Source organism: Actinomadura fulvescens (genome assembly GCF_039533225.1).
GTDB lineage: Bacteria > Actinomycetota > Actinomycetes > Streptosporangiales > Streptosporangiaceae > Spirillospora > Spirillospora fulvescens.
On the sequence record NZ_BAAATD010000003.1, the window covers coordinates 673282 to 730655 of the forward strand.

A 57374-nucleotide genomic window follows, 5' to 3' on the forward strand; every position below is an offset into this window, starting at 1 on the left:
GCCGTGCGCGCCGCGAGCTCGTCCACGTGCTCCAGAACGGCGTCCAGCGGTTCCATGAGCCGGGGTTCGAAGCCCCATCTGCGGGTCTCGTCGGGACGGTCGGCCACTCCCCTGCACACCACCGCCCGGATGCCGGTGTCCTCCAGCGCGCGCAGGACCGCGTCGTGCACCTCGCGGGAGGGATGCGGCCACATGTGCTCCACGAGCGCGGTGGTCCCGCTGCGCAGCGCCTCGACGGAGGCGCAGGCCGCGGCCACGTACGCCTGCTCCGGGGTGAGGGTCACGGTGCCCTCCGCCACGTACCGCAGCCAGCGGATCAGCGGCTCGCCCTCCGCGATGCCCCGCATGATCGACTGGTGGAGGTGGGTGTGGGTGTTGACCAGGCCGGGGATGAGGTGTCCCCCGGCCCCGTCCACCACCTCACCGGCGGCCGGGCGCGTACCGTGCGGCTCGACCGCCGTGACCCGGCCGTCGCGGACGCGCACGTCCTGCCCGGCGAGCCAGCGGCCCTGCGACCACACGGTCACATCGCGGATGAACGCCTCACTCATGGATCTCCTTGGGGGCCGGCGAGACCCGGCCGGTCTCGTTGAGCAGCAGGTTGAGCAGGAACGCCGCGATGCCGCCGGCGGCGATCCCGCTGCCGAGGACGGTCTGCGCGACGTCGGGGAACCGGTCGTACAGGTGCGGGGCGCCGACCGGCATGAAGCCGAGGCCGAACGAGACGGCCACGACCAGCATGTTGCGCGAGTCGGTCAGGTCGGCCTGCGCCAGGATGCGCAGGCCCACGGCGCCGACGACGCCGAACATCACGACGCCGACTCCGCCGAGGACGGGGCCCGGCAGGGACGCGACCACCGCGCCGAGCTTGGGCACCAGGCCGAGGACGACCAGGATCACGCCGGACCCGGCGACGACCCAGCGGCTCACTACCTTGGTCATGCTGACCAGGCCGACGTTCTCCCCGAACGTGACCATGGTGAAGGAGTTGAAGACGCCGGCGAACGCGGTGGCGGCGCCGTCGGCGCGCAGCGCCCGCGCCACCTCGGGCCGGCCGACCTCGCGGCCGGTGATCTGCCCCATGGCGAGCGTGTCGCCCGCCGACTCGACCATGTTGACGAGCTGGACGATCACCATCGGTAGGATCGCCGACAGCAGGAACGTCGGCGCGCCGAACTCGAACGGCGCCACGAAGCCCACCAGATCCGCGTCCCGCACGGAGCCGAAGTCGGCGATGCCCATCGGGATCGCCACGAGCGTCCCGGCGACCAGCGCGAGCAGGACTCCGACCCGCGACAGCATCGGCGGCGCGAACCGTTCGAGCAGCAGGATGAACACGATCGTCCCGCCGGCGAGCCCGAGGTCGCGCAGCAGGCCGTAGTCGGCGGCGCCCGGATCGGGACCCGCGATGAGCGCGGCGGTCGAGGGCACCAGGCTGAAGCCGATGATCGCGATGACCGACCCGGTGACCAGCGGCGGGAAGTACCGCAGCAGCCGGCTGAAGTGGGCGGCGGCGACGAAGGTCAGCACGCCCGCGACGAGCGTGGCGCCGAACACGGCGGGCAGCCCGCCGTCCTTGCCGACGATGATGGCCGGGCCGATGCCGGTGAACGTGGAGCCCATGACGATCGGCAGCCGCACGCCGATGCGCCAGACGCCGACGGTCTGCAGCAGCGTGGCGACGCCGCTGACGAACAGGTTGGCCGTGATGAGGGCGGCGATCGTGTCGCCGGGCAGGCCCAGTCCGGAGCCGATGAGCAGCGGGACCGTGACCATGCCGGAGTAGGCGATGAGGACGTGCTGCACGCTGAGCGGCACGAGCGTGCGCAGCCGGGGCACGGTGTCGACCGCGTCCCGGCCGGGTTCGCCGCCCGCGGGAGGATCTTCAGGGGGCCGTTCGGAGACTGAGGACATGGCGCTCCCTCCCCTCCCGCGGCACACGGGAGATGGCTTTCCGAGCCATCAACACATTGCATGTAATGTGGTGACCGCCGCAAGTACACCAAACGGACGGCGCCCGTCCTACTGGGCGTTACTACGAACCCGGCCGCCTGGCGACCGGGTTCGTTGTAGGCCTCCGTCAACCGATGCGACGGCGCACGCGCCGTGTCACGCCGGGGGCAGGTCCAGCAGCGCCGCCAGCGCCGCGCGGTGCCGGTCGGGTGTGCCGAACGCCAGGGAGATGCTCTTGGCTCGCTTCAGGTACAGGTGCGCCGGGTGCTCCCAGGTGAACCCGATGCCCCCGTGCATCTGGACGCACTCCTCCGCCGCCTTCACGGCGACGGCCGAGCAGTGCGCCTGGGCGACGGCCACCGCGATCTCGGTGTCGGGGTCGCCGGCCGCGACGCAGTCCGCGGCGTAGCGGGCGACGGCGCGTGCCTGCGTGATCGATGTCCACAGGTCGGCGAGCCGGTGCTTCAGCCCCTGGTAGGAGCCGACCGGGCGGCCGAACTGGTAGCGCGTCTTCAGGTATTCCACCGTGGTGTCCAGGCACCGTTCGGCCAGGCCCAGCTGTTCGGACGCCAGCAGCGCGGCGCCCGTCAGCAGAGCCGTGCGGACAGCGCCGGCGGCGACCTCGCCGGTGGCGATCCGGCGGGCGGGCACGTCGGCGAACGCGATGTCGCAGAGCCTGCGGGTCATGTCGAGCGAGGTCACGGCCGTCCGGCGCGCGTCCGCGGCGTCCACCGCGTACAGGCCGTCCTGTGCGGGGACCAGCAGGACGTCGGCGGCGAGGCCGTCGGCGACGCTCGTGACGGCACCGGTGAGCGCGCCGTCCGCGGCCTGCGCGCCGTCGCGCAGCACCACGCCCGGGGCGGTGGTGAACGGCACGGCGAGCACGGCGATCCTGTCTCCGGCCGCCAGCTCGGTGAGCAGGTCCCGCTCCCCCGCGGCCAGGAGCGCGGCGGTCGCCAGCACGGCGCTGCCCAGGAACGGCACGGGCGCGACCGCCCGGCCGAGCTCCTCCATCGTCACCGCGGTCTCGCGCCACGTGGCGCCCGCGCCGCCCAGCTCCTCGGGGACCGGCAGGCCGGCGCAGCCGAGCTCGGCGGCCACCGCGCGCCACAGCTTGGCGTCGTACGGCTCGTCCCGTTCGGTCCCGGCGAGCACGCCCGCCCAGGCGCACCGGTCGTCGAGCAGGCCGCGCAGGCCCGCGCGCAGGTCGTTCTCGATCTCGCTGTACAGCAGGTCGCTCACTTGGGGAGGTCCTTCCACGCCACGTCCTTGTCGACCCGGATCTCGCCCGGCAGGCCGAGCACGCGCTCGGCGATGATGTTGCGCAGGATCTCCGAGGTGCCGCCCTCGATGGAGTTGCCCTTGGCACGCAGGTAGCGGTAGCCGGGCGAGCGCCGGGTGAAGTCCACCGCGCTCGGGCGGCGCATCGTCCAGTCGTCGTAGCGCAGGCCGTCCTCGCCGAGCAGTTCGAGCTCCAGGCCGGAGACCTCCTGGTTGAGCTTGGCGAAGGCTAGCTTGGCCGCCGAGCCCTCTGGGCCGGGCTGGCCGGCGGTGAGCTGCTGGCGCAGCCGCTCACCGGTGAGGCGCGCGGCCTCGGTCTCGACCCACGCGCGCAGCAGCGCGTCGTGCAGTCCGGCGGTGCGCAGTTCCGGCCGCTCCCGCCACGTCCTGGCGACCACGCCGATCATGCCGCTCTCGCGCGGCGTCGCGGCGCCGCCGATGGCGACCCGCTCGTTCATCAGCGTGGTGGTGGAGACCTGCCAGCCCTGGCCGACCTCGCCGAGCCGGTGCCCGTCGGGGATCACGACGTCGGTCAGGAAGACCTCGTTGAACTCGGCCTCGCCGGTGATCTGGCGCAGCGGCCGCACCTCGACGCCGGGGGCGGTCATGTCGCAGACGAAGTAGGTCATGCCGCGGTGCTTGGGCACGTCCGGGTCGGTGCGGGTGACCAGGATGGCCCAGCGGGCCTCGTGGGCCATGGAGGTCCACACCTTCTGCCCGTTGACGATCCACCGGTCGCCGTCGCGGACCGCGCGGGTGCCGAGCGCCGCGAGGTCGGAGCCCGCGCCCGGCTCGCTGAAGAGCTGGCACCAGACCTCCTCGCCGGTCCACAGCGGCCGCAGGAACGTGCGCTTCTGCTCCTCGGTGCCGAACGCGAGGATCGTCGGCGCCGCCATGCCCAGCCCGATCCCGTTGCGCTCGGGCTGGTTGCGCGGCGCGCCCGCCGCCGCGAACCGCGCGTCGACGGCGGCCTGCAGGGCGCGCGGCGCGCCGAGGCCGCCGTGCTCCTCCGGATAGTGCACCCAGGCGAGGCCCGCGTCGTACCGCGCCCGCAGGAACTCCAGCGGCTCCGTGGTCGCGGGATCGTGCGCGGCGAGGAACTCCTCGACCCGCGCCAGCAGGTCGTCGGCATCGGGTGGTGCTGTGCTCACTGAACGGACCTCCACATACCAACCGGTCGGTATGGCCACCTTAGGAAGCCCCGGCCGGGCCCGTCAACAGCCGGGATCAGGAGAGTTCGGTGGGCAGGGCGGCCCGGTGGAGCACGGTGAGCGTGCTGACGGCGCGGGTGAGGACGACGTAGAGTCGGGCCAGCCCGCGCTCCTCGGCGGCCACGATCGCGGCGGGCTCGGCGACGATCACGTGGTCATACTCCAGTCCCTTGGCGAGGGACGCCGGAACGATCAGGACCCGCTCGTCCCCGCCGGGGTCCGGGCCGAGCACACCGTGCGCCAGGCCCGCCTCGCCCAGCGCGTCGGCGTACGCGGGAACGGCGTCGTCGGGCACGATCACGCCGATCGAGCCCTCGCGCTCCAGCGTCGCCGTGAGCGTCTCGACCGTGCCGGCGGCGAGTTCCGGAACGCGCCGCACGGTCAGCGCGCCCGCTCCGGGCCGCAGCGACCGCGGCACCGCGAGGCCGGGCGCCACGTACGGCAGGAGCCGCGCGGCGAAGTCCAGCACCGAGCCCGGGACGCGGAAGCCGAGGGTCAGCTCGGTGACCTCGCCCTCCTGGCCGAGGTGCCGCAGCACGTCCTTCCAGGAACGCGCGGACCAGGCGGTGGTGCCCTGCGCGAGGTCGCCCAGCACCGTTGCCGACCCGGTGGCGCAGCGGCGGCCCAGCGCGCGCAGCTGCATCTCCGACAGGTCCTGTGCCTCGTCGACCACGAGATGTCCCAGCGAGGGCGTCCGCTCGATCAGGTCGTCGAGCTCGTCGAGCAGCGCCCGGTCGGCCGCGGTCCACTTGGCCGAACGAGGGGAGCGCGCAGGCTTCGCCCACCCGATCGCCGACTGCTCCTCGCCCGTGAGCACTCCCCTGGCGGCGGCCCGCAGCTCCGCCGGGTCCGACAGCAGCCGGAAGAGCACCTGCTCGGCGGTGACCTTGGGCCAGACCTGGTCCAGGAGCTGCTTGACCGGCGTGGACCGGGCGACCTGGTCCTGCACCCGGTCGTCGGGCGCCTCGCCGCGCTCCTCCATCCGGACCAGGATCTGGTGCGCGAGCCGCTTCGCGAACGAGGTGCGGCCGTTGCCGTACCGCATGGTCCCGCGGAGCGACGCGGCGGTCTCGCGGACCTCGTGCTCGGCGAGCCGGAACCGGCTCGCACCGCGCGTGACGACCAGGCCCTCCTCCGGCTTGCGCAGGTGGCGCCAGAGTGCCCTGCGCAGCACGTCCGCCATCCTGGCGTCGCCCTTGACGGCCGCTACCGCGGCGGGCTCGCGGGCCGTGGGCTCGCCGAGCAGGTCGTCGATGGTCGCCTGGTCGACCTGGACCTCGCCGAGCGCGGGCAGCACGGCCGAGATGTAGGCCAGGAACGCGCGGTTGGGGCCGACGATCAGCACGCCGGACCTGGCCAGCCGCTCCCGGTGCGTGAACAGCAGATACGCGGCCCGGTGCAGCCCGACGGCGGTCTTGCCGGTACCGGGCGCGCCCTGCACGCACACGGTCCTCGGCAGGTCGGCGCGGACGATCACGTCCTGGTCCGGCTGGATGGTGGCGACGATGTCGCGCATCGGCCCGGTGCGCGGCCGTTCGATCTCCTCGGTGAGAATCCGGGAGGCCGGCTGGGGAAGTCCGGGGGCGCCGCCGTCGAGGGGCTCGTCCTCGAAGGCCGTCAGCTCGCCGCCGCTGAAGCCGAAGCGCCGGCGGCGCCGCCAGCCCATCGGGTCGGCCGGACCCGCCTGGTAGAACGCCCGCGACACCGGCGCCCGCCAGTCCAGGACCAGCGGCCGGCCCTCGTCGCCGTCGTGGATGTGCCGCCGGCCCACGTACATCGTGACGGGCAGGTCGCTGCCCGCGTCGTCGTGGTCCATCCGGCCGAAGAACAACGGGGTGCCGGGATGGTCGGCGAGCGCGGCGACGCGCAGCTCCAGCTGCGACTCCAGGATCTGCTTGGACACCCAGTCGGCCGCGACGTCGGCCGAAAGCGACGCGGTGTGCTCGCGCATCGTGCGCAGCGCCGCGCGGGACTCGGCCAGGTGCGCCCGCTCGGCGGCGAGGATGTCCGCCTCGGTGATCTCGTGTTCGGCTGCGGGTTCGGCTGCGGGCATGCGAGCAGACCTCCGGGCGAGGGGTGGTCGAGGGCGAACCGAACAGCTTACCGGCCGCCGCGGAATCTAAAGATTCAACTCCAGGACGCCTTCCGGCCCGGCACCCGTCGAACGACCGGCCCGGCGCCGGCGATATCGAGCCCCCTCACCAGGCACGACGCCGCCCTGACCGGATCCGGCCGGACCGAATTTTCAGCGTTTAGAGCCGGACATCCAGAGTTTGGCGGGCCGCCCCGGCCGCCGTCTTGAACCGCCCGCGTTCCGGGCGCACGCTACGGCGCGGCGGTTCCGGGGGTACCGCCCGTCCACCCCGACGAAAGGAAGGAGCGGAAGCGTGATCCACCAGAGACGGGCAGCCCTCGGCATCATGGCCGTACTCATCGGCCTGCTCGTGACGGCCCTCCCCGCCGGCCCCGCCGCCGCGCGGCCGGACCGCCCGCAGGCCGATCTCACGCAGGCCGTGACCACGGCCATGCACCAACAGCTCGCCGCGCAGGCCAGAGGCTCCTACGGCCTGAGCGCCGGCGCCCCCCTGCGCACGCTCGTCGAACCTCAGCGCTGGTCATCCGGCCGCGACTGGACGTTCGGCAGCTCGGTCTTCCTGATCCCGAAGGGGATCGAGACCGCTCCGGTGACCTCGCTCTTCGTGGCCCGGCTGACCGGCGGCGCCTGGAAGGTCGGGCTCCAGGGCACAACGGACTTCGCGGCCCTGTCCCACCAGGCCCCGTCCTCGGTGGTCAAGGAGACCGAACGCCTCCCGTTCGCGCGGACGGCCGAACCGAAGTCCCTCTCCGCCGACACCGGCCTCTCCCTGCCGTGGAAACAGGGCACGGGATGGGGACACTGGGGCGTGCACGGCAACAGCGGCCAGTCCCGCCCGTACAACTCGATCGACTTCTACGGCGGCGACGGCAACGTGCTCGCCTCCCGCGCCGGCACCATGTACCGCCACTGCACCAGCGGCGGCCGGTGGCCGCACATCACGGTCATGCACGACAACGGCTACACCACCGGTTACTACCACCTGCGCGACACCACCGGCAAGGCCAGCGGCAGCCCGGTCAACCTCGGCGAGTACCTCGGCCGGATCGCCGAAGAGCTGCCGTGCGGCGGGTCGGCGAACGGCGACCACACCCACTGGACGCTGTGGTCGGGATCGGGCGGCAACACACCGGTCGCGGTCCAGGGCAAGACGATCGGCGGCTGGACCTGGTACGAGGGCGCGTCGGCCTACACCGGTTACGCCGAACGCGGCGGCACGAGGATCTACCGCAACGCCTGCTGCAACCTGATCAACTACGGCGGGGGCGGCGATCCCGGGAAGGTCTTCGAGAACGCCGCCAACGTCACCATCCCGGACCAGGGCACGGCGGAGTCGTCCATCACCGTCAGCGGGGTGTCCGGCAACGCCCCGCGGACGTTGTCGGTCTACCAGGACGTCCACCACACCTGGCGCGGTGACCTGCAGATCGACCTCGTCGGGCCCAGCGGCAGGACCTACCGCCTCCGCGACGGGAACTCGGGCGACGACGCCGACATCATCCACGAGACCGACGTCGTGGACGCGTCGGGCGAGGTCGCGAACGGCGTCTGGAAGCTGCGGGTCCGGGACCTCGACGTCAACGACACCGGTTACATCGACGCCTGGAGCCTGACCTTCTGAGCTCCCTTCCCCGCGGGCGGGACGTCCCCTCGGTCCCGGCCCGCACGGTGAGCCCGCACGCGCGCACATTCCGGTGCGCGTGCGGGCCTTCCCGCAGGTCCGGCGGAGGAGTACCTTCGTGATCATCTAGGCCCGCCCGCGCCGCCAGGAGGTCCCGCCGATGACCCCGACCACGCGCACCACTCCCCGCGGCCCCGCCGGCGCCCAGCGCGCGGGCTCCTTCGACGAGGCGCTCCGGGCCGCCATCCAGGCCCGCGGGCTGAGCCTGGAACGGTTGCACGCCCGCCTCGCCGAACGCGGCATCCGGGTGAGCCTGGCCAGCCTCAGCAACTGGCAGCGGGGCCGATGCCGGCCGGAGCGTTCCAACTCCCTGCACGCCGTGCGCGCCCTGGAGGAGATCCTCGGCGTGCCGCCGGACTCGCTCGTGGCGCGGCTCGGCCCGCCGCGCCCGCGCGGGCGCTGGGTGCGGCATGTGCCGGGCGCGCTGCCCTACCGCGACATCTGCGAGGTGCACGGCAGCGTCGACCGGCTGCTGGACCAGATCCAGAACCCCGGCGCGGGGCAACTGGAGTGGCTCAGCTGCCACGAGTGGTTCATGGCGGGGCCGGGCCGTGAGGAACGCACCGTGCACACCAGGCTGGTCCTGCGCGCCCGTGCGGACGGTGTGGACCGGCACGTGGCGCTGCATCACAACGAGGACGGCATGCTTCCCGACGTGCGCCGCGCCACCTTCTGCAGAGTCGGCCGGATGCGCACCGACCCCGCCGCCGGGGTCACGGCGATGGAGTTGCTGTTCGAGCGGCCTCTGGAGCGAGGTGAGACCTACGTCGTCGAGTACGAGTTCGGCTATGGCGTCGGCGGGCCGTACGCCACGCACTACGACCGCTGGTTCCGCTATCCCGCGCACGAGTATCTGCTGCAGGTGCAGTTCGACCCGCTCGCGCTGCCCACGCGGTGCTATCGCTACTGGCAGCCGAACATCTCGACGCCGCCCACCGACGTCAAGGAGCTGCGGCTCACGAGCTGGCACACGGTGCATCTCGCCAAGCTGAACGTCAAGCCCGGCGTGCACGGCATCCGCTGGGAATGGGACTGAGGCCCGCGTTCCTCAGGGCAGCCGGGGCAGCCGGCGTCCGTACAGCCAGGCCGCGAACAGGGGCTCGGGCGTCTGCGCGGCATGGCGTTCGGCCAGCCGGGTGAAGTCCTCGGTCGTCACCGTGCCGTGCCGGTGCGCTGCCGTCCACTCCCGCAGCATGGGGAAGAACCGCCCCTCCCCCATCGTGCGCCGCAGCGCGTGCAGGGTGAGCGCGCCGCGCTTGTAGACGCGGTCGTCAAAGATCCGTTCGACGCCGGGGTCGGCCAGGACGAGGTCCTGGGGCTGCCCGGCGAGCCGCCCGTGCCAGCGCAGCGCGTGCTCGTCGGCGGACTCGCCGCCGGAGGCCTCCGCCCACAACCACTCGGCGTAGGTGGCGAAACCCTCGTGCAGCCAGATGTCACGCCAGCGCGCCAGGGTCAGGCTGTTGCCGAACCACTGGTGGGCCAGCTCGTGCGCGACCAGGCGTTCGGCGCCGCGCCGCCCGTCCACGTGGTTGGTGCCGAAGACCGACATGCCCTGGGCCTCGACCGGGATCTCCAGCTCGTCGTCGGCGACCACGACGGTGTACGCGCCGAACGGGTAGGGCCCGAACCGCTCCTCGAACGCGGCGATCATCTCGCCCTGGCGGCCGAAGTCGTACCGGACCCGGCCGGCCGCCGGGCCCGGGTGGACCAGGCGCTGCGGCACCCGCCCCGGGATCTCGGTGGTCTGGTAGCGCCCGATCTGGACGCTCGCCAGGTAGGGCGCCATCGGCTCGTCCTGCTCGTACACCCAGGTGGTGGTCGCTCCCGACCGGCGCCGTCCGGTCTCGCGGCCGTTGGCGACCACGTGGTAGGCGGACGCCGTGGTCAGCGAGATCCGGAAGGACGCCTTGTGGTCGGCGCGGTCGTTGCAGGGGAACCACGAGGGGGCGCCCGTCGGCTGCCCGGCCACGAGCGAGCCGTCGGTGAGCTGCTCCCAGCCGAGCCCGCCCCACGGGCTGGTGACCGGGCGCGGGTTGCCGGTGTAGCGCACCTCGACGGTGAACCGCTGCCCGGCGCCCAGCGCGCGCGGCGGCGTGACGTGGAGCTTGTCGCGGCGCTGCCGGAAACGACCGGCCCTGCCGTCGATCAGGACCCGGGCCACGCGGAACGGTCCAAGGTCGAGGTCGAACCGCACCAGCGGCGCGGTGGCGACCGCCGACAGCCGTGCGGACGCGCTCAGCCGGTTGGGGCCCACCCGGTAGTCGAGCTCCAGGTCGTAGTGGCCGACCCGGTAGCCGTCGTTGCCGTGCTCGGGAAGGTAGGTGCACCGCTCGAGGCCCGGGACATCCTCGATCATTCGTCAGCGTGCCTCTCGTCAGCGTGCCCGGGGCCAGGCCGCGATCGGGTTGCCGAGCCACCGGGTGCCGGCGGGCAGCTGCTCGCCGCGCATCACCAGGGACGCGGGTCCGACCGTGGTGTCCGCCCCGAGCCGTGCGGCGGGGAGGACGACCCCGTTCGAGCCTAGCGTCGCTCCCCGTTCCAGGACGACCGTGTCGATGCGCATGATCCGGTCGTGGAACAGGTGCGTCTGGAGCACGCAGCCCTGGTTGACGCTGACGCCGTCGCCGAGCCGCACGAGGTCGGCCTCGGGCAGCCAGTACGTGCCGCACCAGACGCCGCGGCCGACGCGGGCGCCGAGCGAGCGCAGCCACAGGTTCAGCGGCGCGGTGCCGAGCCAGGGTTCGGCGAACCACGGGGCGGCGAGCACCTCGACGAAGTTGTCGGCCAGCTCGTTGCGCCAGACGAACGAGCTCCACAGCGGCCGTTCGCCCGCCCGGATCCGGCCGACCACCGCCCACTTGGCCGCCGTCGTGACCGTGGCGGCGAGCGTTCCGGCGGCGATCGCGATCGCGCCGCCGAGCAGGGCCGCGGCTCCGAACCCGTAGGAGGCCGCGAGCCATTCGAGCGCGGCCACGGCCAGCACGCCGACGGCGACCGTGAGCATGGCGGGGATGATCCGGCAGAGCTCCACCGCCGCGCGCGCCGCCTTCAGCCGCCGGGGCGGCCGGTAGGTGCGGGACTGGTCGCCGGCGCCGACCGTGCGGCGCAGCTTGACCGGGGGCATGCCCAGGTAGGAGGTCCCCGCCTTGGCCTTCTTGGGCGCGGCCGACAGGACGCCGATCAGCCCGCCCTTGGGGACGTTGCGGCCGGGCGCGGTCATCCCGGAGTTGCCGAGGAACGCGCGCTTGCCGATGCGGGCGCGGGCGATCCGCATCCGGCCGCCGCCCAGCTCGTAGGGCGCCACCATCGTGTCGTCGGCGAGGAACGCCCCGTCGTTGACCGCGGTCATGGAGGGCAGCGCCAGCACCGTGGACAGCTCGACGTCGCGGCCGACCTTCATGCCGAGGGCGCGCAGCCAGGCGGGCGTGAGGATGCTGGCGTACAGCGGGAACAGCCACACGCGCGCCATGCCCATCAGCCTGCTGGTGGCCCACGCCTGCCAGGCCTGGCGGCTGTGCACCGGATGGTCGCCCTCGCGCAGCCCGGCCGAGAGCAGCCGGACCGATACCAGCGTCGCCAGCGCGAAGGTGCCCATGCCCGCGAGGGTGGCGAGCGGGACGCCGGCCAGCGCGGCGGTGAGCGCCTCGCCGAGTGTCGTGGTGCCCCGCACGAACGCGCCGAGCACGGCGAGCCCGGGAACCGCCGCGATCAGCGGAAGCATGCTCAGCAGCAGCGCGGACGTGCCGTACAGCGCCGCCCAGCGACGCCGTCGCGGCGGCGGCTCGCCCTCGTGGGGACGCGCCTTCCCCCTGCGCACGGCGGGCGCACCGGCCCAGCGCTGGCCGGCCGGGACCCTGCCGGTGACGGCCGAACCGGCGGCCACACGCGCGTTCTTGCCGATCCGGGTGCCGGGGAACAGCACGGCGCGGGCGCCGACCGTGGCGCCCGAGCCGATGCGGATCTCACCGATCCGCAGCAGGTCGCCGTCCAGCCAGTGCCCGCTCAGGTCCACCTCGGGGTCGATCGCGGCGTTGCGGCCGACCCGGAGCAGCCCGGTGACGGGCGGCGGCGAGTGCAGGTCGACGTCGGGTCCGATCTGGGCGCCGAGCGCGCGGGCGTACAGCGTGAACCACGGCGCGCCCGACAGCTCGGCGGCGCCGAGCCGCGCGGCGAGCTGCTCGGCCGTCCAGAGCCGCAGGTGCACGGAGCCGCCGCGCGGGTGGTCGCCGGGTTCCACGCCGCGCAGCAGCAGCCGCGCCCCGGCGGCCGTCAGGCACATGCGCCCGGCGGGCGTGACGAACAGCAGCGCGCCGGCCAGCACCCACCACCAGGATACGGTGGGCGCCCACGGCGGACCCGCCCCGGGGCCGAGGGCGGCGAGGTTGTTGAACGCGGCGAGACCGACCACCCACCGCATCGTGCCGAGCGTCAGCAGCGGGATCATGAGCAGTGCCTGGAGCAGCGCGGCGCGCCGCGGCATGGGCGTGACCACCCGGTCGGAGGCCGTGCTCCCGGACGCGTCCTCGGTCTCGGTCGCGCCGAGATGGGTGGCGAGGGCCCGGAGCGTGGAGTGCTCGTAGACGTCGCCGACCGCCACCGACGGATGGTGCGGGCGCAGCGCCGACACGAGCCGGGCCGCGCCCAGGCTGCTGCCGCCGAGCGCGAAGAAGTCGGCCTCCGGGCCGCCCGGCGTCTCGCCGAGGATCTCGGTCCAGCACGCGGCCAGCCATTGCTCGGCGCCGGTCATGGGCGCGCCGGCCCCGGCCGTGTCGCCGCCGCTGCCGGGCAGCGGCCACGGCAGCGCGTCGCGGTCGACCTTGCCGGAGGTACGGGTGGGCAGTTCGTCCACGCGTGCGAGTCGCGGGATCAGCGACGCGGGCAGTGCCTCGCGCAGGCGTTCGCGCGCCGCGTCCTCGTCGAAGCCCGCGCCCGGAACGAGGTAGCCGACCAGGAGCTGATGCCCGGCTCCGGTGGTGCGCACGGCCGCGGCGGCGCCGGTGACGCCGGGCAGGGCCTGCAGCGCGGCGTCGATCTCGCCGAGCTCGACGCGCCGGCCGCCCAGCTTGATCTGCTCGTCGGCGCGGCCGACGAAGACCAGTCCCTCGGGGTCGGCGCGCACCAGGTCGCCGCTGCGGTAGGCGCGGTCCCAGCCCAGCGCGGGCAGCGGCGCGTACTTCTCGGCGTCCTTGGCCGGGTCGAGGTAACGGGCCAGGCCGACGCCGCCGATGACCAGCTCGCCGGTCTCGCCGAAGGCGACCGGAGCGCCGCCGGAGCCCACGACCGCGAGATCCCAGCCGTCGAGCGGCAGCCCGATCCGTACCGGGCCGTCGCCGCCGAGGGGCGCGGCGCAGGCGACCACGGTGGCCTCGGTCGGGCCGTAGGTGTTCCACACCTGGCGGCCCGGGACGGCCAGGCGCGCGGCGAGCTCGGGCGGGCAGGCCTCCCCGCCGAAGATCAGCAGCCGGATGCCGTCGAGGGTCTCCACCGGCCACAGCGCGGCCAGGGTCGGCACGGTCGACACGACCGTGATGCCGCGTCCGGCCAGCCAGGGGCCGAGGTCCATGCCGGTGCGGACGAGGGAGCGCGGCGCGGGGACCAGGCAGGCGCCGTTCCGCCAGGCGAGCCACATCTCCTCGCAGGAGGCGTCGAACGCCACGGAGAGCCCGGCCAGCACGCGGTCGGACTCGGCCGCCGGGAAGAGCCGTGCCTCGGCGTCGACGAACGCCGCCGCGCTGCGGTGGGTGACGGCCACGCCCTTGGGTCTGCCGGTCGAGCCCGAGGTGAAGATGATCCACGCGTCGTCGTCCGGGCCGGGCCGCCCGCTGCGCCCGCCGGGCGTGCCGAGCACGGTGACGGCGCGGCCGTCGCCGATGACGGCGCGGACCCCGGCCTCGCCGAAGACCAGCGCGGCGCGTTCGTCCGGGTCGTCGGCGTCCACGGGAACGTAGGCGGCGCCCGCGGTGAGCACGCCGAGGATCGCCACGTACAGGTCGGCGGTGCCCGAGGGCACGCGGACGCCGACCCGGTCGCCGGGACCGATCCCCGCCTGCTCCAGTTCCTTGGCCAGGCGGCCGGCCTCGGCGCACAGGCCGGCGTAGTCGAGGCGGGTGACGCCGTCGTCGAGCGCGGGCGCGTACGGATGCCGCAGCGCCGTGGCGTCCAGGACGTCCAGCAGGGTGCGGGGCGGCGGAGCGCCCCCGGGCGAACGGAAAACGGCGCTCGCAGGCGCGTCGGCCACAAGTGGACGCAAGCTCTCCCCCGGTGTCGAGGCGATCGGCGGCCGGTCCACCGCGGCGATCCCCGCGGCCGCCGGTCACCCGGACGCTGCACGTCCGGACGCGGTCGGCATGCCGCAAGCCCGACACTCTACTCGATAGGGATGAACACGAAGGCGTGCCTGCCGTCATGACGGCAGGCACGCCTCCGGTACGTGCCCGGACCTCAGGTCAGCGACGGCGCGCCACGTCGTACGCGGCGGAGCCGATCAGCTCCAGCGACACCTGGAGACGCTGGAGGCTGACGTTGCCCCGGACGGTGTCCTCGGGCGTGTGGTAGACCGGCTCCAGCTGCGCAGGGGACTCGCCGCCGCGCCAGCTGAAGTTGCCCGCCGCGACGCCCTTCTCGAAGAACGCCTCGTGGTCGCTCGAACCGCGGGCGACCGGGCCCTTGGTCTGGCCGACGTAGCCGAGCCGCTTGGCGGCATCCAGCACGGCGGTCGTGGTGGTGTTGGGGTTGCCGTCCACCGACAGCAGCCAGTAGGTGCCCGCCGGCGGGTGGCTGGTGGCGACCATGTCGTTCTGGAAGACACCGGTGATCTTCTTGAGCTCCGCCGCGTCGAGCTTGCTCACGTAGTAGCGGGCGCCGACCAGGCCGAGCTCCTCCGCGCCCCACAGGCAGATGCGGATGTTCTGCCGGGTGGGCACGCGGCGCAGCACGCGCGCCAGCTCCATGGACAGCACGGTGCCGCTGCCGTCGTCGTTGCCGCCGGGCGAACCGGGCACGGTGTCGTAGTGGCCGCTGACGATGACCGTCTTGCCCTCGGGGTTGGGGAAGGTGGCCCGGCGCTCGGCGATGACGTTGTAGGAGGTCAGGTTGGTGTGCTTGGTGACCTCAAGGGAGAACCGCCGGGCGCCGGAGCGCAGCTGCGTGCCGTGGTACTCGGCGAGGACCAGCACCGGGACGGCCACGTACTCGGCGAAGACGATGTTGAGCGACTGGGCCTTGCGCTCGGGGTAGGTGGTCGAGCGCACGTTCTGGATCAGGACCGCGGTGGCGCCCGCCGCGGCGGCGGCCTTGGCCTGGGCGAGCTCCTTGCCGGCGACCCGGTTGAAGAGCGCGATCTTGCCCTTGACGTCGACGGTGACCTCGGTCGCGTCCTTGAGGTCGACGATCTCGCCCCGGACCCGGCCGGTGGCGGCGTTGAGGACGGCCCAGCTCTGCCAGTGCTCGCGGCGGCCCTTCACCTCCACCCGCATCTCGGCGAGGTTCTTGTCGGGCACCGGGAGGGGCTGGAGCTGGACCTTGTAGCCGAGGTCGCGCAGTTCCCCGGCGATGTAGCGGGCGGCGCGGTGCTCGCCGCGGGTGCCGGCCACGCGCCAGCCGATCTCGTCGCTGAGGACCCTCAGGTGCTTGAGCGCGCGGCGGGCGTCGACGCGGGCGACCACGGCCTTGTCGCCGGTGCTCAGCGAGGGCGGCAGGGCGGCGCCGGGGCGCTGCCGGGTCGTCGCGGCGGCCGTGCCGGGCAGCAGGCCCACGGTGGCGAAGCCCGCGAAGGCCGCGGCTCCGGCCAGCAGGTCGCGGCGGTTGACCTCGGACATGGCGTCTCCTCCGGGGGAGTAGGGGCAGGCTCGCGCGCCGGGACCCGGATCGACGGGTGGGACGGTCGACGCTGACCTGCCGGGGACGTTCAGGGGTACCCCGTTCGTCGCGAATTTACGAAATGCCCTATTCAATGAGCAAGATCGTCTACTCGTGTGCAACCGAAACGTGATCAATGTGCACGTCCGGATATCCCGGGATTGAGGCAGTGCAGGAGCGGCTCGCCCCGCCGCAGCCGCCCGAGGTCCTCGGCGACGGCCAGCGCCCGATCGGCCTCGGCGTCGGCGGTCTCTGCTCCGATGTGCGGCGTCAGCACCACGTTCGGCAGCCCCGCGAGCGGATGCGTGGGCTCGACGGCCAGATCGAGCCCGGCCCCCGTCAGGTGACCGGAGGCCAGCGCGCCGACCAGGGCGCCGGTGTCGTGCAGCCCGGCCCGCGCGGTGTTGAGGAACACGGCGCCGTCCTTCATGATCTCAAACTGCCGCGCGCCGATCATCCCGCGGCTCTCCTCGGTGAGCGTGGCGTGCAGCGACACCACGTCGGCGACGTTGAGCAGCTCAGGCAGCTTGTGCGTCGCGCCCTCGGCGTAGGGGTCGCAGGCGATGACCCGCATGCCGAGCCCGTCCATCCGCCACCAGACGGCCCTGCCCACCGCGCCCAGGCCCACGATGCCGAACGTCCGTCCGGCCAGCTGCCACGCCGGCCGCCGGCCGGCGGAACCCTCCACGACCCCCGGCCCCTCTCCTGCCGCCCGTCCTTCACGTACCGCCCGGTCGGCCGTCACGACCCCCCGTACGACCGCGAACAGCAGCGCCACCGTCAGCTCGGCCACCGCGTCCGCGTCATGACCCGCCGTGCAGAGCACCGGAATCCCGCGCGCGGTCGCGGTCTCGACGTCCACGTTCCCCGGGTCGCCCGTGACCGCGACCAGCTCCAGCGGATGGTCGAGCACCGGCCCGGCGACCTCGTCGTCCTCCCCGGCCACCAGGATCGTCGCGCCGAGCTCGGCGAGCCCGCGCGCCAGCTCGGCCGGGCCGCGCCGCACGCCCGCGGGTTCGTACACCACGTCCGTCAGCTCGTTCAGCTGATCCCAGCCCGGACCCCGCATCGGCGCGAGCACCAGCGCCCGTCCCGTCCGCTCGGCCATGCCGTCCCCCTCCTGCTCCGCGACGTCCCCTTTTTGACCGGAAAAGGCCGACGGAAACCGAGAATCCGCGAAACGCACCGGCCGGGCGCGGATTCGGCGGGTCCGGGCGTTGAAACACCGCGGGAGGCGTCAGTAGGGTGATGGCCCGTTCGTGAGCCAGATCACACCGAGGGGGCCATGCCGAACGACGAGGGACTCCGGGCCACCGGGGTCACCGTGCGGCTGGGCGGCCTGACCGCGGTGGACGGCGTGGGCCTGGAGGCCCCGCCGGGCACGGTCACCGGGCTCGTCGGGACGGGCGGGGCGGGCAAGACCACGCTCCTCGACGTCATCACAGGCTTGCGGCGGCCCGCGGTCGGCACCGTTCACCTCGACGGCGCCGACCTCACCTCGTGCGCTGCGCATGAGCGGGCGCGGCACGGCATGGCCCGTACGTTCCAGCGGCCGGAGGCGTTCGGATCGCTGACCGTCCAGGAGAACGTCCTGGTGGCGGCCGAGCTCCACACGGCGCGGCAGCGGCGCCGCCGGGACGCGCGCCGGAGTGCCGCGATCCTCGCCGACTCCCTGCTGGAGCGGGTCGGCATCACCGCGTACGCCGGCCGCCGCGCCGGCACCGTGCCCATGGGCGTCGCCCGGCTCATGGAGCTGGCCCGCGCCCTGGCGGCCGAGCCCCGCCTGCTGCTCCTCGACGAGCCCTGGGCGGGGTTGCCCGTGCCGACGGCCCGCTCGCTCGAATGCCTCCTGCGCGACCTCGCCGCCGAGGGGCTGGCCGTGCTGTTCACCGAGAACGACCTCGACCTCGTGATGGGCGTCTGCGACGTGCTGTACGTGCTGGACGCGGGCAAGGTGATCTCCCACGGGCCGCCCGCGCGGGTGCGGTCCGACCCCCGCGTCCGGCGGCTCCGCCCGGGCCGGGCCGAGCGCTTATCTTGACTCATTCAAGAAAATGGGCCACTCTGTCCGATGTGGCCACGATGTCGGACTTCCAGGAGATGTTGCGCGGAGCCGCCCTGCGCGTGACCCGGCCCCGGGTGGCCGTGCTGACCGCGGTGTACGCGCATCCGCACGCCGACACGGACTCGATCATCCGTGCCGTGCGCCAGGACCTCCCGAAGGTGTCCCACCAGGCCGTGTACGACTCGCTGCACACGCTGACGGCCGCCGGGCTGCTGCGCCGCATCCAGCCGTCCGGCTCCGTGGCCCGCTACGAGTCGCGGGTCGGCGACAACCACCACCACGTCGTGTGCCGCTCGTGCGGCGCCGTCGCCGACGTCGACTGCGCGGTCGGTGAGGCACCCTGCCTGACCGCGTCCGACGACCAGAGCTTCTCGATCGACGAGGCCGAGGTCACCTACTGGGGCCTGTGCCCCGGCTGTTCCACCACCAGCAGTTCTTGAGCAGATCCCCCTGGTCCGGAAGGATTCCCATGACCGAGAACCACGACGCCATCGTCACCGACGACATGCCGGAGGGCGAGGGCGGTTGCCCGGTCGCGCACGGTCGCGCACCGCACCCGACTCAGGGCGGCGGAAACCGCCAGTGGTGGCCTGAGCGGCTCAATTTGAAGATCCTTGCCAAGAACCCTCCCGTGGCCAACCCGCTGGGCGAGGACTTCGACTATGCCGAGGCCTTCCAGAACCTCGACCTCGCGGCCGTGAAGCGTGACATCGCCGAGGTCCTGACGACCTCGCAGGACTGGTGGCCCGCCGACTTCGGCCACTACGGCCCGTTCATGATCCGGATGGCGTGGCACAGCGCGGGCACCTACCGCATCAGCGACGGCCGCGGCGGCGCCGGGGCCGGCCAGCAGCGCTTCGCGCCGCTCAACAGCTGGCCCGACAACGGCAACCTCGACAAGGCCCGCCGCCTGCTGTGGCCGGTCAAGAAGAAGTACGGCCAGAACATCTCGTGGGCCGACCTGCTGATCCTCACCGGTAACGTCGCGCTGGAGACGATGGGCTTCGAGACCTTCGGCTTCGCCGGCGGACGCGCGGACGTCTGGGAGGCCGACGAGGACGTCTACTGGGGCCCGGAGACCACCTGGCTCGGCGACGAGCGCTACACCGGCGACCGGGAGCTCGAAGAGCCGCTCGGCGCGGTGCAGATGGGCCTCATCTACGTCAACCCCGAGGGCCCGAACGGCAACCCCGACCCGCTGGCCGCGGCCCGCGACATCCGCGAGACGTTCCGCCGGATGGCGATGAACGACGAGGAGACGGCCGCCCTGATCGTCGGCGGCCACACGTTCGGCAAGACCCACGGCGCGGGCCCGTCCGAGCACGTCGGACCCGACCCCGAGGCCGCCCCGATCGAGGCCCAGGGCCTCGGCTGGAGCAACACCTTCGGCACCGGCAAGGGCGCGGACGCGATCACCAGCGGCCTGGAGGGCATCTGGACGCCCACCCCGACGCAGTGGGACAACAGCTTCCTGGAGACCCTCTACGGCTACGAGTGGGAGCTGTTCCAGAGCCCCGCGGGCGCCAACCAGTGGCGGCCGAAGGACGGCGCCGGAGACGGCACCGTCCCCGACGCCCACGACCCGTCCAAGCGCGTCGCCCCGACGATGCTCACGACCGACCTCTCGCTGCGCGTCGACCCCATCTACGAGCAGATCACGCGGCGCTGGCTCGACCACCCCGAGGAGCTGGCCGACGCCTTCGCCCGGGCCTGGTTCAAGCTGACCCACCGTGACATGGGCCCGGTCGTGCGCTACCTCGGCCCGGAGGTCCCGTCCGAGACGCTGCTGTGGCAGGACCCCCTGCCCGCCCGCACGCACGACCTCATCGACGCCGCGGACGTCGCCGCCCTCAAGGAGCAGGTCCTCGCCCTCGGCCTGCCGGTGTCCCAGCTGGTGTCCACCGCGTGGGCGTCGGCGTCGTCGTTCCGCGGCAGCGACAAGCGCGGCGGCGCCAACGGCGCCCGCATCCGCCTGCAGCCGCAGAGCGGGTGGGAGGTCAACGAGCCCGACCGGCTGGCGACGGTGCTGAGCGCCCTCGAAGGCGTCCAGCAGTCCTTCAACGCCGCGCAGAGCGGCGGCAAGCGGGTCTCGCTCGCCGACCTGATCGTGCTCGCCGGCGGCGCGGCGGTCGAGAAGGCGGCCAAGGACGCAGGGTTCGAGATCGAGGTGCCCTTCACGCCTGGCCGGGTGGACGCCTCGCAGGAGCAGACCGACGTGGAGTCGTTCGCCGCCCTGGAGCCCAGGGCCGACGGCTTCCGCAACTACCTCGGCAAGGGCGACCGCCTGCCCGCCGAGTACCTGCTGCTCGACAAGGCCAACCTGCTGAACCTGAGCGCTCCGGAGATGACCGTCCTCGTCGGCGGCCTGCGCGTCCTCGGCGCGAACTACCAGCAGTCGCCGCTCGGCGTCCTGACCGACCGTCCCGGCACCCTGACCAACGACTTCTTCGTCAACCTGCTCGAACTGGGCACGACGTGGAAGTCGACGTCGGAGGACGCGACCACGTTCGAGGGCCGTGACGCCTCGGGCCAGGTCAAGTGGAACGCCAGCCGCGCCGACCTCGTCTTCGGCTCGAACTCCGAGCTGCGCGCGCTCGCGGAGGTCTACGCGAGCGACGACGCCAAGGAGAAGTTCGTGACCGACTTCGTCGCGGCGTGGGACAAGGTCATGAACCTCGACCGGTTCGACCTGCGCTGATCGCCGGCCGGAACGCCGGCGCGGGGGCCGCCCCCGCGCCGGCGTTTCACCACGTGTCGATCCAGGGCCGCGGGGCCGTGGGAGGTTCGGCGCCCGCGAAGGCGGTGGTGATCCAGCGGCGGGTGCCGGCGGGGTCGATGACGTCGTCGAGCTCGAAGACGGAGGCCGCGTTGAGGGCCTTGCCGTGGTCGTAGGCCGCGGCGACCATCTGCTCGAACAGGGCCTGGGGGTCGTCCGCGGCCTCCAGCTCCTTGCGGAAGCCCAGCCGGACCGCGCCCTCCAGGCCCATGCCGCCGACCTCACCGGTCGGCCAGGCGACGGTGGCGAGCGGCGCCTTGAAGCTGCCGCCCGCCATGGCCTGCGCGCCGAGGCCGTATCCCTTCCGCAGCACGATCGTGACGACCGGGACGCGGAGGTTGGCGCCGATCACGAAGAGCCGGCTGAAGTGCCGGACGGTGGCGGTGCGCTCGGCGTCGGGGCCGACCATGAAGCCCGGGGTGTCGCAGAGCGAGACGACCGGCAGGCCGTGCGCGTCGCAGAGCTGGAGGAAGCGGGCGGCCTTGTCGGCCGCGTCGCGGTCGATCGCGCCGCCGAGGTGCACGGGATTGTTGGCGATCAGGCCGAGGGGGCGGCCCTCGACGCGGACGAGCGCGGTGATGACGCCGGCGCCGAAGCCGCGCCGCAGTTCGAGGACGGAGCCGGTGTCGGCCAGGTGCTCGATGACGCGGCGCACGTCGTAGGCGCGCAGACGGTTCTCCGGGATGACGTGGCGGAGGAGCCGCTGGTCGTCGCAGGTCCATGACGCCGACGTTCCCTGGAAGTAGGACAGGTGGCGCTTGGCGGCGGCCACGGCCTCCGCTTCGTCCTCCACGAGCACGTCGATGACGCCGTTCGGCACCTGGTCAGCGGCCGGGCCGATCTCCTCGGGCCGGAAGACGCCGAGCCCGCCGCCCTCGATCATCGCGGGACCGCCCATGCCGATGTTGGCGTCGCGGGTGGCGATGATGACGTCGCAGCAGCCGAGCAGCGCCGCGTTCCCGGCGAAGCAGCGGCCGGACGCGATCCCCACCAGCGGGACCTTTCCGCTCAGGCGGCCCATCGCGTGGAAGCTCATGACGTCCAGCCCGGACACGGTGGTGGTGTCGGTGTCGCCGGGCCGCCCGCCGCCGCCTTCGGCGAACAGGACCAGCGGCAGGCGGCGGCGTTCGGCGAGCTCCAGCATGCGGTCGGTCTTGCGGTGGTTCTGGTAGCCCTGCGTCCCGGCCAGCACCATGTAGTCGTACGCCATGACCACGCACTGATGTCCGTTGACGTCACCGACGCCGCAGACCATGCCGTCGGCGGGAGTGCGTTCGATGAGGTCGTCGAGCGAGCGCCGCTGCCGCTGCGCGGCGATGGCGAGCGCGCCGTACTCGGTGAACGTGCCGGGGTCGCAGAGGTCCTCGATGTTCTCGCGGGCCGTCCGGTGACCGCGCGCGTGCCGCCGCGCGACCGCCTCGGGCCGGGACGCGTCGAGCCCGATCTCGTGGCGGCGCCGTACCTCGGCGAGGTCGGCGCGGATCTCGTCCAGGTCGATCTCGGCCTCGTCGTCGGCGTGGTCGCCGCCGGTCTCCGCGGGCTCCACGAAGAGCAGCGGGGCGCCGTCGGTGACGGTCTGGCCCGGCGCGACGGCGAGCGCCCGGACGAGTCCGGACGCGGCGGCGCGCACGACGTGCTCCATCTTCATGGCTTCGAGGATCACCACGGGCGCCCCGGCCCGGACGGGCTCGCCCTCGGCCACCTCGACGCTGACCACCGTGCCCTGGAGCGGCGCGACCACCGGCACCGTCCCGGGCTCGGCGGGCGCCGCGGGTCCGCCGCCGCTTCGCTGCGCGCTCGTCGGCAGCTCCGCGAGGTGCTCGGCGACGAACCCCGTGTCGAACGTGCCGGCGGCGAACGCCGGGTGCCGCAGGATCGCCTGGAGCAGCGGCACGGTCGTCGCCACTCCCCCGATCTCGAACTCGCCGAGCGCGCCGCCGGCCCTGGCCACCGCCGCCGGGAAGTCCTCCGCACGGACGATCACCTTGGCCAGCAGCGAGTCGTATCGCAGGTTCGTCTGGTATCCGCTGTAGCCGTGGGTGTCGACGCGCACGCCCGGGCCCATGGGCGGGGCGAACGCGGTGAGCGTGCCCGCCTGCGGCCTGGGCGTCCCGTCGGCGTCCAGCGTCTCGGTGTTGACCCGTACCTGCACGGCGCAGCCGGTCGCCGCCGGAGGGCCCGCCAGCCCGAGGTCACCGAGGCTCGCACCGCCTGCCAGCCGGAGCTGGGTCTTCACCAGGTCGACACCGGTGATCTCTTCGGTGACCGTGTGCTCGACCTGCAACCGCGGATTGGCCTCCAGGAACCAGAACTCCTCGCCCGCGACGAGGAACTCGAACGTGCCGAGACTCCCGTACCGCACCTGGGCGGCCATCCGCACCGCAGCGTCCAGCAGGCGGTCGCGCAGGCCCGCGGCGAGCGACGGCGCGGGCGCGACCTCGACGAGCTTCTGGTGCCGCCGCTGAACGCTGCAGTCGCGTTCCCACAGATGGGTGACCGCGCCGGAGCCGTCGCCCGCGATCTGCACCTCGATGTGCCGGGCGTGCGGCGCGTACCGTTCCACGTAGAGATCGCCGTTGCCGAACGCGGCGAACGCCTCGGAGCGGCACCGTTCGTACGCCTCGGGCACCTCGGCGGCCGTCTCGGCCACGCGCATGCCGCGCCCGCCGCCACCCGCGAGCGCCTTGAGCATCACCGGTCCGTGCTCCACCGCGAACGCCCGCGCCTCCGCCGGCGACGTCGGCCCGCTCGTGCCCGGCATCACCGGCACGCCGAGTTCGGCGGCCAGCCGCCGCGACCTGGTCTTGTCGCCGAAGAGCTCCAGCAGCTCGGGCCGCGGCCCGACGAAGGTCAGCCCGGCGCCGGCGCATCGCGCCGCGAACGAGGCGTTCTCGCTCAGGAACCCGTAACCGGGGTGGATCGCGGTGACGCCGCGGTCCTTGGCCGCGGCGAGGATCGCGTCGGCGTCCAGATAGCCCGAGGCGCCCTCGCCGGGCAGCTCTCGTCTCTCGCCGGCGCGTCGCGTGTGCAGGGCCGCGGCGTCGTCGCGGGTGTGCACCGCGACCGTCCTGATGCCCAGCTCGGCCGCCGCGCGCATCACCCGGACGGCGATCTCGCCCCGGTTGGCCACCAGGATGCCGTTCATGACCCTCCCGTATCCGGACGTGCTCATTCGCGCATGGACCGAACACCCTCGTCCCAAGGGCACGATTCAGTGTCAGACGCTCCTCGGCAACTCTGCCCAGACGATAATGGCCACCGGCGCCTTGACAGGAAGGGAGTGCCCCAGATGACCGGAGACCGCGCCTCCCTCCGCGACTCACTGCTGGACGCGGCGGCCGAGCTGCTCGTCCGGCGCGGCTACCGGGGCGTCCGGATGCAGGACGTGGCCGCCGCCGTGGGCGTGAGCAGGCAGACCGTCTACAACGAGTTCGGCGACAAGTGGGGCATGGCCCAGGCGGTGGTCATGCGCGACAACGAGCGGTACGTGGACGGCATCGACCGCATCCTCACCGAGCACAGCGACGACCTCTACTCCGCCGTCGCCGCCGCGGTGCGGTTCACGCTGGAGCTGTCCGCCGACGACCCGATCAAGAAGGTGGTGCTGACGGGCGCCGGCGGCGACGAGCTGCTCCCCCTCCTCACCACCCGGGCCGAGCCCGTGCTGTTCACCGCGCGGACCCGCATCATCGAGCACGCGCTGGCGGAGTGGCCCGAGCTCGACCGCGAGGCGTTCACCGAGATCGCCGAGGCCGCCGTCCGGCTGACGATGAGCCACATCGTGCTGCCCACCGAGCCGCCCGACCGCGTGGCCGACCTGATCGCCCGCATGGTCACGCGCTACCTGGACGCCCCGGGCTGACCGGTCGCGTGCGCCGCGTCCGGCGCGCCGCGATCCTCTCGTGGCGCGGCGGAACGGGCGGTGGCCAGGGCGAGGATTCCGGTGCCGAGCACCAGCGGGCCTCCGGAGACGGGGTCGATGACGGCCATGGTCCCGCCGACCAGGATCAGGTAGACGCCCACCTGGAGGGGCAGGCGCCCGGTGGTGCGGAGCGCGCGGTAGGCGAAGGTGCCGATGGCCATGAACCCGACGCCCGCGTAGAGGAACCAGAGCGCGGACTCGCGTTCGGGGTCGCCGCCGATCGAGTCGACGATGCCGTCCTGGACGATGTCTCCCCAGGTGCCCGCCATGGTGACGAACGCGTAGACGGTGTGAATCATCGCGATCCCGATGATGAGCCACGGGACGGTGGGCCGGGGAACACTGCGGTCGGGACTGCTCATGGGACGTCCTCCTGCGAAGGGGCGCCCGCGCGGTCGCCGGTGGCGAGGCGCAGGGCGTGTTCGAAGAGGCGGCGCAGGTCGGCGCCCGCCAGCGGCGGGATGACGTGCTCCGCCCCGATCGTGATCATGTAGAAGAGGTTCGCGACCCGGTCGGCTTCGTCCGGGTCGCCGGTGAGTTCCTGCCAGCGGTCGCGCAGATAGCCGATCCTGGTGCGGTCCACGCGTTCCTGGAGGTCGCGGGCCTCGGCGTCCTGCTGTGCCCAGGCGCGGACCGCCACCTCCAACTCGGGCCCGTGCTCGTCCTTGTCGACCACCAGGTCGAGGAGCCGTTCGAGCCGGGCCAGCGCCGGGGCGTGCGGGTCGGCCTCGGCGAGCTCGATGAAGCGGGTCGTGCTCTCAGCCTCGAAGTGGGCGAGCAGCGCGGTCCGGTAGCCGCCCATCCCCTTGAAGTGGTGGTAGAACGAGCCCTTCGTCAGCCCGAGCCGCTCGGTGAGCCGCTCGATCGTGAGCGCCGGGGCGCCCCGTTCCGCCAGGATCGCCAGGCCCGCGTCCAGCCAGTCTCGTCTGCTCGCCATGCCCTCACCATTCCATACCGTTTGGTACGGCACGACCATACCAAACCGTATGGCATGTTCCGGAGGGCGGGTGCGATGTCAGTGTCCGCTTACTGGATGGGCTACCGTTTGCGGCAGCACGGCATGCGGAGGAGGCGCGAATGGACTTCAACCTGCCCGAGAGCGCGATCGCGGTCCAGGAGGGCGTGCGGGCGATCGCCGGGAAGTACGACCAGGCCTACTGGGACCGGTGCGACGCGGAGAAGCGCTGGCCGGAGGAGGTCTGGCGGGAGCTGGTCCAGGGCGGCTGGCACAGCCTCGCCGTTCCGGAAGAGTACGGCGGCGCGGGCCAGGGGCTGCTGGAGCTCGCGGTCGCCCTGGAGAGCCTCGCGGCCGGCGGCGCGGGCGGTGCCGCCTCGTTCATGTACCTGCTGACCCCGGCGTTCGGCGGGCTGACCATCATGCGGCACGGCACCGAGGAGCAGAAGCGCGAGTTCCTGCCGAGGATCGTGTCCGGCGAGATCGAGACCTGCTTCGCCATCACCGAGCCCGACGCCGGCAGCAACGCCATCAACATCACCACGCAGGCCCGCCGCGACGGTGACCACTTCCTGGTGAACGGCCAGAAGATCTGGATCTCCGGGGTGGAGCGCGCCGACTTCCTGGTCCTGGTCACCCGGACGATCCCCGCGGCCGAGGCCAAGCCCCGTACGGCCGGATTCACGGTGCTGCTCGTCGACATCAAGGACGCCGTCGCCCAGGGCACGCTCACCTATCAGCCGATCCCCAAGCTCGGCACCAACACCGTCGCCTCCAGCATGGTGTTCCTCGACGACGTCCGTGTCCCCGCCGAGAGGGTCCTCGGCCAGGTGGACGAGGGCTTCGCGGTGATGTGGGACATCCTCAACCCCGAGCGCATCCTGGCCGCGGCGGGCGGCGTGGGCTCCGGCGAGCTGGTCCTCCAGGTCGCCTGCGACTACGCGCGCGAACGCGCCCCGTTCGGCACGCCCATCGGCGCCAACCAGGCCGTCGCCTTCCCGCTCGCCAGGGTCAAGGCGCAGATCGAGCTGGCCCGGCTCATGACCTACAAGGCGGCCTGGCTCTGGGACCGGGGAAGGCCCTGCGGCGCGGAGGCCAACATCGCCAAGCTCACCGCCGCCGACGCGTCGTGGCAGGCCGCCGACCGCGCGTTCCAGACGCACGGCGGCATGGCCTACTCGCTGGAGTATCCGGTGGCCCGCATGTTCCGCGACGCACGGATCGCCAAGAACATCCCGGTCGCCGAGGAGCTCGTGCTCGCCCATATCGCCCAGCACGAGCTCGGCCTGCCCAAGTCATACTGAACGCACGTGGCGGGCGACGGAGGAGAGGCGGCATGCCGAAGACACACCACTACGCGCTGGAAGTCACCTGGACCGGCAACACCGGCACGGGCACCAGCGGATACCGGGCCTTCGGACGCGACCACGTGGTGGCCGCCGCCGGCAAGCCCGACCTTCTCGGCTCCGCCGATCCGGCGTTCCGCGGTGACCCCGCGCGCTGGAATCCCGAGGAGCTGCTGGTCGCCGCGCTCTCGCAGTGCCACATGCTGTGGTACCTGCATCTGTGCGCGGGCGCCAAGATCACCGTCACGGCGTACGCCGACCGCCCGTACGGGACGATGCTGGAGACGCCCGACGGCGGCGGCCACTTCCAGGAGGTCGTGCTGCGGCCGCACGTGACGATCACCGACCCGGCGGACGCCGACCACGCCGTGGCCCTGCACGAGCGGGCCCATGAGATGTGCTTCATCGCCCGCTCGGTCAACTTCAAGGTGCATCACGAGCCGACGGTGAGCGCACCGGAGGCCTGACGCGAGGGGTCAGCCGAAGCGGGCGGGCCTCTTGTCCCGGATGGCATCGACGCCCTCGCGCACGTCGGGCCCGGTGAACCCGAGGAACTCCAGCGCGAGCGAGGCGTCGAAGGACGGCCCGGCCATGCGCAGCCAGTTGTTGAGGGCGTGCTTGGTGTAGCGCACCGCTTCGGCGGCGCCGCCGGCGAGGCGCCCGGCGATCTCCAGCGCCCGCTCGTGCACCTCGTCGTCGGGAACGCACAGGCTGACGAGCCCGATGCGCTCGGCCTCCTCGCCCGTGAGCACGTCGTTGAGCAGCAGGTAGTACTTGGCCTTGGCCATGCCGCACAGCAGCGGCCAGATGACGGCGGCGTGGTCGCCGGCCGCGACGCCGAGCCGGGTGTGGCCGTCGAGCAGCTTGGCCGTGCGCCCGGCGACCGAGATGTCGGCCAGCAGGGCCACGGCCAGCCCCGCGCCGACGGCGGGTCCCTGGATCGCGCTGACGACCGGCGTGCCGCAGTCGATGATGTTCATGACGATGTCTCGGGCCTCCCGCAGCACCCGGGCGCGCACCGCGTGGTCGGTCATCATCTCCTCGATCATGTCGAGGTCGCCGCCGGCGCAGAACGCGGTGCCCTCGCCGCGCACGACCACCGCGCGCACGCGGTCGTCGGCGTCGACGTCCCGCCAGATCGCGGCGAGCTCGCGGTGGCCGACGGTGTCGACGGCGTTGAGCTTGCCCGGGCTGCTGATCGTGACGCGCAGCACCCGCGGCGCCGCCCAGTCGATCTTCAGCCGCCGGTACGCCGCGTAGCGTTCCAGCCCGCCGCCACCCGCGCCGTCCTCATTCGCACCGCTGCTCATGCCGCACCCATCTCCCCGGAGATCACGTCGAAGGCCGCGCGCAATCGTCGCACGGCGAAGTCCATCGCCTCCACACCGGCATCGAAGATCTCCGGAAGCAGGAAGAACGAGTGCACGACCCCCTCGAAACGGCGCAGCTCGACCGGTACCCCGGCCTCCCGCATCCTGCGGGCGTAGGCCTCTCCCTCGTCGCGGAGGATGTCGTACTCGGCGGTGATGACCGTGGTCGGGGCGAGGCCGGACAGGTCGGGCGCGCGCAGCGGGGCCAGTCTCGGGTCGGCGGGATCGGCCGCGCCCCGGTAGAGCTCCATGAAGCGGCGCAGCGCGGGACCGTCCAGGCCGTAGCCGGTGGCGAACGCGGCGTGGCTGGCGGTGTCCATGGCGGTATCGGTGACCGGGTAGACGAGCAGCTGGTGGACGAGCGGCACCGCGCGTTCACGGGCGAGCAGGGCGACCACGGCGGCGAGGTTGCCGCCCGCGCTGTCGCCGGCGACGGCGACGGCCCGGGGATCGGCGCCGTACGGCTCGGGGTCGCGCACGACGCCGGCCGTCACCGCCCACGCGTCGTCCACGGCGGCGGGGAACGGATGCTCGGGCGCGAGCCGGTAGTCCACGCTGAGCACCGCGCAGCGGGCGCGCGCCGCGAGCTCGCGGCAGGCGGCGTCCACACTCTCCAGGTCGCCGATCACCCAGCCGCCGCCGTGGAAGTAGACCACCACGGGCAGGGGCGGGCCGCCCGGCGGGACGGGGCGGTAGAGGCGCACGGGCACGGGTCCGCCCGGCGCGGGGACGGTCAGGTCGCGCACGTGCGGCAGGTCGCGCCGCGCGGTGAAGAGCGCCGCCCCCAGTTCGCGGCGCATGTCCTCGATCGTGGGCTCGGGTCCCCCGAACGCCGTCAGGGCACGGACGTCCTCAAGGAATCTCGCGGTCTGCGGGTGCAGGGGCATGCGGCGACCTCCGGCGGGTGACGTGGCATGAATCTACCCGCGGGAGACGACAACGATCAGCGGCCGGACGCCTCGGCGACCAGGGCCTCGAACAGGCGGCGGTCGTCGCCCTCCTCGGGGTGCCACTGCACGCCGAGCCCGAACCGGTGTCCCTGCAACTCGACGGCCTCGACGACCTGGTCGGTGGCCCAGGCGACCGCGACCAGGCCCTTGCCCAGCCGGCTCACGGCCTGGTGGTGATAGGCCGGCACCTCCGCCGCGTCCCCGAGGATCTTGCCGATCGTGCTGTTGGCGCTGATCTGCACGGGGTGGCTGCCCATCATGCCCACGGCGGGGGCGTGCCCCTCGTGGCCGACGGCCTCGGGCAGGTGCTGGACCAGCGTGCCGCCGCGCGCCACGTTGAGGACCTGCATGCCCCGGCAGACGGCCAGGAACGGAAGGTCGGCCTCCACCGCGACGCGGACGAGGGCCAGCTCGAACCGGTCGCGCTGGGGCTGCGGCGGCCCGGTCGCCTCGTGCCGTTCCGCGCCGTACAGCTCGGGGTCGAGGTCCCCGCCCCCCGCGAGGACGAGGCCGTCGAGCCCGCGGACCAGGCTGTCCAGTCCGCGCAGGCCGGCCATCGGCGGCACCAGGACCGGGACGCCGCCGGCCCGTTCGACCGCGCGCACGTAGGGCACGGGCAGCAGCGCCGCCTCGCGGACCCAGACGCCCCAGCGGGCCGGTTCGAGGTAGGTCGTGACGCCGATGAGCGGCGGAGAGCCGCCGGGGACGGCATCGGGGCCCGGGGCCCCGCGGATCGCCTCGCGCATTCCTGTGTTCCCCTCCTCGGTGAGCCTGGCCACGGCTCGATGCCCGAAGTGCGGCGAATCGCCGCGTTCACCCAGGTCATGATGACGCATGACCCCGGATTTCGGACCGTCCCACCCCAGGTCCGATGCCGTCCCAGCCTGCCGTAATCCCCTGGTCCACGCGGCCCAACCCTGCCTCCCCGGCCACGAATTCAGAAACTTCATACCCGGGATGAAGTTTTTCCACCAGTTCGCACCCCGCCTTCTCGGGAGATCATTGCGGCCCATTCGCGACGCGTCACTTCCGCACGCTGGGAACGTTATTCATCGTGACGATCAACTGACCGCAACCGGGGAAGTTGAATACCGATCAGTATGCCTACCCTGGCACTCTTCAGTCGCGATTACGCAGAATAATAATCCGATTACAGTAAGTGGGTAAGCGCGGGCCTTGCCACGAATCGGTTGAGTACCAGCGGCTTTGGGTGCGAGAATCTCCTCAGGCCGGGCCGCTCGCGGGCGCTGGAAGCGCTGGGGAACGGCGAGATCCCGGAAGACAAAGCCAGGGGGCGAGCTTGGCAAATGTCATTGGAACCCCGCGTCGTCAAAGAGAATTTCACACAACTCGGGACATCCGGCGACAAGGCGGCCGCCTATTTCTATGGCCGCCTCTTCGCGGAGAATCCGCGGCTGCGCGCCCTGTTTCCACCCGCAATGGACGTCCAGCGCGACCGCCTCTTTCACGCGCTCACGAAGATCGTATGGAGCCTGGACAGCCCCGGCGCGCTCGCGGCCTATCTCTCGCAGCTCGGCCGCGACCACCGCAAGTTCGGCGTTCTGCGGGAGCACTACCCGGCCGTGGGGGCCGCGCTCATCGCGACGCTGCGCAGGTTCAGCGACGACTGGACGCCGGAGATCGAGGCCGCCTGGATCGCCGCTTACCGGGAGGCGAGCACGCTGATGCTCGCCGCCGCCGACGAGGACGCGGCTCAGGCGCCGCCCTGGTGGGTGGCCGAGGTGCACGACCACGACCGCCGATCCCATGACCTGGCCGTGCTGACCCTGCGGCCCGGCCAGCCTTTCCCGTTCACCGCCGGGCAGTACCTCACGGTGCAGAGCGCCCGCTGGCCGCGTGTCTGGCGGCCCTACTCGATCGCCAACGCCCCGCGCTCGGACGGCATGGTGCGCCTGCACGTCCGGGCGGTGCCCGGCGGCTGGGTCAGCGGCGCCCTGGTCAGGCACACCAGGACGGGCGACAGCGTGCTGCTCGGCCCGGCCCTGGGCACCATGACGCTCGACCCCGATTCCGGCCGAGACCTGCTGCTCATCGCCGGAGGGACGGGCCTGGCCCCGGCCAAGGCACTGGCCGAGCAGGCCGTCATGTCCGGACGGCGGCGCGCCATCCATCTCCTGGTGGGCGCGCGCACCCAACGCGACCTGTACGACCTGCCCGAGCTGCGCCTGCTGGAGTCCGGCTGCCCCGGGCTCCGGGTGATCCCCGTTCTCTCCGAGGAACCGGACTTCGACGGCATGCGGGGCCGCCTGCCCGACGTGCTCTGCCGGTTCGACGGCTGGGACGACCACGATGTGTACGTGTCCGGCCCGACCGACATGATCCGGACTTCGGTCGGCGAGCTCCAGCGGCTCGGTGTGCCACCGGCCCGCATCCACCACGACCTCCTCGGCGCCGAGGAGGCGCTGCACGGGACAGGCGCCCGGCCCTAGTTCGCACTTCCGCCCCGGCCTGGTGTGGTCAGGCCGGGGCGGCCTCAACGGACGGGCCGTTCAGGCCTGGTCGACGGAGGGGATCGCCCGCCAGCGGCACGGGCCGTGGTCGTCGTCGAGCGCGGTCACCCGGTCCTGCGCGCCGAGCATCACCAGGTGCGCGAGCGTCTCCAGCATCGCGGTCCGGCGCATGAACGGCTGGATCCGCGGCCAGGGCCGTGACCACGTCAGCCGCTGCGCGATCTCCCACGCGGTCGCGCCCTCCGTGCCCGCCTTGACGACCTCCAGCGCGATCTCGTCGAGGCGGGCGGTGTGGTGCTCCGCCAGGGCCGTGACCCGGTCGGCGAGCCCCGCGAACCGGTATTCGTGGGCCGGCAGCACCTCTTCCACGTCGAGAGTGCGCACCTTGTCCAGCGAGTCGTAGAAGTCGGCCAGCGGGTTGTGCCGCTGCTGCGGGTGCACGGCGATCGCCGGGGTGATGCGCGGCAGCACGTGGTCGCCCGACAGCAGCAGCCGCCGGTCCGGTTCGAGGAAGCACACGTGCCCCGGCGAGTGACCGGGCGTCCACACGGTGCGCAGGTTCCAGCCGCCGATCGGCACCTGCTCGCCGTCCTCCAGCAGCAGTTCCGGGTCGGTGTGCCGCACCAGCGGCAGGATCCGGCGGGACGCGTCGGCCAGCGGCCCGGCCTCCTCCTCGGGCACGCCGTGCAGCGTCATCTGACGGCGGATCGCCTCGATGAGACCGTCGAAGTCGCGGTAACGCTCACGCAGCAGCCCGGCGTCCGCAGGATGCAGCGCCACCCAGGCCCCCGACTCCTCCCGGACGCGCCCCGCGAGCCCGTAGTGATCGGGATGCAGATGGGTGACCAGCACGGCCTTGACGTCGGTGATGTCGTAGCCGGCGGTCCGCAGGCCCCCGCGGAGCGCCTCCCACGCCTCGGGCGTGTCCCAGCCCGCGTCCACGATGGCGATCCCGTCCGGCAGCTCCAGCCCGTACACCAGGACGTACCGCAGCGGGTTGTCGGGCAGCGGTACCGGGATCGACCACAACCCCGGGCGGATCTGCTCGACCGGCGGCAGGACCTTGTCCTGCCACGCCTGGTGCTGCAACGTCCCCGTGATCTTCATCGGCCGCCTCACCAGCCCGCGCGGCGCCGGAGGAAGTCGGTCGTCCGCGGGTCGGCCGGGTAGAACGATTCGATGGCGAGCTCGGCGACCGTGATGTCGACCGGCGAGCCGAACGTGGCGATCGTGCCGATGAACGACAGCTCCTCGCCGTCCAGCCGCATCCGCAGCGGCACCACGACCTCGTTGCCGGCGGGCGTCACCACGGCCTCGGCCACCGGATCGGTGCCCGGGTAGTCGCGCAGCTCGCGGTAGAGCTGGGCGAGGGACTCGTCGGCGGTGAGCGCCACGTGCCGGCGCACCCGGTCGACCATGTGGGCGCGCCACTCCCCCAGGTTGAGGATGTTCCTGGCCATGCCCTCCGGATGCATGCTGAGCCGCAGCACGTTCACCGGCGGCTCCAGCAGCTCGGGCGGTGCCCCCTCCATGAACAGGCCCGCGGCGCCGTTGGCGTCGATCAGGTTCCAGAACCGGTCCACCACCACCGCCGGGAACGGCTCGTGCGCGTCCAGGACGAGCCGCAGCGCCGACCGGACCGAGTCCATCCGCGGCTCCTCCATCGGCGTCTCGGCGTACACCGGCGCGTAGCCCGCCGAGACCAGCAGCAGGTTGCGGTCGCGCAGCGGCACCTCCAGATGCTCGGCCAGCCGCAGGACCATCTCCCGGCTCGGCACCGAACGCCCCGTCTCCACGAAGCTCAGATGGCGGGTCGACACGTCGGCCGCCGAGGCCAGCTCCAGCTGGCTCAGCCTCCGCCGCTGGCGCCAGGCGCGCAGCTGCTCCCCGATCGGCCGCACGTCGCTGAGCGAAGTCGTCATCGTCACGCCCACGACGCTACTGGCGCCACGTCACGAGCACGATTACCTCGCATGTAATGCGGCTCACTATTACCTCCGGCGTAATGGACCCGGACGCGCTCCGGGCGCGAAGGTCGATCCCACGCCGAGCCCCCGAGGAGAACGATGACCACCGAGATCACCCCCGGCCAGCTGGTCGACGCCATGCCGTTCGCCCGCGCGCTCGGCGTCGAGATCGACGCCGCGGCGCCCGGCGAGGTCACCGGGCGCCTGGCATGGGACGCCGGCCCGGCGCGTCGACGACCACGCTTGAGTCGAAGACCAACTTCTTCCGCGCCGTGCGTTCCGGGCATGTGCGCGCCGTGGCACGGCCGCTCCATGTGGGGCGCACGTCGATCGTCGTGCAGACCGACCTGTACGACGCCGAGGGCAGGCGGGTCGCCCAGGTGACGCAGACCCAGGCCGTTCTCAGGTCCTGAGCCTGGACCCGGCCCGCCCAGCACCTTTACGTTGTAGATTCCTTGCGGAGGTGCTCGCCGAAGAAGGAGAAGATGCGCTCCCAGGCGTCGCCGGCGTTCTCCTTTCCCTCTCCGAGACCCATCACGACCTTCAGCACCGGCGCCAGCGGGGCGGGGACCGCCGTCCCGGTCAGGAAGCCGTGGCCGGTCGCCGGATACTCCTTGACGTCGTGCGGCACGCCCGCCTGGGTGAGCGCCCGTTCGAGCTTGGCCGCCGCACCGCGCAGCGTCCGGTCGCCGGCGCCGTAGCTGGCGATGATCGGGCACGCTCCCTCCAGCGCCTTGGCGGTGTCACCGCGAGGCAGTATCCCGTAGTTGACCGAGGCGGCCTGGAAGTCGTGCTTGGCCGCGGCCACCAGCGCGAACCCGCCGCCCAGGCAGAATCCGATCACGCCGACGTCACCCGTGCAGTCGTCCCGGCCCGCCAGCAGGAGCCGGGTGGCCTCGATGGCGTCGAAGGCCGGACCCTCACCCCGGATCATGTCGCGCATGGCCTTGCGGATGCACCGCACCCATGGCTTGCCGCTGTAGAGGTCGGGCAGCACGGCCAGATAGCCGTTGGCGGCGAGCCGGTCGGCCTGGGCCCGCATGTCGGCGGTGGCGCCCACCGCCTCGAAGAGAACGACGACGCCGGGCCACGGGCCCTCCCCCTCGGGGACGGCGAGATGGCCGGGCAGTTCCAGTGATCCCACAGGGATGCCGATGGTCGTCATGCCTCCCCACCCTGACCCTACGTACAACGTACGCCTAGACCCGGCCGACCAGTGTGACGCGCATCACCGGGCTATCGTGATCTTCATGCGCATCGACCGGATCGACCACCTGGTGCTGACCGTCGCCGACCTGGACGCCGCGATCGACTTCTACACCCGGGTGCTGGGCATGGAGGCGGTCTCGTTCGGTGACGGCCGGCAGGCCCTCGCGTTCGGCCACAGCAAGATCAACCTGCACCGGGCCGGCCACGAGTTCGAGCCCAAGGCCGAGCACGCCCTGCCCGGCACCGCCGACCTCTGCCTGATCGCCGCCACCCCCATCGAGCAGGTCGTCGAGGAGCTCACCGAGCACGGCGTACCCATCGAGGAAGGTCCCGTCGAACGCACCGGCGCGACGGGCCCTCTGCTCAGCGTCTATCTCCGCGACCCCGACCGGAACCTGATAGAGATCAGCAACCCCCGCCGAGCGTGACGAGGAGAACGGCGCGCCAGGACCGCCCCGGCGATCGGGCCTCTCCGGCCGTGGGCGGCTCCGGTCACGGGCAGACGCGGCCGTTGGCCTCGAAGGCGGCGTGGGTCAGCGGCATGAGGGCCGCCCACTGCTCCTCCATCTGCTCGGCGACCATCTCGATCTCGCGCTGCGGGAACGAGGGGAACGTGGAGTCCTCGCGCTTGGTGCGCAGGGAGAGGAAGTTCATCAGGGAGCGGGCGTTGCAGGTCGCGTACATCGAGGAGTAGAGGCCGACGGGGAGCACCGTGCGCGCGACCTCGCGCGCCACGCCCGCGTCGAGCATCTCCAGGTAGGCGCGGTAGGACTGCCGGTAGCTCTCCTCGGTGGCCTCGGTCACCAGCTTGTGCTGCTCGGGCGTCCCGTCGACGAAGACGTACTTGCCCGGCTTGCCCTCCTGGACCAGCTTGCGGTCGGGGCCGGGAACATAGAAGACCGGGTCGAGCTTGCGGTAGCGGCCGGACTCCTCGTTGTAGGAGAACGTGCGATGCCGCATGAACTCACGGAAGACGAAGATGGGGGCCTTGACGTAGAACGTCATCGAGGAGTGCTCGAACGGCGTGCCGTGCCGGTCGCGCATCAGATAGTTGATCAGGCCCTTGGAGCGCTCGGGGTCGGCCTGGATCTCGGCCAGCGAGCTCTCCCCCTTGGTGGACACCCGCGCCGCCCACAGCACGTCCGCGTCCGACGCCGCGGATTTGATCAGCTCGACGACCATGTCGCCGCGAAACTCGATCTCGACCTCGTCGACCGCCACCGGGATCTCCCTCCTCGTTCGTGAACCGCCCCGGCAACCTTAGTGCCGCCCGCCGACAGTATTCGGGCGTGGCGCGCGTAATGCCCGTCTCAGGGTGACACTCATGAGGATCATCGAGCAGACTGGGGGCGTTCGCCAGGTTTGGAGGGGTTCAGGGTGACCGTGTTCGACGGGGAGATCTGATGGGCGCCGAGCTCAAGGTCCTGGGCGCCTGCCCGCTGGACTGTCCCGACGGCTGCTCGTGGGTGGTGACGGTCAAGGACGGCGAGGCGACCCGGCTGCGCGGCAATCCGGACCATCCGTACACCCGCGGCGCCCTGTGCACCAAGGTGAACCGGTGGCTGGAGCAGGCCGCCGCGCCCGACCGCGTCCTTCACCCGATGCGCCGGGCCGGCGCCAAGGGCGAGGGCAGATTCGAGCGGATCAGCTGGGACGAGGCGCTCGACGAGATCGCGACACGGCTCGGCCGGGTCGTCGAGGAGCACGGCGGCGAGGCGATCTGGCCCTACTGGGGCACCGGGTCACTGGGCTACATCCAGGGCCTGGGCGGTACTCCCGGGCGCCGGCTCTTCAACACGCTGGGCGCGTCGGGTCACGCCCCCAACATCTGCTCGTGGGCGGGCAGCGAGGGCCTGAAGCAGGCGATGGGCTCCTCGGCGGGCATGGACCCCGAGGACTTCGCCCACGCCAAGCTGGTCATTCTGTGGGGCACGAATCCGCTGACCAGCGGCCACCATGTCTGGAAGTTCATCCAGGACGCCCGCAAGGCGGGCGCTCATCTGGTCGCCATCGACCCCATCCGCACCCGGACCGCCCAGCAGGCGGACGAGCACCTGGCGCCGCTGCCCGGCACCGACGGCGCGCTCGCCCTCGCCCTGCTCAACGTGATCGTCGGCCTCGGCGCCCAGGACGAGGACTTCCTGGCCCGGCACACGCTGGGCTGGGAGGAGTTCCGCGAGCGGATCGCCGAGTTCCCGCCCGAACGCGCCGCGGCCATCACCGGCATCCCCGCGGAGGCGATCGTGGCCCTGGGCGAGCGCGTCGCGCGGACCCGGCCGACCGCCATCCGCGCCACGATGGGCCTCCAGCGCACCGCGGGCGGCGGCATGACGCTGCGGACCATCGCGGGCATCCCCGGGGTGACGGGCGACTGGGCCCTGCGGGGCGGCGGCGTCAGCTACTCCACGTCCGGGCACGCCAAACTCGACCAGGCCGCGGTGTTCCGCGACGACCTGCGGCCGGGGCCGGTGCGCACGCTCTCGATGAGCAGGCTGGGCGAGGGCCTGCTGGAACGGGACGATCCGCCGGTCAAGGCGTTGTTCGTCATCGCGGCCAACCCGGTCGCCAGCTCCCCGCACCAGAACAAGATCCGCGAAGGGCTCGCCCGCGAGGACCTGTTCACGGTCGTGCTGGAGCAGTTCCCCACCGACACCGTCGACTACGCCGACATCGTCCTGCCCGCCACCATGCAGCACGAGCACGCGGACCTGAACACCGGCTACGGGCACCTCTACCTGGCGTGGAACGAGCCGGCGGTGGAGCCCGCGGGCGAATGCCTGTCCGGCACCGAGACGTTCCGCCGGCTGACGCACCGGATGGGCCTGACCGAGCCGAGCCTGTACGACTCCGACGAGCAGCTCGCCGAGCAGCTCCTGTCGTCCGGGCACCCGTGGCTGGACGGCATCACGCTGGACCGGCTCCGCAAGGAGGGCTTCGTCCGCTTCAACGTGCCCGAGCCGTTCCTGCCGTACGCGGAGGAGTTCCCCACGCCTTCGGGCCGCCTGGAGTTCCGGTCCCAGCGGGCGGCCGGCGGCGGGCACCCGGTGCTCCCCGACTACATCGCGCCGGTCGAGGTCGCCGACCCCGAACGGGCCCGCCGCTATCCCCTGGCGCTGGTGTCGGCCGCGTCCCACACGTTCCTCAACACGGTGTTCGGCAACAACGCCGAGCTGCGCCGCCGGTCGGGCGGCCCGGTCGTCGAGCTCCACCCGGACGACGCCGCCGCGCGCGGCCTGGCGACCGGCGACCGGGCCCGGGTGGCCAACGAGCGCGGCGCGTTCGAGGTCACCGTGGCGGTGTCCGACCGGCTGCGCCCCGGGGTCGCGGCCACCACGAAGGGGCACTGGGCGAAGTTCGGCGGCGGCGCGAACGCCAACGCGGTCGTCGACGAACGCGACACCGATCTGGGCGGCGGCCCGGTCTTCCACGACACCCGCGTCGAAGTCGAGCCCCTGGCCTGACCGGGGCCGGTACGGTGTCATCTCATGACATACCAGGCCGCCGACAACACCGGCGAGCTGCTCGACCGGGCGCGCAAGTACGACCGGCAGGGGCGGTTCGAGGACGCCGCCGCCGCGTTCGCCGCCCTCGCCGACGCGATGGAGGCCGGTGGCGACTGGGCCTCGGCCGTCGCGGTGCGGGCCCGGGAGGCCCGCGCGTTGCAGGCCGCGGGCCGGACGGACGAGGCGCTGCACGTGCTGGGCCGCGCCGACCAGGTCGCGGGCGAGCTGCCCGGCGACGCGGCGGAGGCGCGCGCCGTCCTCGACGGCCAGGCCGCCCACGTGCTGGCGGGCGCCGGCCGGACGGGTGAGGCGGCCCGGCGCGCCTGGGGCGCGATGACGGGCTTCCGTGCCCTGCGGGACGACAAGCGCGCCGACCGGGCGGCGGTCCACGCGGCCCGCCTGATCGTCGTCGACGCCGGAGCGCGCGACGCCGTCGCGCCCCTGCGGGACATGCTCGCGCAGATGCCGCCCGCCGGCGACGGCTACCAGCAGGTGGCCGCCATCCTCGCGGAGGCCGAACGGCGTCCCGACCGCGACTACGACATCCTCATCACCGACCACGAGGCCCCCACCTGGGGACGGCTCACCGCCGCGCTCGCGGTGGGCGCGCACCTGGCCGTCGCCAACGGCGTCGCGTGGAACACCATCACCGGCACCGACCGCGACCCCGAGCACAACCGCACGCTGCTCTCCCGCGACTGGGGCATCACCGACACCGGCAGCTGGAAGAGCGCCATGGACGCGCTCCTGGCGGCGGAGAACTGCGATCCGGCCATCCAGATCGTCCTGGACCGGCGCGCGGCCGGGATGACCGACCCGCTCGCCTGGCATTCGGCCATCGCGGGCTGGTGCCAGGACAAGCAGGTCTCCGTGGAGACCACCGAGGAGCTCGTCGGGCTCGCCCGGCAGATCGCCCAGTACGAGGAACGGTTCCGGATCGACGGCCTGCTGCCGCCCGAGGGCCGCGTGGACAGCGTCTTCGGCTACGACTTCGGCCGCGCCGTCAACATGGCCCGGTGGGGGCTGAACGCGGGTTACTGCGACACCGAGACCGCCGAGGAGTGCGTGCTGCGCGCGGGCCACTACGCGTCCAAGGTCTACAAGTCGTGGGAGGACTACTCCGCCGGCTACATCCTCGGCCGCATGCTCCGCTTCGACGACGGCGAGCTCGGCGAGTGGTACGACCGTTCCCTCACCGGCCACCGGATCCTGGTCGAGGACCCCGGCAGCCCCTGGCGAAAGCTCGCCTGGGGCTGACGCGGGGCCGCGACGTTCACGCGACGGCGTCGATCTCCTCGACGATCGCCTGCTTGCCGGGCCCGTCCAGCGACGACGCGGCGACCGCGTTACGGGCGAGCTCGGCCAGCCGCTCGCGCCCGAACCCGAAGATGTCGGCGGCCACCCGGTACTCGCCGGTGAGGGTGGTGTCGAACATCGGCGGGTCGTCGCTGTTGAGGGTGACGAACAGCCCCTCCTCCAGCAGGCGCGGCAGCGGGTGCGCGGCGATGCCGGGGACCTGGCCGGTGCACACGTTGGACGTCGGGCAGACCTCCAGCGGGATCTGCGTCTCGCGCAGGTGGGCGACCAGCCGCGGATCGTCCAGGCACCGGATGCCGTGGCCGATGCGTTCTGCGCCGAGGCCGTCGATGACCTCCCAGATCGTCTCGGGTCCGCTCATCTCGCCGGCGTGCGGGAGGCTGCGCAGCCCGGCGGCGCGTGCCGCGCGGAACGCCTCGCGGATCTCGTCGCGGATCGCGGCCCGCATCTGCTCGATGCCGCCCAGGCCGAAGCCGACGAGGGCCTCCGGCGGGTGGTCCAGCGCGTGCCGGGCCGTCTGCCGGCAGCCTTCCGGCCCGAACTCGCCGGGGATGTCGAAGATGTAGGCGACCTGGATGCCGTAGCGGTCGCGCGCCTGCCGCACCGCGACGTCCAGCGCCTCGGTGATGGCGGGCATCGGCATCCCCATGCGCTGGTGCGTGTAGGGGGTGACGGTCAGCTCGACGTACCGGACGTTCTGCGCGGCCAGGTCGCGGGCGGTGCCGAGGACGAGGGTGGCGACGTCCTCGGGGTCGCGCACCAGGCTGGAGACCGCCTCGTACACCTTCGCGAAGTGCGGGAAGTCGGTGAAGGTGTAGAAGCGGCGGAGCTCCTCCTCACCGGTGGGAACGGGTCCGCCGGGGTGCCGCCGGGCCAGTTCCAGGACGGTCGGCACGGACGCCGAGCCGACCAGGTGGACGTGGAGTTCGACCTTGGGCAGCGCGTCGATGAAGGAGTGCAGGGACGGGGTCGCTGCGGCCCCCGTGAGTTCGTGTGTCGTCATGCCCGGAGACGGTAACAAGAGCGGAGGCCGCCACGACAGCTCAACCGCCTGTTTCTGCCATAAATGCGTCAAGTTCGGCGAATCGGCCGGTCAGCGGGGCGGATGGAGCATGAGCCGCTCGGTCTCGGCCAGGTAGGCGTCGGCCGCCGCGCGGGCGCGGTCCCGGTCGCCCGCGCACAGCGCGTGGACGAGCGGCGCGATCCGGTCCGCTGCGGCGGCCGGGTCGTCGAACGCGTGCCGGAAGACGTCACGGATCTCCAGGTAGGCGTTGAGCAGCGCGTTGACCAGGAAGCCGTACACCCGGTTGCCGGTCGCGGCCGCGATCACCCGGTGGATCTCGCACTCGGTCAGCTGCGCGGTCCCGGTGTCGGCGGCCCCGCGCAGCCGGGCGGCCAGCTCCACGAGCCGGTCGCGCTGCTCGGTGGTGATGTGCACCGCCGCCTTGGCCGCCACCTGCGCCCCGACCTCGCGCCGCACCTCGAAGATCTCGCCCATCCACGAGGGCCCCACGGTGCGGACCAGCAGCGGCAGCAGCTCCGGCCCGCCGAGCCGCTCGTAGTCGCGGACCCGGGTGCCCACGCCGTGCTTGGTCTCCACGAGGCCGACCTGGGCGAGCCGGACGATCGCGTGCTTGAGCGAGGTCCGGGTCACCTCGTACGCGGCGGCCAGCTCGCGCTCGGGCGGCAGGTACGACCCCGGCGGATAGCGGCCGCTCAGCACATCGTCGCGCAGCCGTTCGGTCAGCGCGTCGACGACGGTGTCACGGGCGATCGGCGAGGTCATGGGCGGCTCCGGCGTCCGGGCGAGCGGCGTACGTGGCTCATCCACTGAGCCGCGCCAGCGTGGCAGGCGCTGCCACGCTGCGTCAAGATGGGCACATGCGCGCCGCCCGCCTGATCTCACTGGTCCTGCTCCTGCAGGCACGGGGCACGATGACGGCCGCGCAGCTGGCCGAGGAACTGGAGGTCTCCGAACGCACCGTCTACCGGGACGTGGAGGCGCTTTCGGCCGCGGGCGTCCCCGTCTACGCCGAGCAGGGCCGCAACGGCGGTTACCGGCTGGTCGGCGGCTACCGGACGCGGCTGACCGGGCTGAGCCGCGAGGAGGCCGAGGCCCTCTTCCTGTCCGGCCTGCCAGGACCGGCCGGGGACATGGGCCTGGCCGACGCGGTCGGGGCGGCGCAGCTGAAAGTGCTGGCCGCGCTTCCGGCACCCTTCCGTGACGCGTCCGCGCGAGCCGGGCAGCGCTTCCACCTCGACGCGCCGGGCTGGTTCGGTGACGCGGGCCCGCCGCCGCTGCTGGAACGGCTGGCGCAGGCGGTCTGGCGCGACGAGACCGTGGAGATCCGCTACCGGAAGCAGCGGGAGTTCACCCGGCGCGTCGAGCCGTACGGGCTCGTGCTCAAGAACGGGATCTGGTACCTCATCGGCCAGGCCGGCGACGGCCACCGCACGTACCGGGTCGACCGGATCACGGCGGTCGAGCCGACCGGCGAGGTGTTCGACCGGGACGAGGACTTCGACCTGCCCGGCCACTGGGCCGGGCAGGCCGCCGCGTTCCTGCGGTCCATGCTCCGCGACGAGATCACCGTGCGGCTCAGCCCGCTCGGCCTGCGGCGGCTCAGGTACGCCGTGGAGCCGTACGCGGCGCGGCGGGCCGCCGAGGAGGCGGGCGAACCCGACGGGCGCGGCTGGGTCACCACCCGCCTGCCCGTCGAGTCGCCGGACGTCGCCTACACCGAGCTGCTGCGGCTCGGCCCGGAGGTCGAGGTGCTGGAACCCGCGGGGCTGCGCGACCTCATGCGCGAGACCGCCGCCCGGCTCGCGGACCTCTACCGGTAGGCCCGCCCCTCTACCTGTCTACCTGTAGCCGGTGGTGTCGGCGGGCTTGCCCGCCCACTCGACCTCGGCGATGTAGCGCCAGGCGTCCGGACGGCTGCCGTCGAGGTCGGTGAAGCCGTACACCTGCGCGAGACCGCCGCTCGACAGCGAGCGCCCGGTCCACCGGTGCCGGTCCGGGTCGGCCGCGAGGGCCGCGACCGCACGCCCGACGAACGCGGGCGACTCGGAGATGGCGAAGTGCGGGCTGATCTTGGTGCCGTCGAGCCAGTTGTCCTCGGTGACGCCGTAGTGCTCCAGCATGGATTCCGAACGGATCCAGCCGGGCGTGACCGACACGGCGGTGCACCGGTGCGGTTCGAGCTCGGCGGCCTGCCCGAGCCCCATCCGGATCACCGTCCATTTGGCGAGGTCGTAGAAGTAGCCCGACTCCTTGCGGTACTCCGCGTTGGTCTCCGCGGTGCCGTCGGTGACCTCCACGACCAGCCCGCCGGGGTTCCTGATCAGCAGCGGCAGGGCGCGGTGACTGGTGATGACGTGCGTCTCGATCGCCAGCCGGAGCAGCCGCAGGCCGTTCTCCAGCGAGTGGTCCCACAGGGCGCCGCCGAACTCGAAGAGGTGGTCGGCGCCCCAGATGTCGTTGACGAGGATGTCGAGGCGCCCCCTCTCCTCGTCGATCCTGCGGACGAGCCGGTCGACCTGGTCGATCTCCAGATGGTCGACCTGGACCGCGACGCCCGTCCCGCCGGCGGCGGTGACGAGCTCCGCGGTCTCCTCGATGGTCTCCGGCCGGTTCATCTCCGACCGGCTCTCGCGGGTCGTGCGGCCCGTCACGTACACGGTCGCCCCCGCGGCGCCCAGCTCGACGGCGATGCCACGGCCGGCGCCACGGGTGCCACCGGCGACCAGTGCGACCTTTCCTTCCAGCGCTTTCTCACTCATGTGCACGAGGCTGGCAGGAATACCTGTCAGCCCGCGTCAGGGATCGGCCGCTACTTCCGGCAGAGCTCCAGCACGTTGGCGACGACGCGGTGACCGGAACGCCCGGCCGCCGTGAGGATCGACTCGGGGTGGAACTGCACGGCCCAGCGCTTGCGCGCGGGGTCCTCGATGGCCATCACCACGTCGCCGGTCTGCGCCGTGACCTGGAAGCCCTTCACCTGCTCGGGCTTGGCGTGCAGGGAGTGGTAGCGGGCGGCGGTGAACTCCGCCGGCAGCCCGCCGAGGAGGTCGCCGCCGGTCACCCGTACCTGACCGGGCTTGCCGTGCGCGGGTTCGGGCAGCAGCGACAGCTCGCCCCCCGCGTGCTCCACCATCGCCTGCAGGCCGAGGCAGACGCCGAAGACCGGCAGATCGCGCGCGTCCAGGGCGTCGAGCAGGCCCGCCGTGGCGAAGTCCTCCGGCCTTCCCGGGCCGGGGGACAGCACGACCAGGTCGGGCGCCTGCTCGTCCAGCATCCGCACCGGGAAGCCGTGCCGGAGCGTGACCACCTCGGCGCCCTTCTGGCGGAAGTAGTCGGCGAGGGTGTTGACGAACGAGTCCTCGTGGTCGACGAGCAGCACCTTCAGGCCGTCGCCGGGCCGTTCCGCCGGCTCGGCGCGGCGTTCGGCGGCCGGGTCCTGGCCGTGTTCGAGCGCGCGCAGCAGCGCGCTCGCCTTGAGGTGCGTCTCGCGCTCCTCCTCGTCGGGGTCGGAGTCGTACAGCAGCGTGGCCCCGGCGCGGACGGTCGCGACACCGTCGCGGATCTGGGCGGTACGGAGCGTGAGACCCGTGTTCATCGAGCCGTCGAACCCCACGAACCCCACCGCTCCGCCGTACCAGCGCCGCGGCGACTCCTCGTGGTCCTCGATGAACTGCATCGCCCACGTCTTGGGCGCGCCGGTGACGGTGACCGCCCACATGTGGGTCAGGAACGCGTCGAGGGCGTCGAAGCCCGGGCGCAGCCGCCCCTCGATGTGGTCGACCGTGTGGATCAGGCGCGAGTAGAGCTCGATCTGCCGGCGGCCCAGCACCCTGACACTGCCCGGCACGCAGATCCGCGACTTGTCGTTGCGGTCCACGTCCGTGCACATCGTCAGCTCGGACTCGTCCTTGGGCGAGGTCAGGATGGTCCGGATCTGCTCGGCGTCCTCCAGCGCGTCCGCGCCGCGCCGGATCGTGCCCGCGATCGGGCAGGTCTCCACCCGGTCGCCGTTGACCCGGACGAACATCTCCGGGGACGCGCCGACGAGGTATTCGCCGTCGCCGAGGTTGAACAGGAACTCGTACGGCGCGGGATTGGTCTCGCGCAGCCGCTCGAAGAACGCCGACGGCGAGTCGCACCGCCCGTACATCGCGTGGCCGGGCGTCACCTCGAACAGGTCGCCGCGGACGAACTTCTCCTTGGCCTCCCGCACCATCCGCGCGTAGACGCCCGGCACCGGCTGGGGCGGCAGCTCGGCGGCGACGACGGCCGGCGTCGGCTCGGTCCCGCGCGGCAGCCCGGCGGTGCTCGCCCCGCCGACCGTGAAGTCGTACGACATCCGGTGCGAGACCTCCAGCTTGCGGTCGACGACCACCATCTCGTCGGCCAGGTGCAGCACCAGGTCACGCTGGTCGGCGGGCCGCTCCAGGTTCAGCCGGAGCGGCTCGAACTGCAGCGAGAGGTCGTAGCCGAACGCCCCGTACAGGCCGAGGTGCGGGTCGTCGCACCGGAACAGGCCGACGATCGCGCGGATCGCGGTGAAGACGGTGGGCTGGCGGCTTCGCTCCTCTTCGGTGAAGAACTCCTCGGTCGGCGGAACGAAGATCTCGAACCGGTCCCGCTCGTCCGCCCGCACCTCGCCGATGCCGCGCAGCACCTCGGCGAGCGCCGGGAGCACCACCTCGCCGCGGTCGCCCAGCGCCCGCGCCGTCAGCACCCGGCCCTTGGCGACGATCTCCAGGCAGGGATCGACGTAGGCCATGTGCCAGCGGCTGTAGCGGCCGGGGTACTCCATGCCGGAGCTGAGCACGCCGCCGCGACGCTCCCCCACGGCGGCGACGAGGGCGTTGAGCACGTCGGACTTGCGCTCCGGGTCGACCGGCGTCGCCGTACGGGTGACCCGTACGCCCCCTGCGGTCACGAACTCGCTGGTGTGCGGCTGATATCGATCGTTCTCCACCGCGGTGGCCCCTCGTCGTCAGGCCCTGCACACCGGCGGGATGAGAAAACGACCGCCGGGTGAGGGCGGTCGCCTGGAAGTTCGAGCAAGCACGAATCTGGCACCGCCTCAGCGGCGCCACCACCGGCGGTGGTTCTGGATTCGCATGCGCGAGAGCTTACCTCATCGGTTCCTGGCAAAGGGCGAGCGCGGGTTCTCATTTGCCACGGCGGTTGCCATGATGGTTGCAAGGGACCACTTACAGCACGGGAGCTCGCACTGATGACCGGCCACAACACCGAGTTCGAACTGCGCGGGGTCAACCATGTGGCGCTCGTCTGCAGCGACATGAAGCGCACGGTCGACTTCTACTCCGGCGTCCTCGGCATGCCGCTGATCAAGACGATCGAGCTCCCGATGGGATGGGGCCAGCACTTCTTCTTCGACTGCGGCGGCGGCAACGCGCTGGCGTTCTTCTGGTTCCCCGACGCGCCCGAGCCCGTGCCCGGCGTGTCGGCGCCCAAGAACCTGCCCGACCGCGGGGAGCTGCTGTCGGCGGTCGGCTCGATGAACCACATCGCCTTCGACGTGCCGCCGGAACGGATCGAGGAGTACCGCGACCGGCTCGTGGCCAAGGGGATCGACGTCGGCGTCCTGCTCAACCATGACGACAGCGAGTTCGGCGTGGCCAAGGACGTGCACGAGGGGGTCTTCGTGCGGTCGATCTACTTCAAGGACCCCGACGGGGTCTTGGTGGAGTTCGCCTGCTGGCTGCGCGAGCTGGACCGGCCCGAGGACGTCCGGCACGAGCCGAGGACGGCGGCGGACCGGACCGTCTGAGCTGGGAACTTCCAGATCCTGGACCATCGCACCGATCCGTCCAACTCGTGCCATGTCCGATATTCGCCTGTGATCAGGGAGAAGGTAGGCTCCGGCCACTCATCCCTGGGAGTGACCTGTCTCACCGCGTGGGACAGGGTGTGCGAATGGGCCGGTACGAGGAGGATCCCTTGGCCTCGCAAGAACCGCCGCAGACACCGCGGACCGACCGCAGCCACTGGAACTGGCTGCTGGTGGTCCCCGTGGTGATCCCGCTGCTGACGCTGCTGTTCAACAAGGAGGAGCCCCGTCTCGCCGGCTTCCCGGCCTTCTACTGGCTGCAGTTCGCCTTCATCCCCCTCGGCGTCGTCTGCACCTTGATCGTCTACCGCATGACGAAGCGGAAGGAGGACTGACCGATGAGCGATCACATCACCGAGATCGTCGTCTTCGGCGTGCTCTTCCTGGTCGTCAGCGGCATGGGCTTCGTGGCGGCGCGGTGGCGCCGGCCGGCCACGATGGACAGCCTGGACGAGTGGGGCCTCGGCGGCCGCAACTTCGGCAGCTGGATCAGCTGGTTCCTGATCGGCGGCGACCTCTACACCGCCTACACCTTCGTCGCGGTCCCGGCCCTGGTGTTCGGCGCGGGCGCGATGGGCTTTTACGCCGTCCCGTACACGATCGTCATGTACCCCCTGGCCTTCCTCGTGCTGATCCGCCTCTGGTCGGTGTCGCACGTGCACGGGTTCGTGACCCCGGCCGACTTCGTGCGCGCCCGGTTCGGCTCCCCCACCCTGGCGCTCGTGGTCGCGATCACCGGCATCGCCGCGACGATGCCCTACATCGCGCTGCAGCTGGTCGGCATCGAGGCCGTGCTCAAGGCGATGGGCGTGACCGGCCACCTGCCGATCATCATCGCGTTCGCGATCCTGGCCGCCTACACCTACCAGTCGGGCCTGCGGGCGCCCGCGCTGATCGCGTTCGTCAAGGACGTGCTGATCTACGTGGTGATCATCGTCGCGGTGCTGTACATCCCGAGCAAGCTCGGCGGCTGGGGCGACATCTTCGACGCGGCGGAGAAGAAGTTCGCCGCGACACCCAACGCCGGCGACGGCGTGCTGCTCAACAGCGCCAACCAGCTCAACTACGCGATGCTCGCGCTGGGCTCGGCGCTGGCGCTGTTCCTCTACCCGCACAGCATCACCGGCGTGCTGGCCAGCAAGAACCGCAACGTGATCAAGCGGAACATGGCCGCGCTGCCCGCCTACAGCTTCGTGCTGGGCCTGATCGCGCTGCTGGGCTTCATGGCCATCGCCGCCGAGACCAAGCCGATCGGCACCGACACCAACACCGTGGTCCCGGTGCTCTTCGACCAGATGTTCCCGAGCTGGTTCACCGGCGTGGCCTACGCCGCGATCGGCATCGGCGCCCTGGTTCCCGCCGCGATCATGTCGATCGCCGCGGCGAACCTGTTCACGCGCAACATCTACAGGGAGTACTTCCGCAAGGACGCCACCGACAAGCAGGAGGCCACGGTCAGCAAGCTGGTCTCGCTGATCGTCAAGGTCGGCGCGGTCGCCTGCATCCTGCTGCTCGACCCGCAGTTCTCCATCGACCTGCAGCTGATCGGCGGCGTCGTGATCCTGCAGACGCTGCCGGCGGTGGCGCTCGGCCTGATGACCCGCTGGTTCCACCGCGGCGCGCTGATCGCGGGCTGGGCGGCAGGCCTGGCGTGGGGCCTGTGGATGTTGTACGAGATCCCGAACCCGCTCAAGGGCAAGAAGCACTTCGGCGGCTCGGCCTACAACCTGAGCGAGCTGGGCTTCGACACCAAGATGACGGTCTACGTCGGCGTCCTGGCCCTCGCGCTCAACCTCGTGGTGGCCGTCGTGGGCACGGTGATCCTCAAGGCCGCCCAGGTCAAGGACGGCGAGGACGGCACCAGGTCGGGCGACTACGTCGCCGACGAGGGCGACCCGAAGGTCAAGGAGCTGGAGCTCACCGGCTCCACCTGATCCCCGGCGTGTTCCGCCGAGCCCGGGTGCCCCTTTCGCGGGGCGCCCGGGCTCAGCCCGTGTACGAGGGGTTGGCCACCGCGAGCTTGTCGCGCGTCGCGTCCAGGAGCGCGGCCTTCAGTTCCTCGTAGCGGCCGTCCAGACGCCCTTCCCGGATCGCGGCGGCCAGTTCCGCGTCGCCCGCGAAGCCCAGCCCGGCGAGCCGCGCGGCATGAGCCCGTTCCTGCGCCGCGCCGAGCTCCAGCTCCCTTTCGACCATCCCGAGAACGTTGACGGCGACCAGGCCGTGGAAGCGCGTGCGGCCCTCCAGCGAGCCCAGCACGTCGCGTTCGAGGAACTCCCGGACGGCGGCGACGAGTTCGGCGGCCGCCGGGGCATCGTGCGGCTGGGGCATCGCGGATCCTCTCATCGCGGGGGTGTGGGGGTCGCCCCCCACAGAGAAACGCGGGGGTGTGGGGGTCGCCCCCCACGGAGAAAGGGGACAGAATGCGATTCTAGACCGAGGAGGGGTTCATGAGCTTCGAGGTGCCCGCGTCCGTCCGGCCGATCCGTGGCGCCGTCCACGCTTTCATGACCGAACGCGTCGAGCCCGCCGAGCCGGTGCTGCAGAGCGGCGGGGAGGCGGCGGCCGAGGCCCTCGCCGAGCTGCGGCGGCAGGCCAAGGCCGAGGGGCTGTGGGCGCTCGGCCATCCCAAGGAGCTCGGCGGCGGCGGGCTCCCGTTCCTCGACTACGTGTACGTGAACGAGGTGCAGGGGCGCAGCGAGTTCGGCCAGCTCGCGCTCGGCACCTTCACCCTGCAGGACTCGCTCATGCTCCACCGGTACGCGAGCGCGCCGCAGCGCGACCGGTTCCTCAAGCCCCTGGTCCAGGCGGAGATCAACCCGAGCTTCGCGATGACCGAGCCGGGGATCTCCAGCTCCGACCCGACGCAGCTCACCACCACCGCCACCCTGGAGGGCGACGAGTGGGTGATCCGCGGCCGCAAGTGGTTCACCACGCTGGCGAGCCGCGCCGCGTACACCACGGTCATGTGCCGGACCGAGCCCGAGGGCACCTCGCCGTACCTGTCGTTCAGCATGATCCTCGTGCCGACCGACACCCCCGGTTACACGATCGTCCGCGAGACCCCGGTGCTCGGCCTGGACGGCGCCCACTGCGAGGTTCTGTACGACGAGGTGCGGGTGCCGAAGGACAACCTCCTCGGCCCGCGGGGGCACGGCTTCGTCATCGCCCAGGAGCGGCTCGGCCCCGGCCGGATCTTCCACTGCATGCGCTTCCTGGGCCAGGCGCAGCGCGCGTTCGATCTCATGTGCGCACGGCTGCACGAGCGCACGGCGTTCGGCGAGCCGCTGGCCGCCAAGCAGCTTCTCCAGCAGCACGTCTTCGACTCCTACACCGAGATCCAGTCGTCGCGGCTGCTCACGCTGCACGCCGCGCACAAGATCGACCAGGGTGAGCAGGCGAGGGTGGAGATCGGGGTCATCAAGGTGGCGGCGGCGCGCATGCTGCACAACGTCATCGACCGCGCCATCCAGGTGTACGGCGCGCAGGGGCTGACGCCCGACACCCCGCTCGACCACATGTACCGGCACGCCCGGGCCGGGCGCATCTTCGACGGCCCGGACGAGGTCCACGTGACCACCACCGCGCGGCGCGTCCTCAAGGAGTACAAGGAGGGCCGCAACTGGGAGTTCGGGTTGCGCTGAGTCACGCCCGCCACGGATCCCCGTCCCGGCGGTCCCGTCAAGATTCCCGCCTGTCCGGGATCGGCCGCGCGCCCCGGCCTGCGCTTTTCCGCGTGGCCGGATCAGGCGCTGGGCTCACGGCAAATAAATAGGTTACTTTCCTATCCGATTCATGCCGCTGAGATCGACGCCGATTCCAGGAGAGCGGTTCACGCTGCCATGAAGACCCCGACTGCCTTGACCACCGCACACAGAGCCGCGGCCGTCGCCACGGCCGCCGCGCTCGCCGCGACGTTCGCCGTGGCCTCGACCCCCAGCACCGCGTCCGCCGCATGCGCGCCGGACGCCCGCGACCTGCTGATGACCTACCAGCCGGTCGACCACACCGTCACCGACGCCAGCTACTTCCTGGCGCGGCTGACCCTCGCCAACGGCGACCGCCGGTGCTCGCTGGCCGGCGGATGGACGATGTACTTCAACTCCGTCCGCCAGCCCGCCGCCGTCCTCACCGGCGCCGCGGGCGACCTCGCGCGCAAGCAGCTCGCCGACCAGGGCCTGTCGGTGGCCCGCGCGGACCAGGCGCAGAGCGGCGACTTCTACGCGCTCAGGCCGACGAGCGCGTTCAAGCCGGTCGCGTCCGGCGAGCGCCGCACGATCGACCTGAACATCGAGCTCTGGGCGACCCACAAGTCCGACGGCCCGGCCGGGTGGAGCATCGCCTACGGCGACGGAAAGCCCCGCTGGATGCCGTCCAAGAGCCTGCTCGACCCCGCCGATCCCAAGCAGACCAAGGCGTTCTCCGGCGACGTCCGCCCGGTGCAGAGCGCGGCCACGCGGTTCGCCGAGAACACCTCGGCCAAGCGGCGGCTGACGCTCCAGGAGCGGATCGTGCCGCAGCCGCTGTCGGCGACCGCGACCGGCGGCACGGTGCGCATCGGCGGCGGCTCCGCCGTCGACGCCCCCGCGGAACTGCGCGGCGAGGCGGGCTATCTGGGGTCGGCGCTGCACGACGTGGCCAAGGGCGACGGCGCGCCGATCTCGCTGCGCCTCGACCCGAAGCTGGACGTCGACCGGGACGGCAAGGCCGACGCCGAGGGCTACACCCTCGCCAGCACCGCCAAGGGCGTGGACATCGTCGGCACCGACCGGGCGGGCGTGCTCTACGGCATCCAGACCCTGCGGCAGCTGATCCCCTCCGCCGCGTACAAGGCGGGCGGCGCGGGCACGGTCGCCGTCCCGCGGGCGACGGTCGCCGACGCCCCGCTGTTCGGCTACCGGGGCCTGCACATCGACGTCGCCAGGCACTTCGAGACCAAGGAGACGGTCAAGAAGTTCCTGGACCTGATGGCCTTCACCAAGATGAACCGCCTGCACTTCGGCGTGACCAACGACGAGGGCTGGCGGGTGGAGATCCCCGGGCTGCCCGAGCTCACCGGCTTCGGCTCCAAGCGGGAGCTGGACCCCCCGGAGAAGAACGCCCTGCACCAGGGGATGGGTTCGGTGAACGACCTGGGCGGCGGTGACGGCGTCGACGGCAAGCCCCGCAACCAGACCGAGGCGAACCTCGGCCGTGCGCCCGCCTACCAGGGCTTCGAGCAGGCGATGGGCAACTTCGTCGGCAAGGGCAGCGGCCACTACTCGGTGCGCGACTTCAAGGAGATCCTCGCGTACGCCACCGAGCGCCACATCGAGGTCGTGCCCGAGTTCAACTTCCCCGCGCACGCCCGGGCGGCCGTTCAGTCGATGGAACGCCGCTACCAGCGCACCAAGGACGACGCCTACCGGCTGCTCGACCCTGCCGACACGTCCCAGCACGTCAGCGTGCAGCTCTACAATGACAACCTCGCCAACCCGTGCATCCCCGGCACCTACGCGTTCCTCACCAAGGTCGTGACCGAGGTCGGGAAGATGTACGCGGACGCCAAGGCCCCGCTCAACCGCATCAACCTCGGCGGCGACGAGCCGCCCGGGCCTCCCGCCGGCTGGTGGTCGGGCTCGCCCGCCTGCAAGAACAACCCCGAGACGGCGGGCAAGAGCGGCGAGCAGCTCGCGGACCTGTTCTTCACCAAGTGGAACGGCATCGCGCAGACGGTCGCCAAGACCACGGCGGGCTGGGAGGACGTCACCGACCCGGGCCGCGACCTGCGCCTGAAGAACTTCGCGCCGCTCCCCTGGCAGAACGTCTGGGGCTGGGGCCGTGAGGACTGGGCCTACCGGTTCGCCAACGAGGGCACGCCGGTGATCCTCGCGCACGCGACGAACCTCTACATGGACCTGGCCTACAACAAGGACCCGGACGAGCCCGGCTACTACTGGGCCGCCTACGTCGACGAGAAGAGCACGTTCACCTACCAGCCGTTCAACGTGTACGCGAACGCCACCGAGACGCGCTGGGGCGGCCCGGTCACTCCCGACCCGAACTGGGTGAAGCTCACCGAGACCGGCAAGAAGAACATCCTCGGGCTCGAAGCCCAGCTGTGGGCCGAGAACGGCAAGACCCCCGGGATCCGCGAGTACCAGGCGTTCCCCAAGCTGCTCGGCGCGGCCGAGCGGGCTTGGAACCGCCGGACCCCCGGCACCGCCGAGATGCCTGCGGCATGGGACGTCTTCAACAACACGCTCGGGCAGGTCACCTTCCCGCTGCTGTCGTTCTACAAGCCGGTCGGGCTGCGCGGCGCGGGCGTGAACTACCGCATCCCGCTGCCCGGCGCGAAGATCTCCGGCGGCACGCTCACCGCCAACGTCCGCAACCCGGGACTGGCGATCGAGTACTCCACCGACGGCGTGCGCTGGCAGCGGTACGCCGGCCCGGTGAGCGCCGGCCCGGCCGCGCTGACCCGGACGCGGAGCGCCGACGGCCGTACGAGCCGCATCTCGCCGGTGGGCGTGCCCGCCTGGCAGAGCGGCACCGCCTACCCGGCGGGTGCGCTGGTGACCCATCAGGGAGAGATCTTCACCGCGACCGGTCCCAGCACCGGGCAGGCACCGGACCTCTCGCCCCGGGCCTGGCGGCTCCTCCAGTGATCCAGGCGGCCGGAGAGCCGATGGCCGGAAACTGACCATCCGGAGGGAAGAGAGAGGAGAGGCCGGGCAGCCCGCCCCCACCGGGCCGCCCGGCCTCTCCGCGCTGGTAAGAGTCGGTAAAGACCTCTCCAATGCCGCCATGGCCGGGCATTCACCGGGAATCACCCCAAAACGGGATCGCCAGGAGCGGGGCACGACCCCGCGGCCAGTGTCGGGGGGACACGTGCGTACCAGAGCGGCCGTCATCTGCACAGGGATGCTCACGGGCATCATGCTGGCGATACCGGTGGCATGGGCCGACGACCTCGAGATCGACCCCGTGTCGGTACAGCCGGGGGGCGACATCACCGTGTCGGGCGGCTGCAAGGACAACGACTCGTTCGTCAGCATCTCGGGCGCGGCGAGCGGCCGGGGCGCGGTCAGCACCGGCTACTTCAGCGTCCAGGCGACGGTGAAGAAGGTCGAGCCGGGCCGCTACACGGTCATCTCCAAGTGCGTTCCCTCCGGCTATCCCCAGACGGGGCGTATCAAGGTCGAGAAGGCCGGGCGCGGCGACGGCGACCGCAAGCCGGACGGCTGGGTCAAGACCGGCGGAGGCGGGACCCAGGAACCCGGGTTCCCCTGGACGGAGGCGGGCCTGGTCCTGGTGGCCGGCGCGGCGGGGATCGGCGGTGTGGCGTTCGTCAGGTCGAGGGCACGTGGGTGAACGCAACGGGTACCTGATCGCCGCGGGCCTGGCGGTGCTCGGCGCCCTGGCGGTGGGCCAGGGCGTGAAGAACGAGCCCAGGCACTACCGCGACCACGGCGGGCCCCGGGCGCTCTGGAACATCCCGGACGGCGGGGAGCTCCCGGTCTCGCCGCCGGAGCGGCTGCAGATCCCGGATCTCGCGCTGGACGCGCCGGTGATGCGGGTCGACCGGGCGGACGACGGGACCGTGCAGGTTCCGCCGTTCGACAGGTCCGAACAGGCCGGCTGGTACCAGCGCGGGCCCGCGCCGGGCAGCCGGGGGTCGGCGGTGGTCCTCGGCCACTACGACGACCTGGACGGATCGGCGGTCTTCTACCGGCTCCACGAGCTCAGGCCGGGCGCGCAGATCAGGGTGGTCCGGCATGACCGGAGCAAGGCCGTGTTCCGGGTGGACGCCGTGGAGCAGATCCACAAGCGGGACTTCCCGCGCAACCGCGTGTACGGAGACGTCCGCTACGCGGGGCTGCGCCTGGTCACGTGCGGCGGCTCCTATGACAAGCAGGACCGCTCCTACCGCGACAACGTCATCGTCTACGCCCATCTTGTCGGCGGCAGGTGACCACCGGCATCACGGGAGCATCCGCAGCAGGTCCCATTCGTTCTCGACCACGCGGCGTCCCAGCGCGGCCAGCTCGACCGAGCGCTCGCCGCCGGTGAGGTGACGCCGCGCCTGCATCACACAGATGATCGCCCAGCGCGCGACGCCGAACATCTCCCACCACCGCAGCGCCACGCGGTCCACCTCGGTGCCGCCCGCCCTCTCGTACGCCTCGATCAGCTGGTCGTACGGGCCGAATCCGCCGACCGGCGGCGCGGCCCCGAACCGCCAGGCCTTCACGCACAGCCAGCCGAGGTCTTCCAGCGGGTCGCCCAGATGGACCAGCTCCCAGTCGAGCACCGCCCTGATGCCGTCGGGGCCGACGATGAGGTTGCCGTTGCGGAAGTCGCCGTGCACCACGACCGACCGGTGCGCGGGCGGGCGGTTGCGGGCCAGCCAGCGCAACGCGAACTCCAGCGCGGGATGCGGCTCGCCGATGGTGTCGAGCACCGTCCGCCATGACTCCAGCTGGTCGCTCTGCTCCAGTTGCGGGACGTCGGCGACGGGGATGCGGTGGATCGCCGCGAGGACCTCGCCGCACTGGCCCGCCAGGCGGGGCCGCACGTCCGCCAGCGCGGGATCGCGGAGGATCCGGCGCGGGATCGTCTCGCCCTCCACCCGTTCCATCACCACGAACTCGGCGCCCAGCCCGGCGGCGGCGTCCCCGGCGGCGATCACCTCGGGGCTCGGCACACCGGCCGCGCCCGCCGCCCGCATGAGCGCGGCCTCCCGCAGCAGCGGGCCGCCCGCCATGACCCCCTGACCGGCGAGCCGGAGGATGAGCGGATGCGTCTCGCCGGCCGCCGTGACGGCGTCGAAGCCGCACGTCACGCGGGAGGCGCCGCCGCTGTCACGGCGCAGCCCGTTGATCCGGACACCCGGGCCGTACCGGCCGGCGAGCACCTCGGCCAGCGGCCCGGCCAGCCGGTCCAGCTCCATCCCGGCCTCCTCCAGCGCGGATAAGTGATCACTTTTCCCCATCCTGGCAGCGAACGGCCCCGGCGGGACATGTGACCTACGTCATACAACCGCCTCCGCGGCCGGCGTGGTCTCCGGGGTGTGAACAGAGCCACGGTCGATCTCTCGGTCGTCATTCCCGTCTACAACGAGGAGGCCCGGCTGCCCGCGACGCTCGCGGCGGTGCGGGCCCACCTGGGCGCGAGCCCGCTGAGCTGGGAGCTGGTCGTCGTCGACGACGGGTCCGCCGACGGCACCTGGCGGCTGGTGCGCGCCGCCGCCCGCCGGGAGCCGCGGATCCGGACGCTGCGCTCCCCGGTCAACCGCGGGAAGGGTCACGCGGTACGCAGCGGCATGCTGGCCTCACGCGGCCGGCTCGTGTTGCTGAGCGACGCCGACCTGGCGACTCCCATCGAGGAGCTCGACCGGCTCCGCGCCGCCCTCGGACCCGGCCACGGCGCCGCCATCGGCTCCCGGCCGCGGGGGCGGCGGCATCCGCTGCGGGAGCTGCCCGCCCGGCTCGGCGGCGCCCTGATCCGCGTGCTGGTCGTCCCCGGGATCGCCGACACCCAGTGCGGTTTCAAGCTCTTCGACGGCGCCAGGGGCCGCGCGGTCTTCCAGGACGCCGTCATCGACGGCTGGGGCTTCGACGTGGAGATCCTCTGCCTGCTGGCGAAGGCGGGCTGGCCGGTCGCCGAGGTGCCCGTGGAGTGGAGCCACCGCCCGGGCTCGAAGTTCCGGCCGCTGGACTATCCGCGCATCCTCGCGGAGATCGTCCGCATCCGGCGGTCGCACGGCCGCCCGCGCCCCGCCGCGACGGCACCGGCCTCACTGCGGGCCGCCGCGTGAACCACCGCGTGATCAGGCCGGCCGCCGTGATGGCGGGCTATGTGGCGGGGGCGTTCGCGCTGTTCTGGCGGCTGTGGGCCGACGTCGACCGGCGGTACCTCGTCGACGGCGGCTCGGACCAGAACCAGTGGGAGTGGTTCTTCGCGGTGACCGCGCGGTCGGTGGCCCGGCAGGACGACCTGCTGTTCACCACCCTGCAGAACCACCCCGACGGTGTGAACCTGATGGCCAACACCGTCATGCTCGGCCTGTCGGTCCCGCTGACGCCGGTGACGCTGACGTTCGGGGCCCCGGTGACTTGGGCCCTGGTGCTGACGTTCGGCCTGGCCGGCACGGCGGCCGGGTGGTACCGGTTCGTGCGGCGCCACCTGAACGGCTCCCGCACCGCGGCGGGCGTGGCGGGCGGCTTCTGCGCCTTCGCTCCCCCGATGGTCTCGCACGCCAACGCCCATCCGAACTTCGTCGTCCTGTTCGTGATCCCGTTCATCGTCGGGCGGCTCGTCCGGCTCGCCCGGGACCGCCGGACGCTGCGCGACGGCGCCGTGCTCGGCCTGCTCGGCGCGTACCAGATCTATATCGGCGAGGAACCGCTCCTGCTGACCGCGATCGGCGTCGGCGTCTTCGCGGTCGCCTACGCCGTGCTACGGCCGCGCGTGGCGTACGCGGTCGCCGGACGCCTCGCGGGCGGCCTCGGCATCGCCGTGCTGGTCTTCGCGCCGCTCGTCGCGTATCCCCTGCACCACCAGTTCTTCGGGCGCCAGAGCTATGACGGCCTCATCCACGGGC

At 72.3% G+C, this 57374-nt stretch carries 48 protein-coding genes (2 of these 48 only partly in view); 23 read left to right on the plus strand and 25 right to left on the minus strand.

Going from position 1 to position 57374, the window contains the following annotated elements; translation table 11 throughout:
- From ABD333_RS15170 to ABD333_RS15190, 5 genes are all read right to left on the minus strand, one after another.
- A protein-coding gene (locus tag ABD333_RS15170; protein ID WP_344541392.1) for an amidohydrolase family protein crosses the window boundary here: on the minus strand, positions 1-551 show its start. The gene continues 775 nt to the left of window position 1, outside the view; the window shows 551 of its 1326 coding nt (coding positions 1-551); its start codon is at positions 549-551; its stop codon lies off the left edge, out of view.
- Complete coding sequence (locus ABD333_RS15175; protein WP_344541394.1) at positions 544-1914, minus strand: nucleobase:cation symporter-2 family protein; 1371 nt, start codon at positions 1912-1914, stop codon at positions 544-546. Before ABD333_RS15175 ends, ABD333_RS15170 begins: the two co-directional genes overlap by 8 nt.
- Before the next feature lie 195 nt (positions 1915-2109).
- Positions 2110-3195: an acyl-CoA dehydrogenase family protein gene (locus ABD333_RS15180; RefSeq protein ID WP_344541396.1), complete on the minus strand. Its 1086-nt coding sequence runs from the start codon at positions 3193-3195 to the stop codon at positions 2110-2112.
- A complete protein-coding gene (locus tag ABD333_RS15185; RefSeq protein WP_344541398.1) occupies positions 3192-4385 on the minus strand; it encodes an acyl-CoA dehydrogenase family protein in 1194 nt (397 codons plus the stop codon). Before ABD333_RS15185 ends, ABD333_RS15180 begins: the two co-directional genes overlap by 4 nt.
- 76 nt (positions 4386-4461) lie before the next feature.
- The gene (locus ABD333_RS15190) at positions 4462-6498 is read right to left on the minus strand and encodes a HelD family protein (RefSeq protein WP_344541400.1); all 2037 of its coding nucleotides are present in this window, start codon (positions 6496-6498) and stop codon (positions 4462-4464) included.
- A gap of 334 nt (positions 6499-6832) precedes the next feature.
- Here ABD333_RS15190 and ABD333_RS15195 point away from each other — a divergent pair, with 334 nt between their 5' ends.
- Together ABD333_RS15195 and ABD333_RS15200 are read left to right on the plus strand one after the other, a co-directional pair.
- Entirely contained in the window at positions 6833-8161 is a 1329-nt protein-coding gene (locus ABD333_RS15195) for a proprotein convertase P-domain-containing protein (protein WP_344541402.1), read from the plus strand.
- Positions 8162-8321: 160 nt separating this feature from the next.
- A complete protein-coding gene (locus ABD333_RS15200) occupies positions 8322-9257 on the plus strand; it encodes a helix-turn-helix domain-containing protein (RefSeq protein ID WP_344541404.1) in 936 nt (311 codons plus the stop codon).
- 12 nt (positions 9258-9269) lie between these two features.
- Here the strand turns inward: ABD333_RS15200 and ABD333_RS15205 are convergent, their stop codons facing one another.
- The 4 genes from ABD333_RS15205 to ABD333_RS15220 form a co-directional block, all read right to left on the minus strand.
- Positions 9270-10577: a M1 family metallopeptidase gene (locus tag ABD333_RS15205; protein WP_344541406.1), complete on the minus strand. Its 1308-nt coding sequence runs from the start codon at positions 10575-10577 to the stop codon at positions 9270-9272.
- 18 nt (positions 10578-10595) lie between these two features.
- Positions 10596-14471, minus strand: coding sequence for a Pls/PosA family non-ribosomal peptide synthetase (locus tag ABD333_RS15210; protein ID WP_344541408.1), 3876 nt, complete (start codon positions 14469-14471; stop codon positions 10596-10598).
- A gap of 196 nt (positions 14472-14667) precedes the next feature.
- Complete coding sequence (locus tag ABD333_RS15215) at positions 14668-16038, minus strand: M28 family peptidase (protein ID WP_344541410.1); 1371 nt, start codon at positions 16036-16038, stop codon at positions 14668-14670.
- A 173-nt stretch (positions 16039-16211) separates the two neighbouring features.
- Positions 16212-17186: an NAD(P)-dependent oxidoreductase gene (locus tag ABD333_RS15220; protein WP_344541411.1), complete on the minus strand. Its 975-nt coding sequence runs from the start codon at positions 17184-17186 to the stop codon at positions 16212-16214.
- A 177-nt stretch (positions 17187-17363) separates the two neighbouring features.
- Here ABD333_RS15220 and ABD333_RS15225 point away from each other — a divergent pair, with 177 nt between their 5' ends.
- Genes ABD333_RS15225 through katG form a run of 3 tightly spaced genes read left to right on the plus strand, consistent with a single transcriptional unit; the run spans position 17364 to position 20841 of the window.
- A complete protein-coding gene (locus ABD333_RS15225) occupies positions 17364-18119 on the plus strand; it encodes an ABC transporter ATP-binding protein (RefSeq protein WP_344541412.1) in 756 nt (251 codons plus the stop codon).
- Positions 18120-18178: 59 nt separating this feature from the next.
- Entirely contained in the window at positions 18179-18583 is a 405-nt protein-coding gene (locus tag ABD333_RS15230) for a Fur family transcriptional regulator (RefSeq protein ID WP_425546912.1), read from the plus strand.
- Positions 18584-18612: 29 nt separating this feature from the next.
- Positions 18613-20841: a catalase/peroxidase HPI gene (gene katG / locus ABD333_RS15235; RefSeq protein ID WP_344541414.1), complete on the plus strand. Its 2229-nt coding sequence runs from the start codon at positions 18613-18615 to the stop codon at positions 20839-20841.
- A gap of 46 nt (positions 20842-20887) precedes the next feature.
- Here the strand turns inward: katG and ABD333_RS15240 are convergent, their stop codons facing one another.
- On the minus strand, positions 20888-24091 hold the full coding sequence (locus tag ABD333_RS15240) for a carboxyl transferase domain-containing protein (RefSeq protein ID WP_344541415.1): 3204 nt from the start codon (positions 24089-24091) through the stop codon (positions 20888-20890).
- A 117-nt stretch (positions 24092-24208) separates the two neighbouring features.
- On the opposite strand from ABD333_RS15240, the gene ABD333_RS15245 reads away from it, so the two are divergent.
- Complete coding sequence (locus tag ABD333_RS15245; RefSeq protein WP_344541416.1) at positions 24209-24781, plus strand: TetR/AcrR family transcriptional regulator; 573 nt, start codon at positions 24209-24211, stop codon at positions 24779-24781.
- Here ABD333_RS15245 and ABD333_RS15250 read toward each other — a convergent pair.
- A complete protein-coding gene (locus ABD333_RS15250; protein ID WP_344541417.1) occupies positions 24760-25203 on the minus strand; it encodes a DUF6463 family protein in 444 nt (147 codons plus the stop codon). The genes ABD333_RS15245 and ABD333_RS15250 overlap by 22 nt on opposite strands.
- Positions 25200-25778: a TetR/AcrR family transcriptional regulator gene (locus ABD333_RS15255; RefSeq protein WP_344541418.1), complete on the minus strand. Its 579-nt coding sequence runs from the start codon at positions 25776-25778 to the stop codon at positions 25200-25202. The genes ABD333_RS15250 and ABD333_RS15255 overlap by 4 nt, the downstream gene beginning before the upstream one ends.
- A 140-nt stretch (positions 25779-25918) precedes the next feature.
- On the opposite strand from ABD333_RS15255, the gene ABD333_RS15260 reads away from it, so the two are divergent.
- Positions 25919-27100, plus strand: coding sequence for an acyl-CoA dehydrogenase family protein (locus ABD333_RS15260; RefSeq protein ID WP_344541419.1), 1182 nt, complete (start codon positions 25919-25921; stop codon positions 27098-27100).
- A gap of 32 nt (positions 27101-27132) precedes the next feature.
- Positions 27133-27609 carry an OsmC family protein gene (locus ABD333_RS15265; RefSeq protein WP_344541421.1) on the plus strand — a complete coding sequence of 159 codons (477 nt, stop codon included), beginning with the start codon at positions 27133-27135 and terminating at the stop codon, positions 27607-27609.
- Between the two features lie 9 nt (positions 27610-27618).
- On the opposite strand, the gene ABD333_RS15270 is transcribed toward ABD333_RS15265, so the two are convergent.
- From ABD333_RS15270 to ABD333_RS15280, 3 genes are read right to left on the minus strand one after another with little or no spacing between them, the layout of a single operon-like run.
- Positions 27619-28452 (minus strand): enoyl-CoA hydratase/isomerase family protein, encoded by an 834-nt coding sequence (locus ABD333_RS15270; RefSeq protein WP_344541423.1) that lies wholly within the window; start codon positions 28450-28452, stop codon positions 27619-27621.
- Positions 28449-29399, minus strand: coding sequence for an alpha/beta hydrolase (locus ABD333_RS15275; RefSeq protein ID WP_344541425.1), 951 nt, complete (start codon positions 29397-29399; stop codon positions 28449-28451). The genes ABD333_RS15270 and ABD333_RS15275 overlap by 4 nt, the downstream gene beginning before the upstream one ends.
- A 56-nt stretch (positions 29400-29455) precedes the next feature.
- Complete coding sequence (locus ABD333_RS15280) at positions 29456-30208, minus strand: gamma-glutamyl-gamma-aminobutyrate hydrolase family protein (protein ID WP_344541577.1); 753 nt, start codon at positions 30206-30208, stop codon at positions 29456-29458.
- Between the two features lie 561 nt (positions 30209-30769).
- Between ABD333_RS15280 and ABD333_RS15285 the strand changes: the two genes are divergently transcribed.
- Positions 30770-31912, plus strand: coding sequence for a globin domain-containing protein (locus ABD333_RS15285; RefSeq protein WP_344541427.1), 1143 nt, complete (start codon positions 30770-30772; stop codon positions 31910-31912).
- Positions 31913-31972: 60 nt separating this feature from the next.
- Here ABD333_RS15285 and ABD333_RS15290 read toward each other — a convergent pair whose 3' ends face one another.
- Together ABD333_RS15290 and ABD333_RS15295 are read right to left on the minus strand one after the other, a co-directional pair.
- Positions 31973-33040 carry an MBL fold metallo-hydrolase gene (locus tag ABD333_RS15290; protein WP_344541429.1) on the minus strand — a complete coding sequence of 356 codons (1068 nt, stop codon included), beginning with the start codon at positions 33038-33040 and terminating at the stop codon, positions 31973-31975.
- A gap of 8 nt (positions 33041-33048) precedes the next feature.
- Positions 33049-33855, minus strand: a complete 807-nt coding sequence (locus ABD333_RS15295; RefSeq protein ID WP_344541579.1) for a helix-turn-helix domain-containing protein — start codon at positions 33853-33855, stop codon at positions 33049-33051.
- Between the two features lie 254 nt (positions 33856-34109).
- Here ABD333_RS15295 and ABD333_RS15300 point away from each other — a divergent pair, with 254 nt between their 5' ends.
- On the plus strand, positions 34110-34313 hold the full coding sequence (locus tag ABD333_RS15300; protein WP_344541431.1) for a PaaI family thioesterase: 204 nt from the start codon (positions 34110-34112) through the stop codon (positions 34311-34313).
- A 26-nt stretch (positions 34314-34339) separates the two neighbouring features.
- On the opposite strand, the gene ABD333_RS15305 is transcribed toward ABD333_RS15300, so the two are convergent.
- A complete protein-coding gene (locus ABD333_RS15305; protein ID WP_344541433.1) occupies positions 34340-35065 on the minus strand; it encodes a dienelactone hydrolase family protein in 726 nt (241 codons plus the stop codon).
- Positions 35066-35150: 85 nt separating this feature from the next.
- Here ABD333_RS15305 and ABD333_RS15310 point away from each other — a divergent pair, with 85 nt between their 5' ends.
- Complete coding sequence (locus ABD333_RS15310) at positions 35151-35537, plus strand: VOC family protein (RefSeq protein ID WP_344541434.1); 387 nt, start codon at positions 35151-35153, stop codon at positions 35535-35537.
- A 64-nt stretch (positions 35538-35601) separates the two neighbouring features.
- Here ABD333_RS15310 and thyX read toward each other — a convergent pair whose 3' ends face one another.
- Complete coding sequence (gene thyX / locus ABD333_RS15315) at positions 35602-36330, minus strand: FAD-dependent thymidylate synthase (RefSeq protein WP_344541436.1); 729 nt, start codon at positions 36328-36330, stop codon at positions 35602-35604.
- A 182-nt stretch (positions 36331-36512) separates the two neighbouring features.
- Here thyX and ABD333_RS15320 point away from each other — a divergent pair, with 182 nt between their 5' ends.
- Together ABD333_RS15320 and ABD333_RS15325 are read left to right on the plus strand one after the other, a co-directional pair.
- Complete coding sequence (locus ABD333_RS15320; RefSeq protein WP_344541438.1) at positions 36513-38570, plus strand: molybdopterin-containing oxidoreductase family protein; 2058 nt, start codon at positions 36513-36515, stop codon at positions 38568-38570.
- A gap of 24 nt (positions 38571-38594) precedes the next feature.
- Entirely contained in the window at positions 38595-39869 is a 1275-nt protein-coding gene (locus tag ABD333_RS15325) for a DUF1266 domain-containing protein (protein WP_344541440.1), read from the plus strand.
- 16 nt (positions 39870-39885) lie between these two features.
- Here the strand turns inward: ABD333_RS15325 and add are convergent, their stop codons facing one another.
- Together add and ABD333_RS15335 are read right to left on the minus strand one after the other, a co-directional pair.
- A complete protein-coding gene (gene add / locus ABD333_RS15330; protein WP_344541442.1) occupies positions 39886-40932 on the minus strand; it encodes an adenosine deaminase in 1047 nt (348 codons plus the stop codon).
- Between the two features lie 90 nt (positions 40933-41022).
- Positions 41023-41715, minus strand: a complete 693-nt coding sequence (locus tag ABD333_RS15335) for a FadR/GntR family transcriptional regulator (protein WP_344541443.1) — start codon at positions 41713-41715, stop codon at positions 41023-41025.
- A 95-nt stretch (positions 41716-41810) separates the two neighbouring features.
- On the opposite strand from ABD333_RS15335, the gene ABD333_RS15340 reads away from it, so the two are divergent.
- Entirely contained in the window at positions 41811-42773 is a 963-nt protein-coding gene (locus tag ABD333_RS15340; RefSeq protein ID WP_344541444.1) for a helix-turn-helix transcriptional regulator, read from the plus strand.
- An 18-nt stretch (positions 42774-42791) separates the two neighbouring features.
- On the opposite strand, the gene ABD333_RS15345 is transcribed toward ABD333_RS15340, so the two are convergent.
- Both ABD333_RS15345 and ABD333_RS15350 read right to left on the minus strand, forming a co-directional pair.
- Entirely contained in the window at positions 42792-43712 is a 921-nt protein-coding gene (locus ABD333_RS15345) for an SDR family oxidoreductase (RefSeq protein WP_344541445.1), read from the minus strand.
- A gap of 50 nt (positions 43713-43762) precedes the next feature.
- Positions 43763-45913: an anthranilate synthase component I gene (locus ABD333_RS15350; protein WP_344541446.1), complete on the minus strand. Its 2151-nt coding sequence runs from the start codon at positions 45911-45913 to the stop codon at positions 43763-43765.
- Positions 45914-46174: 261 nt separating this feature from the next.
- On the opposite strand from ABD333_RS15350, the gene ABD333_RS15355 reads away from it, so the two are divergent.
- The 3 genes from ABD333_RS15355 (at position 46175) to mctP (ending at position 48726) form a co-directional block, all read left to right on the plus strand.
- The gene (locus ABD333_RS15355) at positions 46175-46732 is read left to right on the plus strand and encodes a VOC family protein (RefSeq protein ID WP_344541447.1); all 558 of its coding nucleotides are present in this window, start codon (positions 46175-46177) and stop codon (positions 46730-46732) included.
- 170 nt (positions 46733-46902) lie between these two features.
- On the plus strand, positions 46903-47127 hold the full coding sequence (locus ABD333_RS15360) for a DUF3311 domain-containing protein (protein WP_344541448.1): 225 nt from the start codon (positions 46903-46905) through the stop codon (positions 47125-47127).
- Positions 47128-47130: 3 nt separating this feature from the next.
- Positions 47131-48726 carry a monocarboxylate uptake permease MctP gene (mctP, locus tag ABD333_RS15365; protein ID WP_344541449.1) on the plus strand — a complete coding sequence of 532 codons (1596 nt, stop codon included), beginning with the start codon at positions 47131-47133 and terminating at the stop codon, positions 48724-48726.
- A gap of 52 nt (positions 48727-48778) precedes the next feature.
- On the opposite strand, the gene ABD333_RS15370 is transcribed toward mctP, so the two are convergent.
- Complete coding sequence (locus ABD333_RS15370) at positions 48779-49120, minus strand: DUF6285 domain-containing protein (RefSeq protein ID WP_344541450.1); 342 nt, start codon at positions 49118-49120, stop codon at positions 48779-48781.
- 119 nt (positions 49121-49239) lie between these two features.
- On the opposite strand from ABD333_RS15370, the gene ABD333_RS15375 reads away from it, so the two are divergent.
- The 4 genes from ABD333_RS15375 to ABD333_RS15390 all read left to right on the plus strand — a co-directional run bounded on the left by ABD333_RS15375 (position 49240) and on the right by ABD333_RS15390 (position 54743).
- Complete coding sequence (locus ABD333_RS15375; protein ID WP_344541452.1) at positions 49240-50433, plus strand: acyl-CoA dehydrogenase family protein; 1194 nt, start codon at positions 49240-49242, stop codon at positions 50431-50433.
- 216 nt (positions 50434-50649) lie between these two features.
- Positions 50650-53436: a family 20 glycosylhydrolase gene (locus tag ABD333_RS15380; RefSeq protein ID WP_344541453.1), complete on the plus strand. Its 2787-nt coding sequence runs from the start codon at positions 50650-50652 to the stop codon at positions 53434-53436.
- 223 nt (positions 53437-53659) lie between these two features.
- Complete coding sequence (locus ABD333_RS15385) at positions 53660-54142, plus strand: hypothetical protein (protein ID WP_344541454.1); 483 nt, start codon at positions 53660-53662, stop codon at positions 54140-54142.
- A complete protein-coding gene (locus ABD333_RS15390; RefSeq protein ID WP_344541455.1) occupies positions 54135-54743 on the plus strand; it encodes a class F sortase in 609 nt (202 codons plus the stop codon). The genes ABD333_RS15385 and ABD333_RS15390 overlap by 8 nt, the downstream gene beginning before the upstream one ends.
- A 9-nt stretch (positions 54744-54752) precedes the next feature.
- On the opposite strand, the gene ABD333_RS15395 is transcribed toward ABD333_RS15390, so the two are convergent.
- On the minus strand, positions 54753-55721 hold the full coding sequence (locus tag ABD333_RS15395; protein WP_344541456.1) for a phosphotransferase family protein: 969 nt from the start codon (positions 55719-55721) through the stop codon (positions 54753-54755).
- 120 nt (positions 55722-55841) lie between these two features.
- On the opposite strand from ABD333_RS15395, the gene ABD333_RS15400 reads away from it, so the two are divergent.
- Both ABD333_RS15400 and ABD333_RS15405 read left to right on the plus strand, forming a co-directional pair.
- Positions 55842-56588, plus strand: a complete 747-nt coding sequence (locus ABD333_RS15400; RefSeq protein WP_344541457.1) for a dolichyl-phosphate beta-glucosyltransferase — start codon at positions 55842-55844, stop codon at positions 56586-56588.
- Positions 56589-56596: 8 nt separating this feature from the next.
- Positions 56597-57374: the 5' portion of a glycosyl transferase gene (locus tag ABD333_RS15405; RefSeq protein WP_344541458.1), read on the plus strand. It continues 953 nt past the right edge of the window; only the first 778 of its 1731 coding nucleotides appear in the window; its start codon is at positions 56597-56599; the stop codon falls past the right edge of the window.

Coding starts and splice junctions, on each gene's coding strand:
- ABD333_RS15395 (WP_344541456.1), bottom strand. CDS start 55,721: ATGGAGCTGGACCGGCTGGCCGGGCCGCTGGCCGAGGTGCTCGCCGGC.
- ABD333_RS15305 (WP_344541433.1), bottom strand. CDS start 35,065: ATGACGACCATCGGCATCCCTGTGGGATCACTGGAACTGCCCGGCCAT.
- ABD333_RS15240 (WP_344541415.1), bottom strand. CDS start 24,091: ATGAGCACGTCCGGATACGGGAGGGTCATGAACGGCATCCTGGTGGCC.
- ABD333_RS15255 (WP_344541418.1), bottom strand. CDS start 25,778: ATGGCGAGCAGACGAGACTGGCTGGACGCGGGCCTGGCGATCCTGGCG.
- ABD333_RS15175 (WP_344541394.1), bottom strand. CDS start 1,914: ATGTCCTCAGTCTCCGAACGGCCCCCTGAAGATCCTCCCGCGGGCGGC.
- ABD333_RS15300 (WP_344541431.1), top strand. CDS start 34,110: ATGGGACGCCGGCCCGGCGCGTCGACGACCACGCTTGAGTCGAAGACC.
- add (WP_344541442.1), bottom strand. CDS start 40,932: ATGACGACACACGAACTCACGGGGGCCGCAGCGACCCCGTCCCTGCAC.
- ABD333_RS15220 (WP_344541411.1), bottom strand. CDS start 17,186: ATGGCCGAGCGGACGGGACGGGCGCTGGTGCTCGCGCCGATGCGGGGT.
- ABD333_RS15290 (WP_344541429.1), bottom strand. CDS start 33,040: ATGAAGATCACGGGGACGTTGCAGCACCAGGCGTGGCAGGACAAGGTC.
- ABD333_RS15230 (WP_425546912.1), top strand. CDS start 18,179: ATGTTGCGCGGAGCCGCCCTGCGCGTGACCCGGCCCCGGGTGGCCGTG.
- ABD333_RS15280 (WP_344541577.1), bottom strand. CDS start 30,208: ATGCGCGAGGCGATCCGCGGGGCCCCGGGCCCCGATGCCGTCCCCGGC.
- ABD333_RS15345 (WP_344541445.1), bottom strand. CDS start 43,712: ATGAGTGAGAAAGCGCTGGAAGGAAAGGTCGCACTGGTCGCCGGTGGC.
- ABD333_RS15205 (WP_344541406.1), bottom strand. CDS start 10,577: ATGATCGAGGATGTCCCGGGCCTCGAGCGGTGCACCTACCTTCCCGAG.
- ABD333_RS15190 (WP_344541400.1), bottom strand. CDS start 6,498: ATGCCCGCAGCCGAACCCGCAGCCGAACACGAGATCACCGAGGCGGAC.
- ABD333_RS15275 (WP_344541425.1), bottom strand. CDS start 29,399: ATGCCCCTGCACCCGCAGACCGCGAGATTCCTTGAGGACGTCCGTGCC.
- ABD333_RS15340 (WP_344541444.1), top strand. CDS start 41,811: ATGCGCGCCGCCCGCCTGATCTCACTGGTCCTGCTCCTGCAGGCACGG.
- ABD333_RS15250 (WP_344541417.1), bottom strand. CDS start 25,203: ATGAGCAGTCCCGACCGCAGTGTTCCCCGGCCCACCGTCCCGTGGCTC.
- ABD333_RS15320 (WP_344541438.1), top strand. CDS start 36,513: ATGGGCGCCGAGCTCAAGGTCCTGGGCGCCTGCCCGCTGGACTGTCCC.
- ABD333_RS15265 (WP_344541421.1), top strand. CDS start 27,133: ATGCCGAAGACACACCACTACGCGCTGGAAGTCACCTGGACCGGCAAC.
- ABD333_RS15335 (WP_344541443.1), bottom strand. CDS start 41,715: ATGACCTCGCCGATCGCCCGTGACACCGTCGTCGACGCGCTGACCGAA.
- ABD333_RS15375 (WP_344541452.1), top strand. CDS start 49,240: ATGAGCTTCGAGGTGCCCGCGTCCGTCCGGCCGATCCGTGGCGCCGTC.
- ABD333_RS15270 (WP_344541423.1), bottom strand. CDS start 28,452: ATGAGCAGCGGTGCGAATGAGGACGGCGCGGGTGGCGGCGGGCTGGAA.
- mctP (WP_344541449.1), top strand. CDS start 47,131: ATGAGCGATCACATCACCGAGATCGTCGTCTTCGGCGTGCTCTTCCTG.
- katG (WP_344541414.1), top strand. CDS start 18,613: ATGACCGAGAACCACGACGCCATCGTCACCGACGACATGCCGGAGGGC.
- ABD333_RS15200 (WP_344541404.1), top strand. CDS start 8,322: ATGACCCCGACCACGCGCACCACTCCCCGCGGCCCCGCCGGCGCCCAG.
- ABD333_RS15295 (WP_344541579.1), bottom strand. CDS start 33,855: ATGACGACTTCGCTCAGCGACGTGCGGCCGATCGGGGAGCAGCTGCGC.
- ABD333_RS15355 (WP_344541447.1), top strand. CDS start 46,175: ATGACCGGCCACAACACCGAGTTCGAACTGCGCGGGGTCAACCATGTG.
- ABD333_RS15285 (WP_344541427.1), top strand. CDS start 30,770: ATGTCATTGGAACCCCGCGTCGTCAAAGAGAATTTCACACAACTCGGG.
- ABD333_RS15215 (WP_344541410.1), bottom strand. CDS start 16,038: ATGTCCGAGGTCAACCGCCGCGACCTGCTGGCCGGAGCCGCGGCCTTC.
- ABD333_RS15225 (WP_344541412.1), top strand. CDS start 17,364: ATGCCGAACGACGAGGGACTCCGGGCCACCGGGGTCACCGTGCGGCTG.
- ABD333_RS15260 (WP_344541419.1), top strand. CDS start 25,919: ATGGACTTCAACCTGCCCGAGAGCGCGATCGCGGTCCAGGAGGGCGTG.
- ABD333_RS15370 (WP_344541450.1), bottom strand. CDS start 49,120: ATGCCCCAGCCGCACGATGCCCCGGCGGCCGCCGAACTCGTCGCCGCC.
- ABD333_RS15245 (WP_344541416.1), top strand. CDS start 24,209: ATGACCGGAGACCGCGCCTCCCTCCGCGACTCACTGCTGGACGCGGCG.
- ABD333_RS15325 (WP_344541440.1), top strand. CDS start 38,595: ATGACATACCAGGCCGCCGACAACACCGGCGAGCTGCTCGACCGGGCG.
- ABD333_RS15310 (WP_344541434.1), top strand. CDS start 35,151: ATGCGCATCGACCGGATCGACCACCTGGTGCTGACCGTCGCCGACCTG.